The 57,671-nt window shown below is 41.9% G+C and carries 55 protein-coding genes, 2 pseudogenes and 1 riboswitch (2 of these 58 cut by a window edge); of the genes and pseudogenes, 17 read left to right on the forward strand and 40 right to left on the reverse strand.

Annotated features, from left to right (window positions below):
- Positions 1-261, reverse strand: partial view of a Uma2 family endonuclease gene (locus tag I8751_RS03385; RefSeq protein WP_214437752.1) — the start only. The gene continues 348 nt to the left of window position 1, outside the view; 261 of the gene's 609 nt are visible here — the first part of the coding sequence; the start codon lies at positions 259-261; its stop codon lies off the left edge, out of view.
- 115 nt (positions 262-376) lie between these two features.
- Positions 377-505 (reverse strand): PIN domain-containing protein, encoded by a 129-nt coding sequence (locus I8751_RS30015; protein WP_263973478.1) that lies wholly within the window; start codon positions 503-505, stop codon positions 377-379.
- Positions 506-982: 477 nt separating this feature from the next.
- Here I8751_RS30015 and I8751_RS03390 point away from each other — a divergent pair, with 477 nt between their 5' ends.
- The gene (locus I8751_RS03390) at positions 983-1,183 is read left to right on the forward strand and encodes a hypothetical protein (protein WP_225893927.1); all 201 of its coding nucleotides are present in this window, start codon (positions 983-985) and stop codon (positions 1,181-1,183) included.
- On the forward strand, positions 1,183-1,362 hold the full coding sequence (locus I8751_RS03395) for a type II toxin-antitoxin system RelE family toxin (RefSeq protein ID WP_225893928.1): 180 nt from the start codon (positions 1,183-1,185) through the stop codon (positions 1,360-1,362). The genes I8751_RS03390 and I8751_RS03395 overlap by 1 nt, the downstream gene beginning before the upstream one ends.
- Before the next feature lie 237 nt (positions 1,363-1,599).
- Here I8751_RS03395 and I8751_RS03400 read toward each other — a convergent pair whose 3' ends face one another.
- The 20 genes and pseudogenes from I8751_RS03400 to I8751_RS03490 form a co-directional block, all read right to left on the reverse strand.
- The gene (locus I8751_RS03400) at positions 1,600-2,130 is read right to left on the reverse strand and encodes a Uma2 family endonuclease (RefSeq protein WP_214437754.1); all 531 of its coding nucleotides are present in this window, start codon (positions 2,128-2,130) and stop codon (positions 1,600-1,602) included.
- A 10-nt stretch (positions 2,131-2,140) separates the two neighbouring features.
- Positions 2,141-4,138 (reverse strand): excinuclease ABC subunit UvrB, encoded by a 1,998-nt coding sequence (gene uvrB / locus I8751_RS03405; protein WP_214437755.1) that lies wholly within the window; start codon positions 4,136-4,138, stop codon positions 2,141-2,143.
- Positions 4,139-4,524: 386 nt separating this feature from the next.
- The gene (gene moeB / locus I8751_RS03410; protein ID WP_214437756.1) at positions 4,525-5,697 is read right to left on the reverse strand and encodes a molybdopterin-synthase adenylyltransferase MoeB; all 1,173 of its coding nucleotides are present in this window, start codon (positions 5,695-5,697) and stop codon (positions 4,525-4,527) included.
- A gap of 77 nt (positions 5,698-5,774) precedes the next feature.
- The gene (locus tag I8751_RS03415) at positions 5,775-6,227 is read right to left on the reverse strand and encodes a Mov34/MPN/PAD-1 family protein (protein WP_214437757.1); all 453 of its coding nucleotides are present in this window, start codon (positions 6,225-6,227) and stop codon (positions 5,775-5,777) included.
- Between the two features lie 53 nt (positions 6,228-6,280).
- Positions 6,281-6,349 (reverse strand): annotated as a pseudogene (locus I8751_RS30210) (GxxExxY protein); the annotation flags it as partial.
- The gene (locus tag I8751_RS03420) at positions 6,330-6,734 is read right to left on the reverse strand and encodes a GxxExxY protein (protein WP_318780289.1); all 405 of its coding nucleotides are present in this window, start codon (positions 6,732-6,734) and stop codon (positions 6,330-6,332) included. The pseudogene I8751_RS30210 and the gene I8751_RS03420, both read right to left, overlap by 20 nt.
- A complete protein-coding gene (locus I8751_RS03425) occupies positions 6,731-7,447 on the reverse strand; it encodes a carbonic anhydrase (RefSeq protein WP_214437758.1) in 717 nt (238 codons plus the stop codon). Before I8751_RS03425 ends, I8751_RS03420 begins: the two co-directional genes overlap by 4 nt.
- 128 nt (positions 7,448-7,575) lie before the next feature.
- Positions 7,576-8,319 carry an ABC transporter ATP-binding protein gene (locus I8751_RS03430; protein WP_214437759.1) on the reverse strand — a complete coding sequence of 248 codons (744 nt, stop codon included), beginning with the start codon at positions 8,317-8,319 and terminating at the stop codon, positions 7,576-7,578.
- A 178-nt stretch (positions 8,320-8,497) separates the two neighbouring features.
- On the reverse strand, positions 8,498-8,851 hold the full coding sequence (locus I8751_RS03435) for a DUF5615 family PIN-like protein (protein WP_214437760.1): 354 nt from the start codon (positions 8,849-8,851) through the stop codon (positions 8,498-8,500).
- Positions 8,852-8,857: 6 nt separating this feature from the next.
- Complete coding sequence (locus I8751_RS03440) at positions 8,858-9,190, reverse strand: DUF433 domain-containing protein (protein ID WP_214437761.1); 333 nt, start codon at positions 9,188-9,190, stop codon at positions 8,858-8,860.
- Between the two features lie 67 nt (positions 9,191-9,257).
- The gene (locus I8751_RS03445; RefSeq protein WP_214437762.1) at positions 9,258-9,608 is read right to left on the reverse strand and encodes a hypothetical protein; all 351 of its coding nucleotides are present in this window, start codon (positions 9,606-9,608) and stop codon (positions 9,258-9,260) included.
- A gap of 246 nt (positions 9,609-9,854) precedes the next feature.
- Entirely contained in the window at positions 9,855-10,376 is a 522-nt protein-coding gene (locus I8751_RS03450; RefSeq protein WP_214437763.1) for an MAPEG family protein, read from the reverse strand.
- A 110-nt stretch (positions 10,377-10,486) separates the two neighbouring features.
- Positions 10,487-14,512: a DUF4912 domain-containing protein gene (locus tag I8751_RS30575; RefSeq protein WP_214437764.1), complete on the reverse strand. Its 4,026-nt coding sequence runs from the start codon at positions 14,510-14,512 to the stop codon at positions 10,487-10,489.
- A gap of 445 nt (positions 14,513-14,957) precedes the next feature.
- Positions 14,958-16,643 (reverse strand): S-layer homology domain-containing protein, encoded by a 1,686-nt coding sequence (locus I8751_RS03460; protein WP_214437765.1) that lies wholly within the window; start codon positions 16,641-16,643, stop codon positions 14,958-14,960.
- Positions 16,644-17,750: 1,107 nt separating this feature from the next.
- Positions 17,751-19,295: an iron uptake porin gene (locus tag I8751_RS03465; protein WP_225893929.1), complete on the reverse strand. Its 1,545-nt coding sequence runs from the start codon at positions 19,293-19,295 to the stop codon at positions 17,751-17,753.
- 128 nt (positions 19,296-19,423) lie between these two features.
- Positions 19,424-20,398 carry a phosphotransferase gene (locus I8751_RS03470; RefSeq protein ID WP_214437766.1) on the reverse strand — a complete coding sequence of 325 codons (975 nt, stop codon included), beginning with the start codon at positions 20,396-20,398 and terminating at the stop codon, positions 19,424-19,426.
- Positions 20,399-20,488: 90 nt separating this feature from the next.
- Positions 20,489-22,333 (reverse strand): ABC transporter ATP-binding protein, encoded by a 1,845-nt coding sequence (locus I8751_RS03475; protein ID WP_214437767.1) that lies wholly within the window; start codon positions 22,331-22,333, stop codon positions 20,489-20,491.
- Positions 22,334-23,491, reverse strand: a complete 1,158-nt coding sequence (locus I8751_RS03480) for a glycosyltransferase family 4 protein (RefSeq protein ID WP_214437768.1) — start codon at positions 23,489-23,491, stop codon at positions 22,334-22,336. It abuts the gene before it with no gap.
- 44 nt (positions 23,492-23,535) lie between these two features.
- Complete coding sequence (locus I8751_RS03485) at positions 23,536-24,864, reverse strand: glycosyltransferase (RefSeq protein ID WP_214437769.1); 1,329 nt, start codon at positions 24,862-24,864, stop codon at positions 23,536-23,538.
- Positions 24,865-24,947: 83 nt separating this feature from the next.
- Positions 24,948-26,234, reverse strand: a complete 1,287-nt coding sequence (locus I8751_RS03490) for a glycosyltransferase family protein (protein ID WP_214437770.1) — start codon at positions 26,232-26,234, stop codon at positions 24,948-24,950.
- Between the two features lie 716 nt (positions 26,235-26,950).
- On the opposite strand from I8751_RS03490, the gene I8751_RS03495 reads away from it, so the two are divergent.
- The 3 genes from I8751_RS03495 (at position 26,951) to I8751_RS03505 (ending at position 30,587) form a co-directional block, all read left to right on the forward strand.
- On the forward strand, positions 26,951-28,522 hold the full coding sequence (locus I8751_RS03495) for a sensor histidine kinase (RefSeq protein WP_214437771.1): 1,572 nt from the start codon (positions 26,951-26,953) through the stop codon (positions 28,520-28,522).
- A 199-nt stretch (positions 28,523-28,721) separates the two neighbouring features.
- Entirely contained in the window at positions 28,722-29,390 is a 669-nt protein-coding gene (locus I8751_RS03500) for a response regulator transcription factor (RefSeq protein WP_214437772.1), read from the forward strand.
- Positions 29,391-29,645: 255 nt separating this feature from the next.
- Complete coding sequence (locus I8751_RS03505; RefSeq protein ID WP_225893930.1) at positions 29,646-30,587, forward strand: HAMP domain-containing protein; 942 nt, start codon at positions 29,646-29,648, stop codon at positions 30,585-30,587.
- A 198-nt stretch (positions 30,588-30,785) separates the two neighbouring features.
- On the opposite strand, the gene I8751_RS03510 is transcribed toward I8751_RS03505, so the two are convergent.
- Positions 30,786-31,025, reverse strand: coding sequence for a hypothetical protein (locus tag I8751_RS03510; protein ID WP_214437774.1), 240 nt, complete (start codon positions 31,023-31,025; stop codon positions 30,786-30,788).
- Positions 31,026-31,538: 513 nt separating this feature from the next.
- On the opposite strand from I8751_RS03510, the gene I8751_RS03515 reads away from it, so the two are divergent.
- The 4 genes from I8751_RS03515 (at position 31,539) to I8751_RS03530 (ending at position 35,986) form a co-directional block, all read left to right on the forward strand.
- Positions 31,539-32,852 carry an ABC transporter substrate-binding protein gene (locus I8751_RS03515; protein WP_214437775.1) on the forward strand — a complete coding sequence of 438 codons (1,314 nt, stop codon included), beginning with the start codon at positions 31,539-31,541 and terminating at the stop codon, positions 32,850-32,852.
- Positions 32,853-32,977: 125 nt separating this feature from the next.
- Complete coding sequence (locus I8751_RS03520; RefSeq protein WP_214437776.1) at positions 32,978-33,889, forward strand: carbohydrate ABC transporter permease; 912 nt, start codon at positions 32,978-32,980, stop codon at positions 33,887-33,889.
- A gap of 3 nt (positions 33,890-33,892) precedes the next feature.
- Complete coding sequence (locus I8751_RS03525; protein WP_214437777.1) at positions 33,893-34,777, forward strand: carbohydrate ABC transporter permease; 885 nt, start codon at positions 33,893-33,895, stop codon at positions 34,775-34,777.
- A gap of 108 nt (positions 34,778-34,885) precedes the next feature.
- Positions 34,886-35,986, forward strand: coding sequence for an ABC transporter ATP-binding protein (locus I8751_RS03530; RefSeq protein ID WP_214437778.1), 1,101 nt, complete (start codon positions 34,886-34,888; stop codon positions 35,984-35,986).
- On the opposite strand, the gene I8751_RS03535 is transcribed toward I8751_RS03530, so the two are convergent.
- On the reverse strand, positions 35,955-36,266 hold the full coding sequence (locus I8751_RS03535) for a hypothetical protein (RefSeq protein ID WP_214437779.1): 312 nt from the start codon (positions 36,264-36,266) through the stop codon (positions 35,955-35,957). The two genes, I8751_RS03530 and I8751_RS03535, sit on opposite strands and share 32 nt — an antisense overlap.
- Positions 36,267-36,334: 68 nt before the next feature.
- Between I8751_RS03535 and I8751_RS03540 the strand changes: the two genes are divergently transcribed.
- Positions 36,335-36,493: a hypothetical protein gene (locus tag I8751_RS03540; RefSeq protein ID WP_214437780.1), complete on the forward strand. Its 159-nt coding sequence runs from the start codon at positions 36,335-36,337 to the stop codon at positions 36,491-36,493.
- 155 nt (positions 36,494-36,648) lie between these two features.
- Here I8751_RS03540 and I8751_RS03545 read toward each other — a convergent pair whose 3' ends face one another.
- Both I8751_RS03545 and I8751_RS03550 read right to left on the reverse strand, forming a co-directional pair.
- Positions 36,649-36,867 (reverse strand): hypothetical protein, encoded by a 219-nt coding sequence (locus tag I8751_RS03545; RefSeq protein ID WP_214437781.1) that lies wholly within the window; start codon positions 36,865-36,867, stop codon positions 36,649-36,651.
- Positions 36,868-37,109: 242 nt separating this feature from the next.
- Positions 37,110-38,042, reverse strand: a complete 933-nt coding sequence (locus I8751_RS03550) for a 1-aminocyclopropane-1-carboxylate deaminase/D-cysteine desulfhydrase (protein ID WP_214437838.1) — start codon at positions 38,040-38,042, stop codon at positions 37,110-37,112.
- 276 nt (positions 38,043-38,318) lie between these two features.
- Between I8751_RS03550 and I8751_RS03555 the strand changes: the two genes are divergently transcribed.
- The 3 genes from I8751_RS03555 to I8751_RS03565 are packed head-to-tail and all read left to right on the forward strand — an operon-like array spanning position 38,319 to position 42,789.
- The gene (locus tag I8751_RS03555; RefSeq protein WP_214437782.1) at positions 38,319-40,355 is read left to right on the forward strand and encodes a sensor histidine kinase; all 2,037 of its coding nucleotides are present in this window, start codon (positions 38,319-38,321) and stop codon (positions 40,353-40,355) included.
- Positions 40,343-40,819 carry a response regulator gene (locus tag I8751_RS03560; protein WP_214437783.1) on the forward strand — a complete coding sequence of 159 codons (477 nt, stop codon included), beginning with the start codon at positions 40,343-40,345 and terminating at the stop codon, positions 40,817-40,819. The genes I8751_RS03555 and I8751_RS03560 overlap by 13 nt, the downstream gene beginning before the upstream one ends.
- On the forward strand, positions 40,819-42,789 hold the full coding sequence (locus tag I8751_RS03565; protein WP_214437784.1) for a hybrid sensor histidine kinase/response regulator: 1,971 nt from the start codon (positions 40,819-40,821) through the stop codon (positions 42,787-42,789). The genes I8751_RS03560 and I8751_RS03565 overlap by 1 nt, the downstream gene beginning before the upstream one ends.
- Before the next feature lie 150 nt (positions 42,790-42,939).
- On the opposite strand, the gene I8751_RS03570 is transcribed toward I8751_RS03565, so the two are convergent.
- The gene (locus I8751_RS03570; RefSeq protein WP_214437785.1) at positions 42,940-43,854 is read right to left on the reverse strand and encodes an all3515 family Zur-repressed PEP-CTERM protein; all 915 of its coding nucleotides are present in this window, start codon (positions 43,852-43,854) and stop codon (positions 42,940-42,942) included.
- A gap of 78 nt (positions 43,855-43,932) precedes the next feature.
- On the opposite strand from I8751_RS03570, the pseudogene I8751_RS03575 reads away from it, so the two are divergent.
- Positions 43,933-44,059 (forward strand): annotated as a pseudogene (locus tag I8751_RS03575) (transposase); the annotation flags it as partial.
- Positions 44,060-44,430: 371 nt separating this feature from the next.
- On the opposite strand, the gene I8751_RS03580 reads toward I8751_RS03575, so the two are convergent.
- Both I8751_RS03580 and I8751_RS03585 read right to left on the reverse strand, forming a co-directional pair.
- Positions 44,431-45,288 (reverse strand): SDR family NAD(P)-dependent oxidoreductase, encoded by an 858-nt coding sequence (locus I8751_RS03580; protein WP_214437786.1) that lies wholly within the window; start codon positions 45,286-45,288, stop codon positions 44,431-44,433.
- Entirely contained in the window at positions 45,285-45,581 is a 297-nt protein-coding gene (locus I8751_RS03585; RefSeq protein ID WP_225893931.1) for a hypothetical protein, read from the reverse strand. The genes I8751_RS03580 and I8751_RS03585 overlap by 4 nt, the downstream gene beginning before the upstream one ends.
- A 348-nt stretch (positions 45,582-45,929) precedes the next feature.
- On the opposite strand from I8751_RS03585, the gene I8751_RS03590 reads away from it, so the two are divergent.
- On the forward strand, positions 45,930-47,594 hold the full coding sequence (locus tag I8751_RS03590; RefSeq protein ID WP_214437787.1) for a choice-of-anchor I family protein: 1,665 nt from the start codon (positions 45,930-45,932) through the stop codon (positions 47,592-47,594).
- Positions 47,595-47,700: 106 nt separating this feature from the next.
- Here the strand turns inward: I8751_RS03590 and I8751_RS03595 are convergent, their stop codons facing one another.
- From I8751_RS03595 to I8751_RS29440, 5 genes are all read right to left on the reverse strand, one after another.
- Positions 47,701-49,143: a sensor histidine kinase gene (locus I8751_RS03595; RefSeq protein ID WP_214437788.1), complete on the reverse strand. Its 1,443-nt coding sequence runs from the start codon at positions 49,141-49,143 to the stop codon at positions 47,701-47,703.
- Positions 49,140-49,517: a response regulator transcription factor gene (locus I8751_RS03600; protein ID WP_214437789.1), complete on the reverse strand. Its 378-nt coding sequence runs from the start codon at positions 49,515-49,517 to the stop codon at positions 49,140-49,142. The genes I8751_RS03595 and I8751_RS03600 overlap by 4 nt, the downstream gene beginning before the upstream one ends.
- A gap of 207 nt (positions 49,518-49,724) precedes the next feature.
- Entirely contained in the window at positions 49,725-50,759 is a 1,035-nt protein-coding gene (gene glsA / locus I8751_RS03605; RefSeq protein ID WP_214437790.1) for a glutaminase A, read from the reverse strand.
- A 32-nt stretch (positions 50,760-50,791) separates the two neighbouring features.
- The gene (locus I8751_RS03610) at positions 50,792-51,508 is read right to left on the reverse strand and encodes a class I SAM-dependent methyltransferase (RefSeq protein ID WP_214437791.1); all 717 of its coding nucleotides are present in this window, start codon (positions 51,506-51,508) and stop codon (positions 50,792-50,794) included.
- Between the two features lie 91 nt (positions 51,509-51,599).
- Positions 51,600-51,974: a hypothetical protein gene (locus I8751_RS29440; protein WP_225893932.1), complete on the reverse strand. Its 375-nt coding sequence runs from the start codon at positions 51,972-51,974 to the stop codon at positions 51,600-51,602.
- A 188-nt stretch (positions 51,975-52,162) separates the two neighbouring features.
- Between I8751_RS29440 and I8751_RS03625 the strand changes: the two genes are divergently transcribed.
- The gene (locus I8751_RS03625; protein WP_214437792.1) at positions 52,163-52,882 is read left to right on the forward strand and encodes a Uma2 family endonuclease; all 720 of its coding nucleotides are present in this window, start codon (positions 52,163-52,165) and stop codon (positions 52,880-52,882) included.
- Positions 52,883-52,925: 43 nt separating this feature from the next.
- On the opposite strand, the gene I8751_RS03630 is transcribed toward I8751_RS03625, so the two are convergent.
- From I8751_RS03630 to I8751_RS03655, 6 genes are all read right to left on the reverse strand, one after another.
- On the reverse strand, positions 52,926-53,669 hold the full coding sequence (locus I8751_RS03630) for a cobalt-precorrin-6A reductase (protein WP_214437840.1): 744 nt from the start codon (positions 53,667-53,669) through the stop codon (positions 52,926-52,928).
- A gap of 40 nt (positions 53,670-53,709) precedes the next feature.
- Positions 53,710-54,153: a DUF1636 domain-containing protein gene (locus I8751_RS03635; protein WP_214437793.1), complete on the reverse strand. Its 444-nt coding sequence runs from the start codon at positions 54,151-54,153 to the stop codon at positions 53,710-53,712.
- A 26-nt stretch (positions 54,154-54,179) separates the two neighbouring features.
- A riboswitch (cobalamin riboswitch) is annotated at positions 54,180-54,350 on the reverse strand.
- Between the two features lie 155 nt (positions 54,351-54,505).
- On the reverse strand, positions 54,506-54,829 hold the full coding sequence (locus I8751_RS03640) for a hypothetical protein (RefSeq protein WP_214437794.1): 324 nt from the start codon (positions 54,827-54,829) through the stop codon (positions 54,506-54,508).
- Between the two features lie 284 nt (positions 54,830-55,113).
- Positions 55,114-55,257 carry a sigma factor-like helix-turn-helix DNA-binding protein gene (locus I8751_RS29445; protein WP_318780291.1) on the reverse strand — a complete coding sequence of 48 codons (144 nt, stop codon included), beginning with the start codon at positions 55,255-55,257 and terminating at the stop codon, positions 55,114-55,116.
- 90 nt (positions 55,258-55,347) lie between these two features.
- Positions 55,348-56,250, reverse strand: coding sequence for a DMT family transporter (locus I8751_RS03650; protein ID WP_214437795.1), 903 nt, complete (start codon positions 56,248-56,250; stop codon positions 55,348-55,350).
- Between the two features lie 6 nt (positions 56,251-56,256).
- A complete protein-coding gene (locus tag I8751_RS03655; RefSeq protein WP_214437796.1) occupies positions 56,257-56,484 on the reverse strand; it encodes a hypothetical protein in 228 nt (75 codons plus the stop codon).
- Between the two features lie 218 nt (positions 56,485-56,702).
- On the opposite strand from I8751_RS03655, the gene pdxR reads away from it, so the two are divergent.
- On the forward strand, positions 56,703-57,671 hold the 5' portion of the coding sequence (gene pdxR, locus I8751_RS03660) for a MocR-like pyridoxine biosynthesis transcription factor PdxR (protein ID WP_318780290.1). The gene runs 537 nt beyond the window's last position; 969 of the gene's 1,506 nt are visible here — the first part of the coding sequence; it begins with the start codon at positions 56,703-56,705; the stop codon falls past the right edge of the window.

The following is a 57,671-nucleotide window of genomic DNA, read 5'->3' on the forward strand; positions in this document are numbered from 1 at the left end:
ATACTTTTGCCCCGGTTCTACCTGAACCTTCACATCTACAATGTATACTTCACTGGAGCGTAGGCGTAGCCCGTCGTAGACATCGCCCAAGGCATCATCTAGAAGTTTAAAGAAATTTCCAGAAACCCGATTATGGTTGCGTGTAGCACCACTCATCATCACAACTTCGCCATCCCAATACTCGTAGCGTTCCTCTTGTGTAGGTTCCCAAACCAGATATTCTTCTGCACTCATCAAAATGTTGTCGGGTAAAGCAACCATCGTAGCGATCGGGGAATGAGTTACTTTTCTAGGATAGCGAAAAAAGAGCCTTCTCTTTTGGTATGACTATTCCCACATCCTCTGAACAAAATAAGCATCGAATTTTTTATCCATGCTAATAATAATTGATGCTGAGATAAACAATATCTGCGGTATTGATCATTATTTTCAGATTATCTGGAAGGCTGGAGTCATTTTCAGTTAGCCAGATAGAGGCATGAGTATCTAAAAGGAAAGCACTCATTCCATATATTCCTGAAAGACTTCGAGAGGTTCATCAAAGTCATTAGGTAAAGGTAACAGGACTTACGCAAAAATTACCAAAAAGCTTAATCTATCGAACCGCCAAGACACCAAGAACGCCAAGAATTCGTAGAGTATGCGTAAGTTCTCAGAATCGCTATTCAGCAGATTATTGATCGTCTTTGAGCGACAGAATAAGGCTCCATTCAACCAAATGATCATCAGTGACAGTGGCTTTCTCACATCGACTACAACCTAGCATTGATTTGACGCTGACGATCGCCTCCTAGATTTTTCGCAATAACTCCCGAATAGCGATGTCTACGACGGGCTACGCCTACGCACAATCACCAAAAGCTAAAGTTGAAATTGTCACATCTTCTGTTATGCCGCCGCGATCGCCGCAATATGCCACAATAGCAAGTAAAACAGTAAGAGTCGTTCTCACTAACCATCATCCCCTATGCAAGTCAAAGATATGACCATCGAAGAACTCAAACTTCTGATTCAAGAAACTGTTGCCGAAACGATTCAATCTCTAATGCTTGATCCTGATGAAGGCAAACAAATAAAGCCAGAAGTGAAACAGCAACTACTCGACTCTCTACAACGTACTCAATCTGGAGAACGTGGAATCCCTGCTGAGGAAGTAGCAAAAAACCTGGGATTGTCCTGGTAATGAGCTACGAGATCGAATTTAAATCAGAGGCGACTATCGGGTTTGAAACTCTCGCCTCAACTATTCAAGAGCGCATCCTGCGTAAAATTCGCTGGTTGTCTGAGAACTTTGAGGACTTAACCCCTCAACCTTTGAGTGCTGATTTAAGCGGTTTGTTCAAACTCAGAATTGGTGACTAACGGGTTATTTATTCCTTTGATACTGAAGCACAACTCATCACAATTTATAAAGTTGGGCATCGCCGTGATATTTACAATTAACAATCGGTCAACAGTGTCTCATAAATTACACTCCAATTGAAGACTAAGTAGATTCACGTCAACGTCCCGGCATTTTACTCGTAGATGCTTTGTGGCGATCGCCTCCTAGATTTTTCGCAATAATTCCTGAATTGCGATGTCTACGACGGGCTACGCCTACGCACAATCACCAAAAGCTAAAGGTGAAATTGTCACATCCTCTGCAAGTATGCTTTCACTGTGATATCCGTCTGGACTAGGGAGACAATACATATATAATTTGCGTCCATTGACATCTAAAATCCAGTACTCAATAATACCTGATTTAGCATAGATGTTCGCTTTTACTTCTCGATCATATTTGAGACTAGAATCAGCTATTTCAATCAGTAAAAATACTTCGGAAGCATTGGGATGATGGTCGTCATAATCTAATAAGTTGGGCTTTACTACTGAAATATCTGGTTCTGGTTCTGAGTAATCATCAAGTTGCACTGGTGATTGGATTCTTAATAAAACTTTGTCACCCAGGCGTTGACGTAATAGCCGTTCTGTGCGGGTAATGGCTGATTCGTGAGCAGTTCCTTTTGCTGACATTCTAACGATTTGTCCGGCTATTAATTCTAAGCGTTCTTCAGGATGAAAAATTCCCGTTTCCGCCATTTGGTGATATTCTTTGACATTAATTAGGCGAATATTGGTGAGCATAAGATTCACGTTAACGTCCTAATAATTTATCTCGTAGATGTTTAATACGATCGCGCAATTTTGCGGCTTCTTCAAATTTTAGTTTTTTGGCAGATTCTTTCATCTGTTCTTCGAGCTTGGCAATTAAATCTGGAATCTGTTCTAACGGCAATTCATCTATATGTTCATCTACAACTTTTAAATCAGTTGCATTTAACCGCCGCGAAACGTCTAAAAACGACAAAATCGCATTACTTGATTTTCTGATAATTGGTTGTGGTGTAATTCCATGCAATTGGTTATATGCTCTTTGGATACCACGCCGCCTGTCAGTTTCATCAATGGCTTTAATCATGCTGTCAGTGAGATTGTCAGCATACATAATTGCTTGTCCTCGGACGTGACGCGCGGCTCTACCAATAGTTTGAATTAAGGAACGCTCGGCACGCAAAAATCCTTCTTTATCTGCATCTAAAATTGCTACTAAAGAAACTTCCGGCAAATCTAAACCTTCCCGTAGCAAATTCACCCCAACCAACACATCAAATTTGCCCTCGCGTAAATCTTGCAAAATTTCAATGCGCTCAATTGAATTTATCTCCGAATGCAGATATCGCACCCGAATACTATGGTCTTGCAGATATTCAGTTAAATCTTCCGCCATGCGCTTAGTTAATGTGGTAATTAGCACTCGTTCATGGAGGTCAACTCTGTCTTTGATTTCTCCTAATAAATCATCAATTTGTCCTTCTGTAGGACGCACAGAAATTTCTGGATCAATGACTCCAGTGGGTCGAATGACTTGCTCAACTATATGATCTTCAGAAACTTCTAACTCCCAATTTCCTGGTGTAGCGGAAACAAAAATACACTGGTTCACCTTTTGCCAAAATTCTTCTGCTTGCAAAGGACGGTTATCAGCAGCACTGGGAAGCCGAAATCCATGCTCAATTAAAACTTTTTTCCTCGCTTGGTCGCCGTTGTACATGCCGCGAATTTGTGGCACAGTAACGTGAGATTCATCGATTACCAACAGCCAATCTTTAGGAAAATAATCAATTAAACACTCTGGTGGTTCCCCAGCTTTGCGTCCTGCTAGATGACGGGAATAATTTTCGACACCGTTGCAGTAACCAACCTCACGCAACATTTCTAAGTCATAGCGTGTTCGTTGATCTATGCGTTGCGCCTCTAATAATTTTCCAGCTTCCTCTAAATCGGCTTTTTGTTGTTTTAATTCTGCCGCAATGTCATCACAAGCTACCTCTAATCGTTCTTCTGGAGTGACGAAGTGACGCGCCGGATAGATATTTACTGCTTCTAAACTTTTGATAATTTCACCAGTCACCGGGTCAATATAACGAATCGCGTCAATTTCATCGCCAAAAAATTCCACACGAATAATTCTGTCTTCATAAGCTGGGCCAATTTCTAAGACATCACCCCGGACGCGAAACTTTCCTCGACCCATTTCTATATCGTTGCGGCTGTACTGCACTGATGCCAAATCGCGTAAAATCTGGCGTTGATTGACTTCCATACCTATTTGCAGGGGGATGGCAGCTTTAAGATATTCTGAAGGTATTCCCAAACCGTAAATGCAACTGATGGAAGCAACGACAATCACATCACGACGCTCAAAAAGCGATCGCGTCGCTGAATGTCGCAACATATCGATTTCATCATTAATCGAAGCTGTTTTTTCAATATAAGTATCGCTAACCGGAATATACGCTTCTGGTTGATAGTAATCGTAATAACTGACAAAATACTCAACTGCGTTGTTGGGAAAGAAATCCCGCAACTCATTACACAACTGGGCTGCCAGAGTTTTGTTATGAGCTAAGACTAAGGTTGGCTTACCAATTTTCTCGATGACTGCGGCTACAGAAAACGTCTTACCTGTTCCCGTCGCTCCTAGTAAAGTTTGGTAGCGGCTGCCAGATTGGATACTAGTAGTAAGTTGAGCGATCGCTTGTGGTTGATCGCCTGTGGGAGCGAAGGGAGCTTGAAGATAAAAATTTGTCATAAAGTTTTATTAGAAATAGAAATACCCTATCTCATGGTAACGATCCCATCCGTTCTTTGTAGACGGCGATTTATCGCGTCTGGTGCCTTAACCGTGGGAAGCAGAGGGCAACTTCTTGTGTGAATGCAGTACACCATAATACAGGGTAAGGGCACACCATTGCTGTGCCCTTACGAAGGTTTGTATTTAACGCAAGCGAGAACGCTATAAACTCCCTGGCAATATTTACCTCAGACTTAGAAACAGCTTTAGCAGGTTTATTTTTAATAGCTTGAAACCCCAAAGTTTTCTTTACAGCTGTCTTCAGGTAGCCAGTAGGGTGCGTTATGCGATCGCGTTAACACACCTTACTAAAGACTTCGGCAGGTCGTCCGCATTACGTTAAATTAATATTCGGGAACCGAAGGATCGACTTCTCGACTCCAAGCGGTAATTCCGCCTTTAACATTAGTGCCAACAATACCCGCTTCTTTGAGGATGCTGAGGGCTTTGGCAGAACGTCCGCCCAACTTACAATGAGCTATTAAGCGATGACCATTTAATATTTCCTTTACCTTGGCAACACCTTCTCCGTTTTCAATATCGGGTAAGGGGATCAAAACTGAACCAGGAATCTTGGCAATTTCGTACTCATGAGGGTTGCGGACATCTAGCAGGACAAAATCTTTGGCATCGCTATCTAGCAATTCCTTCAATTCTTTGACAGTCATTTCTGCTATTTCCATCTGCTGTTTTGCCTCCTCTGCTTTAGCTTGTGGGATACCGCAAAATTGTTCGTAGTCTATCAGTTTTTCAATAACTGGGCGGATGGGGTTGGGACGCAGTTTTAATTCCCGGAATTTCATTTGTAAGGCATCATATAACAGTAATCGCCCACTCAGGGTATTGCCCTGTTTCATAACGATTTTGACTGTTTCTGTAGCTTGGATGAGTCCAATAATTCCCGGTAAAATTCCTAGTACACCACCTTCTGCACAAGATGGCACCATTCCTGGTGGTGGTGGTTCTGGGTACAAGTCACGATAGTTCGGCCCGCCTTCGTAGTTAAATACTGTAGCTTGCCCTTCAAAACGGAAAATCGAACCGTAAACGTTGGGCTTGTCTAGTAACACGCAGGCATCGTTAACTAAATACCGGGTGGGGAAATTATCAGTACCATCTACGATGACATCGTAGGGCTTAATTATATCCAAGGCATTTTCGGAACTCAGACGAGTTTCGTACAGATCAACCTGACAATAGGGGTTAATCTCATGAATGCGGTGTTTTGCTGATTCAATCTTGGGTTTACCTACCCAGGATGTACCATGAATTACTTGGCGTTGCAGGTTGGAAGTATCGACTACATCAAAATCAACAATACCAATGCGTCCGATACCTGCTGCTGCCAGATATAACAGCAGTGGTGAACCTAGTCCACCTGTACCAATACATAGTACACTGGCAGCCTTGAGGCGTTTTTGCCCCTCCAGTCCAACTTCTGGCAAAATTAAGTGGCGGGAGTAGCGTTCGTAATCGTCTTTGGTCAACTGGATTTCATCCAGATTGGGGTTGAGCATAGCAGTTTTTATGGGTCAGCGCGGAGTATTAATCGTATCGAAAAACGATAACTGTATTGATAATTTTTGGGAAGTTGTTAAATAATATTTTCAATTAACTCTGGTTGGAACTGATGATGATCATCAAGACTCCAGCTTTGAATATCATTAGCTTTACCATTTTGAACGGAAACTATTATATATGAATATTCTTGCCAAGCATATATGCGATCGCATTCTGAGGGTATAGCAGGATGATCGGGATGGGAGTGATAGATGCCGATGATATTTAATGAGTTATCCCGTGCTTTTTTTTGTATTTGTAACATGACTTGGGGCGCGATCGCATATCGCTGTTCTTGATTATGTAATTCACCTGGAAAGTTTGCTGCCTCTTGAATCCAAGCATTTTCTGTTGGTATGACTTCTACAACTGTTTTGCTGGTGCTATCTAGGTAGCCTAGTATTATACCACAGCATTCCTCTGGGTATGTTTTTTCGGCATGGGTGTGGATGGTTTGTAAGTGTTCGCTTAGAAGTTGGAGAATCATGGAGGATTTTTAACCGCCGATAAACGCCGATAAACGCCGATAAATACTGATGGTTAGAAATTTCGTGCGATACGTTTAATTTCTACTTTAGGATTAGCAAAGTTAATGAGTAGGCAGATAGTGAAACCTGTGGCTTTTAGGTAGTTGAGACACTGGGCAAAATGGTGTTCGTCTAAAGGTTTTAACTGCTTTTATTTCTACCAACACGCGTCCTTCAACTAGTAAGTCGGCAAAGAATTGCCCAACTACAATTCCGTCATATTTTACTTCTATTCCATACTGTTGTTCCGCCAATAATCCAGTTTTTCGCAATTCATAAACCAAAGCATTCTCATAAACCTTCTCCACAAAACCACAACCCATAACATTTCCAACTGTAAACGCACAACCAATCACTTTTTCCGTGATCCTATCCATCTCCCATCGGCGTTTATCAGCACGGCAGTTGCTATAAGTCGGCGGAGCCGCCCAACGCACTGCCTTGTCCATCGGCGGTTCCTTTATCATGTAATCATAGAAACTTTCCCAGTGTCAGTATCATAACAAGCACCAACAATTTTAAGTTTGCCCTCGTACAGCAATTTCGCCAAAATAGTGGAATTTTCTAGCAATTTTCCCTTTTGATATTGAATGTTGGCAATTACCGCATCATCAGATGATTTTATCTTTGCCAAAGCAAGTTTAATACTCTCAACAACATAGCCAATTCTGCCAGGAAGAAGTTCATTTTTGAGCGCCCCTGCGACAGCACCACATTTTTTATGACCCAAAACTACAATTAATGGCGTACCTAATACGGCTGTAGTGTATTCCAAACTACCTATAACCATGTCGCTGGCGACATTACCAGCGACTCGAACAATAAATAAATCCCCTAGTCCTTGATCGAAAACAAGTTCTGGAGGTACTCTAGAATCTGCACAACCTAATACCGCTGCAAAAGGATATTGTGCTTTGGCAACTAATTGCAGATGTTTCAGTGATTGATGAGGATATTGAGGTTGTTGATGGATGAATCTTTGATTACCATCCAGCAAAAGTTTTAAAGCTTGATCAGCATTGACTGGATTAGGGTTGGCTGGATTAACATCAGCGATCGCAGTTTTTTGTGTACCCCCAATCAGACTACCAACTAAGGCATTCGCCGCAATGGCAAAACCTCCTGTACCCGCTAACTTAAAGAAATCACGACGGCCGATAAATCCATTAATTCGAGTCATTAATCTACCTGACAACAGTTGAGTTGTTGACCGGAAGATACCAGACTCAATTAAGATACAAGAGTAGGCTTTAACACGGTTTAAGAGTCATTTAAGCTTCTGGGAATTAATTAGTCTGTTTGTACCTTTTAATGAGCTTTACCTGCACCTAAATACAGTTCGCCTACTTTAGGATCATTCAACAATTGTTGACCAGGCCCTGAGATTGCATCACGTCCTGACTCCAGCACATAACCGCGATCAGCCATTTCCAAGGCTTTACGGGCGTTTTGTTCTACTAAAACGATCGCTGTCCCCCCTTGGTTAATTTGTTTAATTTGCTCAAATACTTGCGTTACTAGAATGGGAGATAAAGCCGCAGAAGGTTCATCTAATAGCAACAAACTCGGTTCTAACATCAAAGCTTTGCCCATCGCTAACATCTGACGTTCACCTCCGGATAAAGTACCAGCACGTTGACGGCGGCGATCGCTTAGTCTAGGAAACATGGTAAATATTTGATCTTTGAGGGGTTTGAGAGGAACGTTACGCACAAAAGCTCCCATTTCTAAGTTTTCTTCCACACTGAGTGAGGGAAAGACATTAGCAATTTGCGGTACGTAGCACATTCCCCGCTGAACGATTTGGTTAGACCTAAGTCCAGCAATATTTTCGCCCTTAAAAGTAATTGTGCCTGTATGGGGAGTCAAAAGTCCAAAAATGGTTTTAGCCAAGGTGGATTTACCAGCACCGTTGGGGCCAATCACTGTCACCAATTCCCCTAGCTCAACCCGAAAATTTACTCCTTGTAAAATATCTACGTCTTTAATATATCCGGCATGAACGTTGTGAACTTCTAATAGTGGAGCAGAATTATTTGCTGAAGCTGACATAATGTTTTTGTATGGCAGGAAACAGGGAACAGGCTTGACTCTTCTTTACGAGACGCTATGCGTTGCTTGCTTACCCCTAGAGGTACGGCTACACTCAGCGTTGAAAGTCTTTTGTTGCCTGGGTTTTATAATCAGTTTATGTCCTAAACGACTGGACTTTAGACTACAGTCCAGTCACTTATTGTAGTAGGAGAAACCTTACTTGTCCTTTCCACTCCTTGTCAAGACTGCACTTAGCAATCAAGATAACTTCTTCTATTGTTAACCCCACAGTGACACTACGACTTACTTCAAACAATCCAGGCATAGATAATTCTGCTTGGATGCGTTCGTATGCAAAGGTTATCATCGTGGTAACATCGTGAGGCAGAACAATTCTTTCTTCCTGTGCTGCCCATGCTAAAACGGTTGGGTCATCTGCTCCCGACAAGCCTACATCTTGAACACGCACAATATCAATATCTGGACTTTGGCGAAGAACACCTCGCACAATTTGGTTGTTAAAATTTTCATCAGCTAGGAACCGAACCATTTAGGATTACCTAGATTGATTTCGTCTGGCAAGTAGGCGATCGCGTATTCCAAGCGGGTCAAAACGTTGCTCAGCCTCTTGCCGAATTATGACTGATTGACGTTGACGTTCTGCTAGATAGGTATGAATCTCAGCCCGGTGTCTAAGGTAATAACCGATAACTAAGTAGATATCTGATAGCTGTAGTGATGGATACTGCTCCCCTATTTCTTCTGGCGTGCATCCCTCAAGAAAAGCAGTCACAACGGTATCTAGCGTGACGCGAGTTTTAGCAACTCTTACAATGCCGTGGGCATCAATTTCTATCGGTGCAGGTTCAAGAGCAATTGCTAAAGACATAGACTTCATTAGATTTCTAATTCATTCAATAGTAGCAAACACCTAATTGCTTGATCGATAGAAATGGTTATGGTCGTCCCCACTCAATATCTCGGATCAGGTGCTTTTCATTTTCTGTGCAAACAATAACAGTAACTGCCTCAGCCTCTCCATCACAGGCAATTGAGGTATACGCCCAACCAATATCTTGAGGTTGTTTGCCTGGCCAATCAGTCATGACTGCGTCGACATGAATATAATCAGGCGGCGTACTAAAATATTCAATCATTTTTCCATAAGTGTCTTGTAGTAATGATGGTGGCCAATCTTCACATATTGATGAAGAGAGAAGTTGATAAGCCTCTTCAAATTTTCCATTTGCCAGCGCAGTCGCAAATTCTAGAGCGACTTTTCCATATGGTGTTTTGTAGTCTTCCATACTCACTCCTAGCTTTTAGTGCTGCATAACAACTAATGTAAGCAAACGGAGATAATATATCGTCGTCAATTTATTGGGGCGAGGTCAAAAAAACCTAAAGTGGTAAAACTTGCTAGAGGTAGGTTGGAAACATAGTATATTCGTTTGATATTTTCTAAGACGCATACGTAATTAAGCCTTTAGTCTCACCTCTCCAGTTAGTTTTGCCGTTCTAGAAAAAACTACGGTTTTCAAGATAGACACGGTTTAACTTGAATTTGCAATCAAATTGACAACTCCATAATAAATACAAGCTATGCTACCAAATACGTAGACAAACCAGGTGAGAAAAAAACCGAATGCTCTTCCTGGAGAAGGCCCGTAGGTTTTTATTAAACCCCATGCATGAGCAATCCTAGCGGCACTAAGACTACTTCCCAAGAGCCATAATAGCCATGTTTGTGCTTGCATTAACTCTAGCGCCAGCACAAACAATAATGCATGAGGTACGTATTCAGCAAAATTGCCATGAGCGCGAACCTTTCTTTGTAGTAGCCCATCATCATGGGCTTGCATTTTTACAAATTTCTGAGTTGATTGCTCAACCATAGATGCCCAAGGACTAGGATTTGCTAAGGGATCAGGTTGTGCTGCTACATCTTCTTTTGATTCACCATGCCAAACTCTTGTTTTTACTCTTTCAAATGCGGCAATGTATGAGAGAAAAAAAGCGATAAGACCATTAATCCCAATAAAAATAGTTGAAATAGGAACACTATTTTCAATCATTTTGATTTTTCACCAAAACTTACAATACTGATTGGCGTTATTAATTTTTTTGTAGTTACTGCCATTTTCCAGCCTGCGGGGCTGTTGTCTTACAAAGCCCCGCATAAAAACTAACCCTCTGGAGTTTCCTGGAAGAACTTTTTATGAATGGTTTTAGTTTGCTCCCCATTAGCGTTAGCTGCTGTAATCAGATACTCAATTAAGTTGTCTGAGAAGGGGATACGCAGGTGAAAAGTACCATCCGATTTGAGTGTGAGGGGATTACCTGCAATAGTTACAGTTGCACCTGGCTCTGTTGCGCCGTGAATAATTAACTCAGCATCAGCCACAAACCAGAAATCTCCATGAGGACGACTGAAGACACGGACAGTAGTTGAAGTGGCTATTGTTACCCAGCCATCGTCATCGGTGACATAGCCAAGTTCCGTGATGTAGTCATGATCACTAATAGGAATAGCCACGTAGCGATCGTGTGTTGCTTCTTCACACTCATACTGCTGCACTAGGGTAGGGCTTTGATAACTCAAGTCAATGTCAGTCACATCATACAGTCGCAGCGCTAGTTGTGAAATGTTGGCATCCCGCAATGCTTGCTTTTGAGTTTCAGAAATTTGCCACGAGACATAAGCCCATTTAGGAGTGCGAGGTGTAAGGACAATAATGCTTTGCTCATCTGTATTAATTGAGTTAAAAGCTGTTGTGTCTCTTACTAAAGCATTCTCCACTGTAGGATCTTGAGTCTCTTCAGGGGGCAGACTAAATACACGCACAATATTTGAAGTTGCTAGTGTTACCCAGTTATTGCCATCAGTGACATAACCAAGTTCAGCAATGTAGTCGCGATCGCTTGTGGGAATAGCTACGTAACGGTCATCTGTGAATTGCTCACACTCATACTGCTGGACTAGGATAGGACTTTGATAACTCAAGTCAATGTCAGTCACATCATACAACCGCAGTGCTAATTGCAAACCAGCATCTTGCAATACTTGTTTGTGAGTTTCTGAGACATCCCAAGATACACCAGCCCAATCAGCAGCTTGGGGGCTGAGAATAATACTGCTTTCTGCGTCTGCTTGCAATTCTTCAAAAGCTGCTACACCTCCGATGAAAGTATTCTCCACAGTAGCATCAGTATCTTTAATCTCTTCAGGGGGGAGACTGAAGATGCGAACAATATCTGAAGTTGCTAATATTACCCAGTGATTGTCATCAGCAACATAACCCAATTCAATCATGTAATTGCGATCGCTTGTGGGAATAGGTACAGAGCGACCGTCTGTAAATTCCTCGCATTCATACTGCTGCACTAGGGTAGGACTTTGATAACTCAAGTCAATGTCAGTCACATCATACAGCCGCAGTGCTAATCGCAAGCCAGCATCCCGCAGTGCTTGTTTGTGAGTTTCCGATACACGCCACGACGCATCAGCCCACTCAAAAGTTCTGGGTGTCAGAATAATACTGCTTTCGGTATCTGCGTGCAGTCCGTTAAAAACTGTTGCACCTCCTATAAAAGCATTCTCCGCCGTAGTATCTTTAATCTCTTCAGGGGGGAGACTGAAGATGCGAACAATATCTGAAGTTGCTAATATTACCCAGTGATTGCCCTCCGAAACATAACCCAATTCAGTCATGTAATTGCGATCGCTTGTGGGAATAGGTACAGAACGACCGTCTATAAATTCCTCACATTCATACTGATGCACTAGGGTAGGACTTTGATAACTCAAGTCAATGTCAGTCACATCATAAAGCCGCAGTGCTAATCGCAAACCAGCATCCCGCAATGCTTGTTTGTGAGTTTCCGAAACACGCCACGACGCATCAGCCCATTCAAAAGTTCTGGGTGTCAAAATAATACTACTTTCTGTATCTGCGCGCAGTAAGTTAAAAGCGCTCTCGCTCCCTGTTGGTATATTTTCATTGGGATGAGTTGGTGTCTGCGCCTCAGATGCAGTGATATCCTGAATCCCATAAATAGTAGCCCACGCCCCAATTCCTACTCCTGTTAAAGCTGCACCGTTGACAAAATCTGCTAAGCCGCTTTGAGTAAAACCTTCTGTATTTTCTGGCAAGTTAGAGATTGTTTCGTTGTTGGTAAGTTCAGCTTCGTCTGCTACTCCGTTCAATGTCTCTTCAGGAATGTCTGGGAATTCAGGAAGTGAGGTTGTGACTTCTTCTTTTGGCCATTCCCCATCGGCTATTAATTCGCTTGTTTCATCTGAAGATTGCTCAATCGTAGGACTAATTTCTTCAGAAACTACTGGCAAAGTGTCTGGTTCATCAGAAGTTACATTTGAAAATACCTCTGTTGGCCATTCTAAATCGGATATTATTTCGTAAGGTGCGTTTAAGTCTTGTTCAGCAGGAGTACTAGCTTCTGGAGTGTCAATAGTCACTTTAATCGTAGACCAGACACTCCCCCCTGTGCCTGCTACAGTTGCACTTTCAGTTGCACTAATATCTTCTAGCCACTTTGATTCGGCTGGAGGTTGTTCTGTTGTTAAGTCTTCAGCGGCTGGAATTTCCTCATTTTCCTCATTAGATACCACTTGCGGAGTATCTGTAACTTCCGGTGTAGATAACTCTACATTCGGTGGAGGTGTAATAGAGGAAACATCTGAAATTGTGGGATATGAAGTATTTACAACAGCTGCTGGCGCTTCGATATCCCAAGGAGATTCATCAAGATCATAAGGAGTTATCCCCGCATAATTACTTAAATTAGCAGTTTCTTTAGTTCCTTGATTATCTAAACTTTCGTTAGCAACTGTAGACCCAATCGCTGCTCCAACGCCTGCTGCCAAAACAGTGCTTCCATTTGAGGTGATGTTTTCTTCTGTGTAGGATACAACTGGGGTTGCGCTTTCACTGAAGTTTGAGTTAGTTGGAATTTCCTCTGTTTCGACAGGAGCAGGAGCAACGCTTGTATTATCAGTAGGTGTAGGAGAATTGGGAGTTGGTTCTGGGATTTGATTTGTTTCTCCAGCGCCAGATGGACTACTTCTGAGCAGCCATGCTGCCAATCCACCCATTACAGCCAAAGGCAACAATAACCACCAAATTGGTATTTGTCCCTTGGCGATTGGATTATTGGCCGCAGGAGACACAACAGCTTGCTGGTCAGTGGGTGTAATTTCAGCGTTTGGTGTAGCAGTAGCCCCAGGCGTAGCCTCTGTAATAGGCGTACTCGTTGCCCCAGGTGTAGCCTCTGCACTAGGGGTAGAATTGGCAGTGGCGATCGCATTTGCTTCAGCGGCTCTTGCTTCTTCTATAGCCTGTTTCCCTGGTTGTGCTAGTGTAAAGCCAAGAAAACTAGCTATAGCTGGGCTAGGATCTTTCTTGTAAACATAAACTAATGGCTGTGAAAAGGGATATTTGGGATTGTCTGGCAAGGTTTGATGTAGCCGAAGCACCCGCACATCTGGCAGTTTCGACACCTGATTAGCTAGTGCATAGCTAATGCCATCTTTGCCCAATTGTTTAACAATTTCCGCGGTGTTATCTTCTGTTAATTGAGTCGCATTAGAACCAGTGGCGAATTTAGCAGCTCTAAAAACTGGGTAGTTACTCAGCGCTTCACGGATACCGCTTGTTGTTGGGCGATCAATTAGCCGAATTTCACCCTTAGATCCTCCCAATTGTGACCAGTTTGTAATTCTCCCCCGAAAAATCCTCGCAAATTGCCTATCGGTCAAGCTTCCCTTGAAAGGATTTTCTTGACCAACGATAATTGCAATCTTTTCTCGGTACAAGCGGACTTGCTCTAAACCTTGTGCTTTTTCTTCTGGAGTCAAGCCACGACCAATTGCTGCCACATCAATTGTTCCATCTAGCAAAGCTTTGAGTGCAGCATCAGTGCCATTAGCCGCAACTTCCACTTTCGTGCCACCAAACTGTTTTTCAAAACTTTGTTTTAGGCTTTGGTTGATTGTAGCCAAGCTATTTGAACCATCAATCCGCACCGTAGTTCCATTCTCCACTGTTTGTGGCAGTGCAAAAGAGGGAGTCTCAGTAGGAGATTGTGATAGTACTGGTGCCGACATGAAGAGATTTGCTGCCATAGGGGTAGTAGCTAAGGCAAGCAATAATACCAGACTGACTATCTTACTTTCTTTTTTTATTGTTGCCACATACACTCCTTATTAAAGGTACAGAAAGCCGGCCAACCCTAAACTTTATTTTTTTATGAAGAAGTAGACGCGCTAATTATACATCCGGTGTTAACTTTCTTTTAAGTTACTGGATATACTTATGTGAATATATACTGCGTCTTACTCTATCTTGTCCCTGGTCAATAGTCATCCCCTGTTTATTTTTTTTAAAGTATGATACTAGCTCTTTTAGACTTTTCAAGTTGATGAATAAAATTCCTTTTTTTTGTGTCTTTGTGGCCTAAGAGTAGTGTATTTGACTAAATAAATTTAGACATTCGTGTATGTCGCACACACAACAAAACAAGAAAATTCCATTTTCAACTAAAAACTTTCAACTAAAAACCCCCGATACAGCACTAGCTTGTCGGGGGAGAAAATACTACGTCTTTAAATTGTTGAGATCTCTGTCTAAATTGAAGTTCTAAAAGTTGTAGCCAATTCCTAGTAACAGACCGACATCAGTTTCATCCATGAAAGCTGCATTGACAGCACCGTTGATTGTAAAGCGGCTACCTAAAGGAACATCTACACCGCCAGTCAGCAGGAAGCCTAGATTAGCGTCGTCATTAGTTTCAATAGCTACGCCAGCCCCTATGTAAGGAGATACGGGAAATGTTTGTTCACCTAAGGAATCTACTGAGCGTGGGGCAAAATCAAAGGTGAGAGGAACTAGAATCAGTGTATTATCTCCAAAAACTGCTGATGGTCGTGCTGAGATAGTACGTGTCAACCCAATTTTGCTGATCACTGCAATATTAGTTTCACTGAGAGCTGTATCACCAGCCAAGCCAATATTACCAGCAGCGCCGATATAGCTAGAGCCACCACGAGTAGTTCTACCTGGTGTAACACCATCAGGAGTAGTTCCCTGTTGTGGTTGCTGAGCGTTCAGGTTAGGTGGTACAAGAACTTGGTTAATTGGATAGATGACACCATTGCTGGCTTGAACACCTGACTGAATAACTTTGGCATCGTTGACCGAAATTTGATTGGTAGCACTATCTACTTTAATATTTACAGGTGAGTCCTCAAAGGTTTTTACTTCTCCACCTGAAAGTTGGCTAGCAGTTAGTTCACCAGGAATGACGTGATATCTCAAGATCTTAATTAATAGCTCTCTGTTCTCAGGTTGTTGTAACTGCTCTAGAGTACTAGGTGGTAAAGCAGCAAATGCTTCATTGGTGGGAGCAAATACTGTGTAGGGGCCTGGTTGTTGCAGAATCTCTGTTATACCTGCTGTCTTTAATAAAGAACTCAGGGTTGAAAAAGAGGTACTAGATGCAGCAAGGGCAACAATATCGTTAGTAGCTTGAGTGCCGCCGCCAGCAACTATATAATTACTAGCCGCAAGATTGCTTGCAATGGGTTGTACCTGTCCTTGTCTGACCAAAGCTTGATACAAAATTGCTGCTGCTTCGGCACGAGTTAGTGGTACTTGCGGATTAAGTTGATTTACGTTGGGGTAGTTGACGACAATATTAGCTCGTGTTGCTGCTGCCACATTATTAACAGCATAGTTGGGGATTGCTGAGGAGTCTGTGTAGTAGGTAGTGAGAATATTTGATGCATCCTCGTTAGTAGTCAAACCCAAGCCACTTGTTAAAGCAACGATCGCCTGAACTTTAGGAATTTGCTGGTTTGGCTGAAACACGTCGCCCGGATAGCCTGACAAAAATCCAGTTTCGTAAGCTTCTTGAATTGCAGAGGCAGCCCAGTAATTACTTGGCACATCGCTAAATCCGCCTGCACTTAATTGCCGTACTGGGTTTTGATTAAAGGCTTTTTGGATCAAAGCGGCAAATTCAGCACGAGTTAAAGATTGGTTCGGCTTAAATGTGCCATCAGGAAAACCAGTAATAATGTTTCTGGAAGCTAGGGCTTGGATAAAAGGAAGTGCCCAGTAATCAGAACTAACATCAGTAAAGTTCGAAGTTGTAGCTGGAGTTTGAGTTGGGGTTGTAGTTGGAGTTTGAACTGGAGTTGTAGTTGGTTCTGGAGTTTGAGCTGAAGCGAGATTAGCGATCGCTATGGGAGACACTGTAGCTGCTGTCAGTCCCAAAGCTAGCAAAGTTGTTTTTGCTAACGACCATTGAAATAAACTACCCATGTAAATATCCTCTCAGAAAAATTTGATTAGTTGCTCAACTAAAGTGATTGACTATTAAAGGAAATTGCGCTCAGTCAGGTTAAATAGTGTAAACATAAATGTCTACATATTTTTTGGTTCACCTGGAAATCAAAAGTATAAGTTTCGTTTGGTTAGTTCTTGCTTGAAAATAATAGTTATTACTCACATAATTGTTCACTCCTGCGTTAATATACATGGTTTTATTGGTTGCCCTGTCTTAAATTAATAAGCAAGAAATTAGCCATTTCTTCATAGTTTTCATAGTTTCTGAATCAAGCAAATATGATTGGATTTGATCATAATGACATTTATTTAAAATTCAAGAGAAGAAACGATTTAAGTGGATATCAATGATATTTTCAAATTTTTATGATAGTTACACAACTAGCTAAAGATCAAAATCACAAAAAAAACTTTCAATCTTTAGATAGATGAACAGATAGTAAATGAAAAAATCAAGCTTAAGTTTTTCCACCTCTTTAATTAAAACTTTACAACTTTTTAGCGAAATTCATATCTCATACAATTATTGGTTATGAATTGGCTCATATTTTAGTTTTAATCCTCCTAGTAGTAATTTTGATTAATAGCTCATCATCTATTTAATCTTCAACTTAATAATTCAAGTCTCAGATTGCGCTTATTTCATCGCATTTGTTAAATAGTAGAACAATTTATAAAATCACTTTTCATTTTACATTGAAATTGTAGTAATTTTGCAATCCTACCTAAGATAGAGTTTTGTTAAAATATATGTTATTTATTTTTTATATGTAGAGAAAATAAACTTCTATCAAATTTTCAGATTACTTAAGTAAACAAGTCAAAGGCATAAATTAAAAATTTACGAATAAATGAATATTCCTATATAGGTGTCTAGTATTAATGAAATATTGTTCCGACAACGCCCATGAGAGGACGAAATTTACCGTCGCTTCCTACGAGACAGTTCGTCATCATGCACATATAGCAGTTACCACTTAGCTCAGGACATAAATAATCTTGGGAAAAGGTTAAAGGGTAAAGGATCAAAAAACAAACCCTTTCCTCCTTACCCCTTCTTTCCTGTCCCCTGCTATAACTGAATTAGAAAGTAAAAGTTGTACGAACCGTACCCACATAAATAGTGTTATTACTACCATTATGTTCAGGATTGGTAATGAAAAATAAACCTGGAGTGATCGCCAGATGATCCGTAATTTGAAAGTGGTAAAAGGCTTCTAGATGTAAAGATGTATCTTGATCTTCAAATTTATCACCGAAACTATTGTGAATTATTTTAGGTGGTTGACCCACTATAAATCCTGCAAAGCTATCTTCCTCTCCAAGATCTCGCAAAGCTAACAGCACAGCCCATGTGGAAATCACAGCATTTGGAGTTGTTGGTAAATCTTCGGCATTCGCATGAATAAAACCAACTCGACCGCCAAGGGTGATAGTTGAGTTAAGTTGCCAAGCAGCTTCTGCACCAAATGAATTAGCAGCGATCGCATCTGCTTCATCATCAAATGGATTGCTGGTCAATTCGCTGCCGGTTCCCGTCTTGAGATTATTATAAGAATGGATATATGTAAAGCTGATTGCTGTAGTTTTGGTAGGTTCGAGGGTGAATTGGGCGATCGCTCCATAAGGACTAGCAAAAATACCCCTCTCTGGATTAGCTGCATCGCTGGTGATATATCCCAACGACAAATTGAGAGAGTCATTTAAATTATGAGAAATACCGATACCTGTGCCGCCACCTTGTCGGCGAATTGGGTTTTCTCGTCCAAATGTAGAAATTGAGCCATCTCCACTACCACTAAAAAGAGGATTGACACTAGGAACAAAGTCGCCTAAACCTCCTCCCAAAGCGTAAAAAGTCATGAGGGTTTGCTCACCTAGCGGGAATCTATAATCTAGCTCATCTACTTCCATCTCATTGTCAGTATCACCATCAAATCCCAGGTTTGCCATTTGGGTTCCAGTAAAATCTGTCAACTCTGGTATATTGCGTGCTTGCAAGCGCACCTGTAATCGATCTTTACCCGTGAAACTGCTATTGAGGCTAAGACGGACGCGATCGCTTAATACCAAATTCTCATTGATTGACTCATTACTATTATCAGCTTTCTTTCCACCAGCAAATCCAGCCACAGCAAAGATGATCTCTCCCTCTAATTCAACATGAGGTGAAAACTGTTGTGCTTGCAATGCATCAACGTTAGTTTCTACTAAATCAAGGCGTTGATTAAGAATTGCTAATTCTGCTGAAAACTCTGTTTGTAATTTCTGGATTACAGTTAACGTTTCTCGATTAATAATGTCAAATTTATTGTTGATAACTAATTTATTTATACTTGCAAGGCAAGCATTTAGTTTAGCAGCTAACTGGTATCGAGTCACTGTTTGATTACCAAATTCAGTATCACGGCTAACACAGTTATATTGTTCAGTTAATGCTTGTACTGCTTGAAATTCCCAGCTATTAACACGAATATTCGACAATCGAGAAACAGATGGGAGTTTATTTAATGTATTATTCTTTGAGGTTGGGATAGGTGTTGCAATAGCTGGAGTTATGCTGTTTAGAGTTAGTGAACTAATTAAAGTAATCAAGCGAAATTTTCGCCAAAAAATAGAACCTATCAATGCTATCTCCTGAAAATTAAGGGTTATTGGTGTAGACAATTGGTCTTATCAGACGCGATAAATCGCGTCTCTACATTAAGTTTTTTGGTTTAAATGAACGGTATTGATTTATAATCACGAATTACGAATTACGAATTACGAATTATCTTGAGTCGTTGTTCGCATAGATTTAACAATTCTTCTGTAAAAGGGCGGCGTTCTGGAAATCGGGTGCTGATATGAATGTGTCGTACTAAGGTAAGAATGGTGTAAGATTCAATGGCGGTTTGTAAATCATCATTTGTCATCTGAATAAATCTTTCAATCAAAGCATTTTCACATTCGCGCAACGCTTCTGAATTACCAAATGTGCGAAGACTATATTCTTGAATATGAGCGATGTAGTTACCGATATCAAGTGCCGGATTACCTTCGCAATATAAATCTAGATCGATGAGATACAAACGAGAATTATTAATAATTATTTGATCGGGATAAAAATCTCGATGAATACCACAACGTTTTGGTTCTGGTGTATTTTTTCCTAACCAATTACATGCTTCTAATATTTGTTCTAAACGTTCTTGCCATTGGGGATATTGTTGTATTACTAATGATATGCGCTCATGCAAGATTCGCAATTCGTCTGTCATGGTGTGAGAACGGCGAGGAGGAATATTAGTTTGGTGAAGTTTATAAGCAGCTTCAGCAATTCGTTTTGCTAGTAAAATGTTGTGATTTGGCGTTAAAAATTGAGTAGCGATCGCACCTTCAACTTTGTACTGCAACCACATCTGCCATTCAGGAATTACACCAACAGGTTGCGGTACAGAAATACCATCAGCACTATCATCAGCAAATCCCGCTGACCACAAAGCTTTCTGTAACTCATAACTTTTGAAATCTGTTCCCTTAGCTCTGACCTTACCAATCAGCGTAATTGTTTGTCCAGAATCATTAACTAACTCATATTCAATCAAACAACGCCGCCCTGGTTTGTGGCGAATAACTTGGATTTTTTGCAGACAAGTATTTTGTACGATCGCCAAACGCCTATCAAAACATTCTTGCACCTGCACCGGATCAATCGCTGCCGACAAAAAAGGCATTTTAGGATCAATCATATTAATTTACCGGGCTACGCCCCGCTACGCTAACACGCAGAGGCGCTGAGAAAATGAGATTTTGAGATATCAAAAGGTGCATTAAAACTCTTACTCTCTGCGCCTCTGCGCCTCTGCGTGATAAAAATCATTTCCATTTTCCATAGCATTCTGCACTTGATACAAAGCCGCATAACGCCCATTTTTTTGCATCAATTCCAAATGAGAACCTTGTTCCACCACTTGCCCATTTTCCATATATAGAATCATATCTGCGCGAGTTGCAAGATAAAGGTCATGAGTAATTAAAAAAGTCGTACGATTTTCCGACAATCTATGCAGTGCATCAATCACAGCCTTTTCATTCCCCTTATCCAACCCAGTCGTAGGTTCATCTAAAATCAAAATAGGAGCTTGACGAATAGCAGCACGAGCGATCGCAATGCGTTGGCGTTGTCCACCTGAAAGGGTTGCGCCTCTTTCCCCTACAAGGGTGTCGTATCCTTGCGGTAAACCTTGGATGAAATCATCAGCATTAGCTAAACGAGCTGCGTCTGCGATTTCAGCATCGGATACCCCTGCAATCCCATAAGCAATGTTTTCGCGAATGGTAGCGGCAAATAATAGACTATCTTGCAAAACTACACTAATTTGTGGGCGTAATGATTCTAATGTGTACTCTCGGATATCCCGTCCATCAATCATCACGCGACCCGATGTCGGATCATAAAGTCGCAATAATAGACTGACTAATGTAGATTTACCACCACCAGAAGTCCCAACGATCGCTACTTGCTGTCCCGGTTGAATATTTAAATTGATATCTTGCAGCAAAACCTGTCCTGATTCATAGCCAAAGTGAACACGATCAAAACGCACTGCACCTCGAAAGATTGGGGCTGGAATTGCATCCGGCAAATCTCGGACATCAGGTTGCTGATTTAATACATCTAAAATTCGCTCACCAGAGGCCGCTGCTTTAGCGAGTCGTCCGGTGTACTTAGCAAAGTTCTGCACCGGTTTAAAGGCATTCTTGAGATAGGTGAGAAATACCAGCACATCCCCAGGCGTTAAAGCATTTTGTAACGCCAGCCAAGAGCCGTACAATAACACGATCGCTGTTCCTAAAGCAATCACAGCATCAACGGTGCGTTCTAAATGAGCAGCCAGACGTTGAGTTTTGACGCTTTCTTTGAGGCTACGTTGATTTTGCTGAGCAAACACTCGTGCAAAAGCATCTTGCAGCGAGAGGGCTTTAACCAGTTTAATAGCAGCAATTGACTCAGCCGCCGTCGCCGCTACAGCTCCTTCTTGTTTGCGTTGTTTTAATGAAGACTGTCTAATTCGTTGGCTGAGTCGATTAGTAACTAACCAAAATAACGGTAGTGTAAACAGTGAAAGTAGGGTGAGGTTGCGATTCATCAAAAACATCACCCCAATCATGCCAAAGAGGGTGAGAATGCTAACTACTAGCGGTAATGCTGCCGTAATCATAATTTCTTGCAGACGGCTAGCATCACTACTGACACGCACAATTAAATCACCGCTACGAGCTTTGGTGTGATAACCCAAAGATAAATCTTGCAGATGACGATATAAATGATTACGTACTTCGGCCATAACTCGGCTACCGACTGTTGCCAATCCAACGGTACTCCAATAAGCAGCAAGGGCACGTAATCCGGTAATGATTATGACTGCAACTGCCGAGAATGTCAGTAATGTTAATGGTTCTAAGCGATCAATGATTGGAATATTAGTTGCTGGATTACTCCGAATCAGAACATAATCGAAGACAAACTTCAAAGGCCAAGGTTCCAGCACTCGGAGTCCGACATCTGCAACTAGAGCGATCGCAGAAATCAAAATTAGTCCATACTGTGGGCGGATGTAAGGCCAAAAATAGCTTAGTACTCCCCATAAACCAGGAATCGCTTGTTTTAAGGGTTTTGACATTTATCGCCTCACCTCAACATAAAGTCCAGCCATACGTAGGATTTTTTGAGCGATCGCATCCCAAGTATGATTTTTCAGAACCTTTTGGCGAGCAGCTTGTCCTAAACTATGACGCAGAGTAGGCGATCGCCACAATTTTTCTAATGCATCTGCCAAGGCGATCGCATCACCTGGAGGACAAAGAATACCATTCACCCCTGTATCAATTAAATCTGTCAATTGTCCAATTCGACTCACAACGACTGGTAAACCAGCTGCCATATATTCATACACCTTCAACGGTGAGAAGTAAAAATCCGATTGCGCTGGATAGGGTGCAACAGCAACATCCATTTTTGTTAATAATTGAGGCACTTCATCAGGATTTACCGCGTCGGTAAATTGAGTATGAGAATCTAAGCCGCGTTTAGCTAATTCGCCTTCAAGATTTTCTCTTTCTGGGCCATCACCCACAATTAAAAGTTTGGCATTGGGAACACGTTGATGCAGTCTAGTAAAAGCCTCGGTGAGAATTGGCAATCCATGCCACGGTTTCAATGTGCCGACAAATCCCACTGTAAAGTTTTCTGGCTGAGTTGCAGTATGAAGGACAGAAAAACGCTCAGGATTTACACCATTTGGAATGATCTGAACTTTGCTACTATCTACATAATTGATTAAATAAGTTTTCACTTCATCTGAAACAGCAATCAGTGCTGTAGCAGCTTGAAAAACTTGATTGGCTACTTGTTCAGCACTTTCGCGATCAATTAAACCGCGATGCTTTGCCTGTTCTTGAATCAAAGGTGAATTTATCTCTAAAAATCCAGGAATTGCCATAGTTTGGGCAAATTCCATTGCGCTATAACTCCAAAGAGAATAACGCTCATAAATGAGATCAAAAGGGCCAAACTTCTCCAAATCTAAACGCAAATCTAGATTAATTGATAAAGCAACTTGCTCTCGCAGCGCCTTTTCCAGTTTAGGGATAACTGGAAGTTGATGAACCACAACATTAGCTAAATCTGCGGGTAATTCTGCCCCAATGCGAGTAGCAAATAATTCCACTTGACAACCTTGCCCTTGCAAAGCTCGTATCACCTCCTGGACATGAATCGAGCATCCCTTTTGCCCAAAAACAGGTACTCCCGGATCAGCACAGATGTATGCAATCCTCACCCTTTACACCTCCTGGATTAGTTTAAACATTTGATGCTTTGCACTTAGTCCGCGCAGACGGACTTGGTTTGTATAGCCGCGATTTCTAATCGCCGGGGTTTTATTGCCGTATGGAATAATTCCCGTAACATTGCAGCATTACGATGAATATCAAACTCCGACTCAATTAATTGCCTAGCTTGAGCCGACAACTTAACTCGCAAAACAGGATCTGTAAGAACTTGCTCAAGTGCATTGGCAAAGCCCGCCGTTCGCTGTAGCGTCTCTGAAAGAGAAGGCATCGCTAATTGTTTAGCATCATGTTGTGGCACAATCAATCCAGTCTCGCCATTTCTTATCAATTCCGGAATCCCAGTCACATCGATACTTACACAGGGCGTTCCCAATGCCATAGCTTCGAGTAAAACTGTAGGTAATCCATCCCGATTGCCATCTTTGCCAATAATATATGGCGCTGCAAATACAGCAGCTTGCTGCATCAATTGAAACACCTCATTTTGAGGACGGGGGCCAACAATTTCCACAGTAGATTGCAGTTCTAAATCTTGGATTTGTTGTCTTAATGCAGATTCCAACGATCCTGTACCGACAATTTGACACTGGAACTCATAATTTTTTTGCTTCAGGATGGCGCAAGCATCTATTAAAATAGATAGCCCTTTCTTCTCGATTAACCGACCAACTGAAATAATCAAGGGAGGCCGTTCTGCTGGAGAAGAATATTGTAATTGTCGCAAATCTAAACCATTGTAAATCCGCTGAACTTTCTTTGCGGCTACACTATAAGTTTTTTGCAAATGCTTGAGGTTATAGTCACTGACAGTCACGACAGTAGCCGCATCCTGTAACTTACGTTGCATATCCTCAAATTCAACACTTTCATGAAAGATATCTTTAGCATGAGCAGTAAAGGTGTAAGGAATGCCTGTAAAGTGAGATGCTAGTCTAGCTACACTGGTGGCGATCGTGCCAAAGTGAGCGTGTAAATGAGTGATGTTTTTGAGTTGCGCTTCCCGTGCTAGCCATGCGGCTTGATAAACAGTGCTAGCTTTTTCACCTTGAGCAATTGCTAACTTTGACCAAAAGTCTGGAATGACTTTACTGGCTTCTTGTAATTCTGCCCAAAAATAACTAGCGGCTGTAGGTGCGAGACTATTAAGCGATTCGCTCATGCGACCTTGAATAGGCTTGCGAATGTAGGTTACAGACGCGCGCACCTGGGAAATAATATTTTGAAAGTGAGTGTCAGATGACGGTCTCAAGGCAAAAATTTCAATTTTTAAGCCAGCCGCTTCATGAGCCAAAATTTCATTGACTACGAAGGTTTCAGAATAGCGAGGATATCGTTTGAGAATGTAAGCAACACATGCCATGGTCAGTGGTCAGTTGTTAGTTGTCAGTTGTTAGTAATGTTTTTTCTTCTTGCTCCCTTGCTCCCCTGCTCCCCCTGCTTTCTTCACGAGGCTTGTTGTGATGAGTGATGAGCAGAGGTGAGGATTTCATTTACGAATTGGGGAATGCGGTTAAGTCCTTTGAGATCGACACAATTACGGGCTTGTGGTGGCTGAACTTCCTGTGTTAACCATTCTGTCAATGCTTGAGGTGTTAGTTGCTGTGGGTGCAATACATCAACTAAACCAAGCGCTTGTAATCGTTCGGCACGGACTAACTGCTCTTGCCGGGGTTTGATTCGGGGTACAATGAGCGATCGCTTTTGAAATGACAGCAATTCACAAGTTGTGTTGTAACCACCCATTGCAATGACGCGTTCGGCTCGATTCAGTAATAGTGTTGGTTCCGCTAAATATTCCAACACGCACAAATTGTCACGTTGAGCAGCATAATTCTGAAGCTTTTGCCTTACCTCTCGCGGCATAAATGGCCCCGTCAAGATAATGCCGTTCATCTCTGGTGGTAGTTCAGCATGAGCAAATGTTTCTGCCAAAAGCGCTCCGTCTTGTCCACCTCCCACTAAGCACAATGCTATTCTTTCAGATGGCAGATTCAGTGATCTAAATGCCTGAACGCTTTCTATATCGATGAACTTGAGGCGGCTACGCTGGTCGAGATAGCCAGTATAGCGGAATTTGGCAATAGTCTTTGGGTGGAGATGGTATTCCTTTCCTAGGTCATAGATGGCTTGATCTCCGTACACCCAAACCGCATCATAATAGGTTTGAATCGCCTTTTCATTAGCCCCTCGTTTCCAATCTCGACGCACAGCGGCGGGTTCATCTAAGACATCCCGTAAACCGAGAATGCAGTGTGTTTTTTCTTGAGTACGCAAGTATTCTAGGGTGGGATCTAGTTCTCTGACTGCTCCTCGCGGCACATTATCCACAATGAAAATATCTGGTTTAAAGGTTTTGATGGTGGTTAAAATAACTTGCGATCGCAGTGTAATAATTTCCTGCAATGACATATCCAAACGCCGCGCCTGATATTTTCCATCAATGTTTTTGTGCAAAGCAGGTAGAGTCAAACAATCAACACCTGGGGGTGTAGGTACATTGCTGGCATCTTGGATGCCGCTAATCATCAAAACATCAATTTCTAGGGATGAACATCCTAATGTTTGAGCAATCAACAAATTACGGCGTTTGTGCCCCAATCCCATTGTGTCGTGGGAATATAAAGCAATGCGCCATTTACGAGCGTTGCTCGATAAACCACTAACCTTTGAAGACATTACCCCAGTCGATGTTCGCGCTATTTCCTTAGAAGGAGGCAACAACTTTTCCATATACACATTTGCCAATTTAAGGGATAGTTTTTTCAAACAATTAACGTCCTTATTGCTGAATTAACTTAACAAATTTCTAACATTTAATTCATTCAATCAATTGAATCAAATGGCATTAACTTTTTTTCTGTTAAGTTATAAAATTTTGACCAATGTAGTGTAGATTCTTCCTAAGAAATAATTATTATTTTTCATAAGCGTTTTTTATAAAAAAGTATTAACATCTGGTTAAGCAATAATTAACAAAAGGTAAATACTATTTTAGAAACTATCAATTTTTCATGAATCAAGCATGAAAAATTGATGAAAATTTTCTCATGTTGAAAAAACAGATTAGGTCGGTAAAATTAATTCGAGGTCAAAAGTATGATGTTATGAAGATTTATTGAGGGCACAAGCTCTGTATAATCAGAACTGCCCATAGTACCTTGCCCCAGATTTAAGCAAGGAAGTTCATCTGTGTAACAACCTTCCCTTAATCTACTTTTGGAATATAACTTTATTCTCATCATATTGAGCATTTATAAAAAAGTAACTTCCTTTTAAGTCATATTAACTTCCATCAGATATAGCGAATAAATTTTTAATAAAAAAAGTTCAATTTTTAGATTTCTGTCAAAATTTTCTAATTTAAATGTGTTTTATTACGGATTAAATATCATTTTCAACAACTTTATTTGATAATTTGAAACCGCTTCAAGTGAGGAGGAGTAGAAATGAACAAAGCAATAACTCATCGCCGCGATCGCAAGTCTGATACCACAATGTCTCGTGTGCTGATAGTTTGGCAGCAAATATTTGGAGAAGCACGCACCCGGATTTTGCTTTGGTACTTGCTGATTTTAGGCATAACTTTTCTGATTGCCATTCCTGCATTTCGCTACCAGCTCTACCAACGCATTGATGAGCGTGTTCGTCGAGACATGGTGGCAGATATGATGGATTTCAAGGCATTGATGAATGGGGAAAGCCTTATTCGAGAAAATACACTCAATAATGATGCCTCACAAGAGATGGTAATTGAGCCAGAACCATTAAAGTGGTTTTCCTCTGGAAATGAACAAATCACTACTCCAGCCTCAGCAGAAGATGTAATGAAGCTTTTTGGAGCTTATCTGTTGTATCGGCGACCAGAAGATGACTCTTACTTTATTACTTTTATAGATGGTGAATTCTACAAATCTAGTCCGCTGGCGCGCCCCAAGCCCCTAGCTCAAGATTCACAGCTCATGAAGCGGTGGGCAAAGCAAACCCAACCAGAACAGGGAGAAAAAGAATTTTCTGTAACTGATGCCTGTAAGATTCTTTACATGGTGGAACCCATTAAAATTAATGGACAAACACGGGGAGTTTTTATTATTGCTCATACCACCGCTGGTGAACGAGCAGAAGCTCTAGAAGCGGTTGGTGTGATTATTGAAGTTTCTAGCTTAGTATTTATAGTGTCATTAACCTTGGCTTGGTTAGCAGCAGGGCGAGTATTGGCTCCTCTGCGGACGATTACTACCACGGCTCATGCCATCAGTGAGTCAGATTTAACTCAGCGCTTGCCTGTACGCGGTAAAGGAGAACTAGGAAAACTGGCAACGACATTTAACGAAATGATGGACAGACTAGAAGCAGCCTTTGCTACCCAACGTGAATTTGTCAACGATGCTGGACACGAACTCCGCACCCCCATCACTATCGTTCGTGGACATTTAGAGCTGATGGGAGATGACCCCCAGGAACAACAAGAAACCCTGGCATTGGTCATAGGAGAACTAGACCGGATGAGCCGTTTGGTTGATGATATGATTTTGCTGGCAAAAGCAGAACGTATAGACTTTTTGCAGGTGGCAACAGTGAACGTTGCAGAGTTCACCCAAGAGTTGTTTGTTAAAGCCCAAGCATTGGCAGAAAGGGACTGGCAACTAGACTCTGTAGCTAAAGGCCGGATTGTTGTTGATCGCCAACGAATTACCGAAGCTGTGATGAATCTGGCGCAAAATGCTACTCAGCATACTGGTAACAGTGACACTATCTCTATAGGCTCTGCGATCGCCAAAGGAAAGGTGCGTTTCTGGGTACGTGATACAGGTGAAGGCATTCCATTGGTTGATCAAAAACGAATTTTTGAACGTTTTGCTAGAACTTCTAACAGTCGCCGTCGTTCAGAGGGGGCTGGATTGGGCTTGTCTATTGTACGAGCGATCGCAGAGTCCCACGGTGGGCAAGTATTGCTTCGCAGTCAACTAGGAACAGGCTCGATGTTTACTATTGTCTTACCACTTGATCCACCTAAATGAGCAGGGGAGCAGCACTTCGGCTACGCTCAGTGACCGGAGCAGGGAGCAGGGAGCAGGGAGCAGGGGGCAGGGGGAGAAAGAGTTTGAGCCTTATTTACTTTTATTCACATGGTTTGGTTTTATTTCACCGACTTACTTAGTCCTACTTGGATGTAAAAATTGGATAGTTTAATTTTTGGAGTTCCCTAAATGAGTGCCTATGCCCAACATTCTCATCGCTGAAGATGAACCTCGAATTGCTTCATTTGTTCAAAAAGGGTTGCGATCGCAAGGGTTCACAACAACAGTGGTTACAGATGGGTTATATGTGCTTGATGTATTGCAAAGTGGAACTTTTGATTTGTTAATTCTAGATCTGGGGTTGCCTGGAAAAGATGGATTTCAAGTCCTAGAAGAACTACGTGGACAGGGTGAAGACTTACCTGTGATTATCCTCTCTGCTCGCAGTGACATTCACGACAAAGTTGCTGGACTAGAAGGAGGTGCAGATGATTATGTCACCAAACCCTTCCGATTTGAAGAACTGCTAGCGCGGGTAAAGTTGCGGTTGCGAAGTACTAGACCTGTAAGAGATGATCAAGAGTTTACTCTAAAAGCTGGTAATGTAGTGCTTGATTTGCGGACTCGACAAGTTAAAATAGGCGATCGCCTCGTCGAACTACCTGCTCGTGAATTTGCAATGGCAGAAATGTTTTGCCGTCATCCAGGACAAGTGATCAGTCGAGAACAACTACTAGATTACGTTTGGGGTTACGACTATAACCCAGGTTCTAATATTGTCGATGTGTATGTTGGTTATCTCCGTAAGAAACTAGGCAGCAAAGTCATTGAAACAGTTAGAGGGATGGGTTATCGCTTGCGAACATAATGAGGTTAATAACTCTATTACCAAAGCATTTTGCTTCAGTGGCTTGCTGGAACGGATTCAAGTTGATCGGAGTCGTGGTTGAGTATGAAACAGCACAACAACTTCGATGAGCTGGTTTTTATCCAGTCAAATAACTCCAGTCCACACACAAACAATTTTAGGTCTTGGTTCAGCCATCTGAAGGTTGGCCAAAAAATTGGCTTGGGATATGGATTGCTTGTAAGCATCACAGTGCTGGGAACTACTATTGGGTTTATGACTGCGGATTATTACCAGCAACAAGCGCAAAAACGAGAAGAAGCGGCAATTGAAGAATTATATGAGGTATCCCAACTCAAAACCAGTGTGTTTCGTGTCCGCACTAACCAACATAAACTGATTTTGTACATGAATGAGCCAAAAAGATGGCAAGAACAATACACAGATTTAGTTAATTATGTTTATCAAGCAAGACTCGTGTGGTATGAGTTTAGAGCCAATTACAGTAATGATAACTCTACTATCTATGATTCTGTAATTGAACAAGAAGCAATTCGCCGCTTGTTGCAAACTCACAAAGGTTTTGATGCTTATTTAGAACGCACAGAGACTCTGTTTCAAAATAACAATCCCAGACAATTATCATCCAACGAAATTAGAGCAGCACAAGACCAACTTCTCAATTTCATGCATGGCTCATCAGTTTTTATGATTGATAACTTCCTCGATGACATCACTAACCTCGTTGAAGTCATAGCTGAGGAGTATCATCTGGCAAACGAAGAACTGCAAAGAGCAGAGAAATTACGCTTATATATTATTATTGGCAGCTTATCATTATCAATTGCGATCGCCACATTACTAGCAATTTACACTAGTCGCACCATTGCTCATCCCATTCAAGCAGTTACCCATGTTGCCCAACAGGTTACAGAGGAATCTAATTTTGATTTGCAAGCACCCGTAACCACTAATGATGAAGTTGGTATCTTGGCTGCTTCCCTCAATCGTCTAATTTTAGAAGTGCAGCAACTCATCAAAGCTCAAAACGACGCTAACGAACAGCTAGAAGTATACAGCCAAGTACTGGAAAAGAAAGTCTGTGAACGGACACGGGAATTAAATGAGAAAAATCTCAGCTTAGAGTTGGCATTAGAACAATTGCGCCGCACCCAAGCCCAACTTGTAGAAACTGAGCAAAATAGTGAGAAAAACTAAAAAATTATTCAATCAAGAAAAATATATTCCACCTTCCGCGCTTTAACTGTCACACATAAGAAAAAGTCACCAAAGGAGTACAAAAGAACTAAAGCTAATTCAAGGGCTAAGAGATATATCAAGTGCGACCGCTTTGCTGCTTTAAAAAATCAACGCACTTTTGCCCAATCCTAGGCACAAACAATTGGTATAAGTCCTCTAATTGTTACTTAGTGTGTGGGGTAATTCGTTCTCTTCGTCCTCTTCGTATTCTTCATCTTCTTCTTCGTTAGACCATGTAATTTTCAATACCGAAAGCGCTACTTTTAAACGCTCTTTATAAGCTGAGTCAAAATCACCATCTTTTGAGGTTAATGCCGCCTCAACAAAATTGGCAGATGCCTTCGCGGCTTTATATAGCGCTTCTAGAGCTTCGTCAAAAAACTTTTCTTGTGACATGGCACTTTTTCCTGACTTTGAATGTTAATTGAACTTAATCAACATCTTTACTATGATTCGAGTGCGACAAAATAGCAAATGATTAAGACTTTGCACTTTTGTTGAACTCTAAAATAATTATTAAATATAAATGACTCATATTATTGCTGGGTTAAGAAATACATGCATTTTTAATTGGCATTGATTGTATTTGCTTCCCCAGCCCCTCAGCCAAGCCACTTCACTTTGGAGCGTTGCTCCAAGTAAAATTATTCGCTCGAAAGTAACCGCAAAGCAATCCCAAGCCTTTGTTTCAAAGCCATTTCATTCGTCACTGTACAACCTTTGAGCAAACGCCACATTATCAGGGGTTGCTTAAAAGCTAGCTATATGTGCATCTAAAGCCTCTTGTCTGGATATTTTTGTGTAAGTCCCACTAGTAAGGATGGTTAAGTTACGCAAACAGGCAGTAAACACAATTACTTCGGCGCGATAACTATATAATTATTACCAATAGCGATCGCTACATTAATAATGTTGTACCGAAAGCCAATAAACAAACTGCAAAAATTGATCCAAAAACCAAGTTTTTTGCATCTAGGGATTTTTTTGACAATTCTGTTAGGTATCATATTGTTCAGTTGGGTAGCATTCCCACAGCAACCTGTTACCCTGAATATGTTAATTACTGCCCCCGATGCCCAACCTTGGAAACAGGGTTTAATCAGAGACTTTGAAGCTGAAAATCCAGGCATTCGCATTAACCTAGTTGAAGGGCCAAATGCCACAAATTTGCTCGAAGACCTGTATACATCATCTTTTATCTTAGGTGAATCTCCTTACGACCTGGTGAATATGGATGTCATCTGGACACCCAAATTTGCCGCTGCTGGATGGTTGCTACCCCTAGACGATCGCATTTCCAAAGAGGAGTTGGCAGCATTTTCACCCAAGGATGTAGAAGGGGGACGTTACCAGGACAAACTGTATCGCATTCCAGTACGTTCTGATGTGGGAATGCTTTACTACCGGGAAGATTTACTTAAAAAAGCAGGATTGAAACCACCAGAAACCTTTGAGGATCTGATGCGAATTTCCCAAACCTTGCAGAAGCAAGACAAGGTAAATTGGGGCTATGTTTGGCAGGGTCGCCAGTATGAAGGACTTGTGGCTATGTTTGTGGAAGTCCTCGATGGCTTTGGTGGTTTTTGGGTTAATCCCGACACCCTGGAAGTGGGACTAGATCGACCAGAAACATTACGAGCTATTGAATTTTTACGTAATACTATCAGGGAGGGCATTTCTCCTCCGGGAGTTACAACTTATCAAGAAGAAGACACTCGACGCTTATTCCAAAGTGGTCAAGTGGCGTTTTTACGCAGTTGGCCTTATGCATGGCCTTTAGCCCAAGCAAAGGATTCGCCAATCCAAGGCAAAATAGCAATTAAACCAATGGTTCATGCTCCTGGTCAGACTGGAGCAGCTTGTCTAGGAGGCTGGGGTATAGGAATTGCTAAATCTTCTCAACATCCCGAAGAAGCTTGGAAAGCAATTCAGTACTTTACCAGTGAACAGGTACAGCGCCGATTCATTTTGAGTGCCGGCTATGTGCCAAGTCGCCGGGATTTGTTTACAAATCCCGAAATTGTTGCCAAATATCCCCACTATCCGCAGTTATTGGAAGTCGTGGACAATGCAGTTTTGCGATCGCCGATTGCGCAATATGCCCAGACATCAGATATCTTGCAGCGTTATCTCAGCGCCGCCCTATCCGGTAGGACAAGTCCCGAACAAGCAATGCAAGCTGCTGCTAATGAAACGCGCCGACTGCTTGTAACTAGGAACTAGGGACTAGGGATTGGGTAGAGAACAGCAGGAGCAGGGGAGCATACTTCGACTGCGCTCAGTAACCGGGGGAGCAGGGGAGCAAGGAGAAAAAACATTACTGACAACTAACAACTGACAACTGACAAATGACTAATCTGCATACACTCCGAAGTCGAGAACAAAGAACTGCTTGGCTCTTACTAACACCAGCATTGCTGCTGTTGTTGTTTGTATTTGCGTACCCGATTCTACGAGCATTCTGGTTAAGTGCATTTACTAGGAATTTGGGAACGGAGCTACAACCAGTATTCTCTGGTTTAGACAATTATGTGCGGATGGCGGGAGATGGTCGTTTCTGGCAGAGTTTATGGGCGACGACTGTGTTCACAACAGCATCTGTACTTTCAGAACTCCTGCTAGGACTCTTGATTGCTCTGGTTCTCAATCAGGCGTTTTTTGGACGGGGCATAGTGCGGACAACCGCTATTCTACCTTGGGCTTTGCCTACTGCTCTGATTGGTCTGGCATGGGCTTGGATTTTTAACGATCAGTTTGGGATTGTAAACGACATTCTACTGCGATTGGGGTTGATTAAAACGGGGATTAACTGGTTAGGAGATCCAACTCTGGCAATGCTCGCAGTTATCTTTGCTGATGTTTGGAAAACTACACCCTTTATTAGTATTCTGCTGTTGGCTGGCTTGCAGTCGATATCAAAAGACCTCTATGAAGCTTATTCTGTCGATGGAGCAAATGCTTGGCAAAGCTTCCGCAATATTACCCTGCCATTGCTGCTACCGCAAATCTTAATTGCAGTCCTATTTCGGTTTGCTCAAGCTTTCGGGATTTTCGACTTGATTGCTGTGATGACGGGGGGTGGCCCTGGTGGTGCTACTGAAGTGGTGTCACTGTACATCTACTCTACGGTGATGCGCTACTTAGATTTTGGTTATGGAGCAGCCCTCGTAGTTGTGACATTTCTTATATTAATTGCTGCGGTGGCGATCGCTAGTTTCTTGCTGAATAAATACCGTGCCAAAGCATCAGGAGCCATTTAACCCATGAGTTCAACTCCACAAGCAGTTTCAACAACTCCAAAACGAACAGAGAAAACCAGATTTTCTCTGAAAAAAATCTTGCTGCTTATAGCAGTTGCATTAGTAATGTTATTCAGCCTAGCGCCAGTCTTATGGCAATTGCTGACCTCGTTTAAAGTTAACGAAGATATTGCCGCCGTTCCTACGGTTTATTTTCCGACGCGATTCACTTTCAGTCATTACATTGAATTATTCACCCGTCGTCCATTTTGGCGCTACATCTTTAACAGCGCTTTTGTATCGATTACTTCTACAGCTTTAGCTTTAGCGATCGGAGCGCCCGCTGCATACGCGCTGGCACGGTTACGCCCTTGGGGTGAACAATTTATCCTCGCCAGCATTCTAATCGTTACCTTATTTCCTGGAATTCTGTTGTTCTTGGGACTGTTAGAAATTATCCAAGCCCTTAGATTGGGCAACAATTATTTGGCGCTGATTATACCCTACACTGCCATTAATTTGCCGCTGACAATTTTAGTACTCAAAAGCTTCTTTCAACAATTGCCCAAAGACTTAGAAGATTCTGCAAAAGTCGATGGTTACAACACCTTGCAACTACTGTGGCAAATCGTTTTGCCTATGACCCTTCCTGCCTTAGTGACGACTGGAATTCTCACCTTTATTTTTGCCTGGAACGAGTTTATCTTCGCTTTAACGTTTATCACCCGTGAAGAATTGAAGACGATTCCCGTTGCTGCTGCTCAGTTGGGTGGTGCAACAGTATTTGAAATTCCTTACGGTGCGATCGCTGCTGCTACTGTTGTGGGGACATTACCCCTGGTTTTACTAGTTTTGTTTTTCCAGCGCCGGATTGTCCAAGGTCTGACCGCTGGTGCTGTCAAAGGATGAGGGAGACAAATCAATTCAAAATTCAAAATGAAGAATCCATACTTCTGCCTCCTGACCACTAACAACTGACAACTGACAACTGACAACTGACCACTGACAATTAGAAAAATGGCTAAACTCGAACTCACAAACCTGAATAAAACCTACAATCCTAAAGTCATCCCTGTCAAAGACGTTAGTTTGACTGTAGATAACCATGAGTTTCTCACTTTACTTGGCCCTTCCGGCTGTGGCAAATCCACCGTTCTACGGATGATTGCGGGTCTTGAAGAACCTACTCGCGGTCAGATTAAGATTGGGGAAATGGATGTCACCCATAAGCCAGCAGGCGATCGCAACATTGCGATGGTATTTCAAAGCTATGCACTCTATCCCCACATGACGGTATACGAAAATCTCGCTTCTGGACTCAAGCTCAAAAAAGTACCATTAGCAGAAATTAAACGGCGAGTGGCAGAAGTGGCAGAAGTTTTAGGATTAGCAGAGTTAATGAACCGTAAGCCAGGTCAGATGTCTGGAGGTCAAAGGCAGCGGGTTGCGGTCGGTCGTGCTTTGGTGCGTAATGCCGATGTGTACCTGTTAGATGAACCATTAAGTAACCTGGATGCACTGCTGCGAGAGCGAGTCAGAGCCGACCTCAAGCAAATTTTTGCCGTACAAAAAGTCCCAGTGGTCTACGTCACTCACGACCAAACAGAAGCGATGACGCTATCCACGAAAGTAGCTTTGCTCAACGATGGCTATGTCCAGCAACTTGATCCGCCTGAACTCATCTATAACCATCCAGCTAATCTATTTGTGGCTGGATTTGTTGGTAGTCCTCAAATGAATTTGCTGACTCTACCTTGTAAGGAAAGATACGCTACACTGGGTAACTTCCAAGTAGTTCTTCCAGATATACCAACTATACCACCCCAGATTGTTTTGGGAATCCGTCCAGAAGATGTCCGTATTGCTCAACTAGGTGATACCCAGACTATCCAAGGGCGAGTGTATCTAGTAGAAAATTTGGGTATGCATTATTTGCTCAGTGTCAGAGTTGAAGGTTCACAAAACGAAGCGATTACGGTACGTGCTTTGTTATCAACAGACCAAAATTGGAGTGACGAGGATATTACATTAGCATTGCCTCCGGAGCATATTCACTGGTTTGATGTTCAATCAGGACATGCTCTTGTCAGGAGGCAAATGTTAGGTATGAAGGGTTAGGGCGTTTTTCAAAGTTGTCGTATCCTAAAAAGATGTAGTTTCGTAGTACACTAGCGATCGCTTCGTAGCAAAACTGTTTTGAAAAACCAAACCGATCATTGAATTCAGTTTTGTAGACGCGGTAAATTCTGAGGCAAGCTCCATTGACATAGACGAGTTTGTAGCCAGTGATTTCGATGATCTCTGCATTGGAATCTGTTGCAGGCAGAAGTAGCTTTTCGCAGCATTCGCCCCAGTCATCTGCTTGAAGCGGAGGTACAGTCGTTGTAACGTGTGCCATTATTAAGTGATTTGTTGTGGTGAAGTGACGATCGCATATACAGCAGATCGCCTTTCTCTTTCAGGGCTATGCCGCTACTGCTTGCCTTACTCCCAGTGATGCGATCGCACTCTCCTCTCAAATCCTCAAAGTATATTCCCAAGCGGCTGCTGAATCGAGTTCAGGAGATGAAGCGGGAGAAGGCGGCTGTCAATGAAAGGGATTTTGCAAGTGTTGGGGGTGTTTAAATCATCAAAGCAGAATAAGGGCAAACGCACAAACCATTGCTTTGCTATTAAAGGATTCTTATAGTTTAGATGTATTCACCCTGGTTCAATACCTAGTTAGTAAGCCAGGGAGTTGCCCCTCTGACTTTCCTCAATCCTACATAAAGAGTTAATTATCAATCAGGAAAGATACCTTGAGCTTTAAACCATCCAGACCAGCCGCCTCGATGAAAACCAGGAGGCGGTGTAGCTTCTGATGGACTAGGTAGTCCAGGGATATGTCCACCTTGGATTTGATGGCACTCATCAACAGTAAGCTCTCGTAAGTAGATTTCTGGAACAGAAGATAAGTCAAGGACAGATAGTTTTAGTCCTTCAAAGTTTACTTCAGACATTTTTTTCCTACATAAAATTGAATTATTTGACTGAGCAATAGAATTTATTTGCTCTATTAGCAGATACATCTGTCAACCCACAAATTCCAGATTTTTCCCTACAATCCTCAAAGTTTTATGTACCAGACAAACCAAAAGACTAAGAGCTGATTCGTAAAGTAAATATTAAGCACCTAAGCATGAGACGAAGCAAATAACCATAAATCATGGCTTCACTGACTTCTGAATTAACCTCATAATTTTTACTCAATCGGCTCCTTCATTCCGATATTGCCTTGTAAGCCTCCAGTATGTACCAACAACAAGCGATCGCCTGGAGGGAAAAATCCCTGCTGTAATAAATCCATCACCCCGTAAAACATTTTGGCGGTATATACATAATCAAGAGGTACGCCGTGTTTTTGCTGAAACTGCTGGCTGAACATTAGTAGTTCATTGTTGACTTTTGCATAGCCGCCAAAGTGGTAATTACATATTAGTTGCCAATGTGTCGAAGAGTGATTAGGTATAGGTAGACCAGAAGCCAAGTAATTATTTAATAAACTGTCGATTTCTTGTGTGAGAAACTCTCCATTTTTCAGTACAGGAAAAGCGATCGCTCTTTGCCCTGGATGCAGCGAAAGTGTAATCCCAGCTAAGCTTGTACCCGTACCGCAAGCTACACATATAGTGTCATAAGCCGCTGTATCACTAATGATTTCGGTACAGCCGCGTACACCGTTTAAGTTACTACCACCTTCGGGGATTACAAATACTTCACCAAAGCGTTGCTGTAAATCTTGCTGTAACTTTGGCGTATTTCGCTGTCGGTAAGTCTCACGATTCATGTACACAAGCTGCATACCCTGCTGTACAGCAAAACTCAAGGTAGGGTTTAGCGGTAGCTTCTGTTCTCCACGGATGACACCAATGGTGCGGAAACCCAAAAGATTTCCAGCCGCCGCAGTCGCAAAAATATGGTTGGAATAAGCGCCGCCAAAGGTAAGCAGCGTTGTGAAGTTTTTTTGTTTGGCCTCCAAAAGATTGTACTTGAGCTTAAACCACTTGTTACCGTTAACTAAAAGGTGCATGAGGTCGAGACGCAATACATATAATTCAACACCAGCACGAAGAGCGATCACACTGTTAATTTGCTGTGTAGGAGGAGGTAAAATAGTTAAGACTTTATCCTTCATTTGACGATTTACCTCTAAAGATAGACAAATGCTTCTATCTACTGGCTGATAATTAAGCATAGCGGATGCTATATTTCAGTTGACCCTTCTCTACCAAATGTTAAGCGTAGCTTGCTTAAACGTAGGGGTAATACTTCGCTTGGCGTTGACCTTTTTTAATTTTTAATTCCCCGTAGGGGCTTGACTCTATATCTTCTGCCGTAACCGAAGTGCAAGAATGTGGACAGAAGCTTCTCAACAAATAAAATATTTTTCTGAAGCGGAGTCGAGATTTAGATGACTGAAGCCAAGGCAGCAATTTTTAACGACTTCTTAAATAGGGGTGGTGAAATAAAGATGCTGATGCAGAGCATCAATTGGGCTGCTACACCGATTGGATCTGCAAAAAGTTGGTTACAGAGCTTACGAACCTCCATCAGCATTTGTCTGGGGTCTCCCTTGCCAATGATGCTTTTCTGGGGTGCAGATTTAGTGCAGTTTTATGATGATGCTTATCGTCCCCTTTTGGGAACCAAACATCCCAGCGCATTGGGACAACGAGCGCAAGAGTGTTGGTACCAAACATGGGATGTGATGGAACCTATACTGGCAGGGGTTTTAATTACAGGTCAAGCAACGTGTTTAGAGAACCAGCTACGTTTGGTTAATCGCTATGGCTACGTTGAGGAATGCTACTTCACCTTTTGTTATAGCCCCATTGAAGATGAAACGGGAGCGATCGCGGGGATATTGCTGGTAGCCACAGAAACCACAGCGTTTGTCAATGCCACAAAGCAGACGGAGCATGAGACCCTAAAAGCCGAAGCAGCCCAACTTCGCTTGATCACAGACACATTGCCAGTTCTGATCTCTTTTGTAGATGCAGAACAACGTTACCGCTTCAACAACCGAGAGTATGAAATATGGTTTGGGCATTCAGCAACGGAAGTTTATGGCAAGTATCTTTGGGAAGTCTTGGGTGAATCTGCCTATGAAGCCATTCGTCCTTATGTAGAACAGGTATTGACAGGACAGCAAGTTACCTATGAGACCCAAGTGCCTTATAGATATGGTGGCACGCGCTACATTAAATGTACTTATGTACCTCGGTTCAACAGTCAGGGAACCGTTGAAGGGTTTGTGGCATTAGTCAGCGATATTAGCGAACGCAAGCAAGCTGAAGCGGCGTTGAGTGAAAGTGAAGCCCGCTTTCGTCAGATGACCGATGCTGCTCCTATACTGGTTTGGATGTCTGGTACTGACAAGCTTTGTAACTACTTTAATCAAACTTGGCTAGACTTTACCGGAAGGACTTTGGAGCAAGAGATGGGCAACGGGTGGACACAAGGAGTTCACCCCGATGATTTTCAGTATTACTTAGACACATATACTAATGCTTTTGATGCCAGACAAAATTTTAAAATGGAATATCGCCTCAGAAGTTTTGATGGCGAATACTGTTGGATTTTGGATGCTGGTGTCCCTCGATTTGCAACTAATGGAGAATTTCTTGGCTATATCGGTTCGTGTGTAGACATCCAAGAGCGCAAGCAAGCTGAAATGGAAATTTGGCAATTCAAAGAAAGCCTGGAGCAAGGAATTCAAGAGCGCACTGCTCAATTAAAAGCTGCTAATCAGGAATTGGAATCTTTTTCTTATTCAGTTTCGCACGACTTACGCGCACCATTACGCCACATTGCCGGATTTGTAGAACTGCTGCAAAAGCGGCTAAAATCAGCGAATTTAGATGAAACCAGTCAGCGCTATTTACGAACGATCGCCGCCACTGCTAAACAAGCAGGTATCCTAATCGATGAGTTGCTGACATTTTCACGCATGGGACGCACTGAGATGCGCTACATCAACTTAAATATGAAGCAATTAGTAAGAGATGTTAAGCGCGACCTAGTGACAGAAACCAAAGGACGCACAATTCATTGGCAGATCGAATCACTACCAGAAGTGCAGGGCGACCCCTCAATGCTGCGCCTTGTTCTTTACAATCTAATAGGCAATGCCGTTAAATATACCCAGACTCAAAACCCAGCAAAAATTACTGTTGGAAGTACTGATGATGAAAACGAAGTTGTCTTTTTTGTGCAAGATAACGGCGTTGGCTTTAACATGCAATATGTACACAAGCTGTTTGGAGTATTTCAACGCCTGCATACTGACCCACAATTTGAAGGTACAGGTGTGGGATTGGCCAACGTGCAGCGCATTATTCATCGGCATAATGGTCGAGTCTGGGCAGAGGGCGTAGTTGGTAACGGAGCTACCTTCTATTTCTCACTGCCTAAGTTGTTGAGACAGGAGAAGGAATGCAAGAACTGAAGCGAATTTTGCTGATTGAAGACAGTGCCAATGATGTAGAGTTGGTACTAACTGCTCTATCAGAAAACCATCTTGCCAATGAAGTAGTGGTGCTACGTGATGGAGAGGAAGCATTAGATTATCTTTATCGACGAAGAATGTTCCGATTACGCATGGAGGGCCATCCTGTTGTCGTGCTGCTCGATTTGAAATTACCTAAAATCGATGGGCTTGAAGTACTGGCACAACTCAAATCTGACCCCAAAATGCGATCAATTCCTATAGTAGTATTAACTTCTTCACGAGAAGAACCAGACTTAGTTAGATGCTACGAGTTAGGTGTTAATGCTTATGTTGTTAAACCTGTAGATTACCATGATTTTGTTGATGCCATTAAGGGTGTGGGGCTGTTTTGGGCAGTGATTAATCAGCCTCCTCTAGGCGCTTTATCTTCTGCACCTAAGCGTTTACAGGAGAGTAACTGATGAGTTGCCTGCATTTCCTACTGTTAGAAGACAGTCTGTTAGATGCAGAACTGATCCAAGTGATTTTAACCGAAGGGGGAATTAATTGTGAACTGTTAAGAGTCGAAACTAGTGCTGAGTTTCTCGCAGCTTTGGAAACAAAGACTTTCAGCTTAATTCTTGCCGATTATGACCTACCATCTTTTGATGGTATCTCTGCCCTAGACATTGTGCGCCATCGCTGTCCAGATATTCCTTTTATCTTTGTCTCTGGGGTGTTGGGTGAAGAATTGGCAATTGAAGCTTTAAAAAACGGTGCTACCGATTATGTATTAAAACAACGATTAGGGCGTTTAATCCCCTCTGTACAACGGGCATTACGGGAAGCCCAAGAGCGCCGCGATCGCCAACGTGCAGAAGAGTCTTTACAACAGAGTGAAGCTAAGTATCGCCAAATTGTTGATACCTCTTATGAAGGCATCTGGATGATTGACGCTCAAGGGCGCACAGAATTTGTCAATCAGCGAATGTCACAAATGTTAGGTTATCCAACCGAAGAAATACTCGGCCGTTCCTTGTTTGATTTTATCGAACAGACTGATGGGATGGCTGCTCAAGAACAACTAAAGTGGCTGACAACCCAAGGCAGTGATCTTAAAGAAGGTCGATGGCGTTGCAAAGATGGTTCCTATATCTGGACACTAATTTCTGCTAGAGCCATTTTTAATGAACAAAGTCAGTTTTTGGGTGCGATCGCCATGCTAACTGACATTACTGATCGCAAGGAAGTTGAAAAAGAACGTGAATATCTGCTAGAGCGTGAACAAGCAGCACGAACAGAAGCAGAGACAGCTAACCGCATCAAAGATGAGTTTTTGGCGGTACTTTCCCATGAGTTGCGATCGCCATTGAATCCGATTTTAGGTTGGGCAAGACTCTTGCAAAGCCGTAAATTTGATGAAACAGCCCTCAACAAAGCACTAGCAACCATTGAACGCAATGCCAAATTACAAGCTCAACTAATTGAAGACTTGCTGGATGTTTCTCGCATTCTCCAAGGTAAACTTAATCTCAACATGGCATCAATTGATCTGGCATTAACTATTGAAGCGGCAATGGAAACGGTGCGTTTGGCAGCAGAGGCTAAGTCCATTCAGATTCAAACGATGCTTGACCCTAATGTTAGACAAGTTTTGGGTGATGCAGCGCGTTTGCAGCAAATCCTCTGGAATCTGTTATCGAATGCTGTCAAATTCACACCCGACGAAGGACAAGTAAATGTGCGATTGGATTGCATCAACACTTATGCCGAAATTACTGTGAGCGACACGGGTAAAGGCATCAATTCTGAGTTTCTGCCTTATGTGTTTGATTATTTCCGCCAAGCTGACAGTAAGACTACTAGAAAATTTGGTGGTCTGGGGCTAGGTTTAGCGATTACCCGTCGCTTAGTCGAGATGCATGGCGGCACAATTGAGGTGACAAGTCCAGGAGAGGGACAAGGATCTGTTTTTACAGTTAGGCTACCGCTAATTAAGGACAGTGCCATCATCAAGGATACAACGAAGGTCAATTCGACAAATTTGCCTGCTGCTGATTCCCCTCTCATGGGTATACAAATTTTAGTTGTGGATGACAATACTGACACCCGTGATTTTTTCAGCTTTGTATTGGAGCAGTTTGGTGCATTTGTAACCGCAGTAACTTCAGCCACTGAGGCATTACAAGCGCTAGCACAAGCAAAACCAGATATCTTGATCAGCGATATTGGGATGCCAGAGATGAACGGTTATATGCTAATACAACAAGTGCGCGCTATAGAAGCAGAACAAGGGGAACAAAAGATACCAGCGATCGCCCTAACTGCTTATGCCAGCGAAATTGATCAACAGCAGGCACTAGCAGCAGGATTTCAGCAGCACCTTGCCAAACCTGTAGCCCCAGAAGAATTGCTCGCTGCAATTTCTAGTTTATTACAGCCAAAAACCTAGTGATTAAGCTGTTATGCAGCTTAATTGTGTAATATGAATTAAGTAACGAAGTAACAATAAAGTCATAAAATTTTAACATTAACATTATCTTCGGTGTAAACGTAATATGGAGATGTAGCTAGCTACATCTCTAAAGTATTGGTAGATTTTTTAGCCTTTGACGTAACGTTTCTTGAGTCGAGATAAAGAAACGCCTAATAAACTAACCAAGCTCAAAGCTACTGTATTTGATGGTTCTGGTACTTTTGCAACTTCAAAATCAAAACTGAATGTCCCAGATTCTCCAAAAGGAGTACGGTTGTTATCAGTAGCTAAGTCTACAAGTTTGAACGTGGCTGAGTAATTTCCCAAAGGTGCAGTGGCATTAGTCCAAAAAGTCGGTATAAATGAAAAATCATCGCCACTGCCAATTGTATAGATCTCGCCAACGCTGTTGAGAATATTAACTCCATCTGAGTCAGCAATATTCAATCCATTGCTGATAGATAGCAATTGTAAACCAATATTTGCACCTTCAAGAGACTGCTGCCAGCGATTGTTAGAACTATTGAACAGATACTGGTCTTCTAGTTCTGAAGAATTTTTGAGTGATGTTACAGCTTGGATGTTCAAGTTGCTGTATTCCTCATTTGTGGGGCTGCTAATCAAGCGGCCAGTATAAATCCCTGTACCGGGCGACAATTTCAAAGATGGTAGTCCTGTGTAAGGTTCGGGAATGCGGTTATTTGTATTAGTTGCAGCAATGCTTGGGTTATCTACAGATCCTGAATAACTATAAGTCCCAATCCCGTGAAAATGGTTAGTTGTGGGGTCTTCTTCTTGATGTGCAAATAGGAGTGTCAGCCGATTGTAGTTGGGGTTTTCCAAGCCAGTATATATGCCTCGGTTGAGAATATCTAAACCATCTAATCCAATGAAATATTCAGTGTGGCCATGGTTATGATCATCACTGTGGGCTTGTGCTGGTGCAACAGCACTAGATAAAGCTAGAGGTACAGCAACTATAAAACTGATAGCAAGGGAGGTTGTTTGCTTTCTTGAGCAGGTAGTATTTTTGGAAACCACTACGCTTGTCCATTAGTAAATGATATTGATAATGATTATCACAAAAACTTTCTGTCTGTCAATTTAAAGTCTAAACCCCGTCGCAACATGAAAAACAAGCTGATGCAACTTCATGACAAACTTTTATCCCGTAAACGCGAGGGTTATTGAGACTATTAACAATCAACTCAAAAACATTTCTCAGATTGAACACTCTCGGCATCGCATCGCAGCCCAGTCAATTTTTGCCAGGACTTACGCAAAATTATGAAAAAACGTAGACGCGCCTTCTTCGGCTTCCCGCAGGGTAGGACACGTAAAGCCTGCGGCATAGCTACGCTTAGCGCGCAGCGTCTAGCAGAGAAGTAAAGAGGTTTTAGAGAGTTATTCGTAAGTTCTATTTGCGTTAATGTTCTGTGGTCTCTGCAAAATCGATACTGTTCAATTCTGGCTTTGTGGTGTTTTTGCAATTGCTCTCATTCACAGCTATGCGTTGGAGAGAGAAGCGATCGCCCCTTACCCACATCCTTTCAACTACGCTCTCACCAATATCTCGATTATTTCCCCACAGATCACCTTGAAATACAAGCCCAGTCCTTAAAACGCAACATCCGCAGCAATCTCCTGCCAACGAGTAGCCAAATCCTCCGCAGTAGAACTTTCAACAGCGGCAAGGTTTAATGGATAGTCCACGTTGTCTCGCTCGATCCAGCGCATGGCTGTGAATTGACCATTGCTTGCCCTTAATATAAATCCAGACTCTCGGCATTCTGGAGAAGCGAGATATAAAACTCCTGGAGCTACTTGTTCTGGTCGTAAATCTTCTGGTTTATCCTGGACATTCCACATCCGCGTTTTGGCAACTGGTGAAATCGCATTCACCAGAATACCATGCTCTTTGCCTTCAACCGCCAGCACGTTCATCAGACCAATCTGTGCCATTTTTCCCATAGCGTAAGCTGCAAGACCGCCCAGAGCATATTGCTGATAAATCGCTCTATCCGAAGTTGTCAACAAAATCCGTCCATAGTGTTGTTGCTTCATCCTTGGAAAGGCAGCTTGAGACAACCACGTTGGTGCTTGTATGTTGATGTTGATGGCGCGTTCTAGAAAATCAGGTGTCAGGTCTTGTACGGTCTGATAAGCAACCCATCCAGCATTGTGGATCAAGATATCAAGGCGATCGAACTTTTCTAGTGTCATTTCTACCAGGCTGCGGCAGTTGTCTCGACTGTCCAGGAGTACATCGCTGGCGATCGCAACTCCACCAGCTTCGCAAATTTTATTGGCGACATCAGCCGCCACATTGGGATCGAAACCAGTCCCCTCTTTGTTAACACCAGCATCGTGGATTACAACTCGCGCTCCTCTTTCTGCCAACAAACGAGCATAGGCTGCTCCTAAACCGCGTCCACTACCTGTAATAATAGCTACTTGATCGTCAAGTCGAATCATTTGCCTCTCTCCTGACTGAAATCCTGAACTTGAGTGGGCATAAGCACCATCTCATGACTCGCTCGCTCGTTGGCAACAAGTGCGATCGCCTCTGCGTGGCTATCTGTATAGTCTGTAGTGACAGTTACTTGCTGCCAACCATCTAAACTCGTTTTGACCGATTCCAGTTTGTCCTGAATCAGGCTCATAGTACCTGTGCCTAATGCTATATAGTCAATTAAAGCGCGAAGTTGCGCTGGTTCACAAGCCGTAGCCAGCAGGTAGTCGCCCTTTTTTAACACTGCTTCTGCCACGGCACGTCCGAACCCGGTTGAACAGCCTGTAATTAACCAAACTTTAGGAGCGACACGATAATAATATCTAAGGGATTAACGTAACGCGAATCTGTAAAGAATACGTGAAAATACGGCTTTTTACCTTTACTTAACCTAAAAATCCTATTTACTTAACCTTTTACCAATAGTTTGCAAATGTACCCCTAGTTGTTAGCCGTTTCTATCCTGCGTAACAGCTGCCGATAATGAAGCATTCCGCATAGCTACTTTACAGCTAAGTGGGTGTTCTTCGTGCGCTCAATTTGCGGTTAGGAGTATACCGCATCTGACATCTAAAAACTAAGCGTTCAATTATTTGTTGAGATTATGACCATCCAAAAGCTTATCGCCTTCATTGCTCCATCTGCCATTTTATTAGGAGTAATGACAGTTCCGGCTGAGGCAGTTTCGCTCAAACCTCTCGGCACTTATAATACAGGACTATTTGATGAGGGTGGTGCTGAAATTCCGACTTATGACCCGCTGACCCAACGCCTATTTGTGGTCAATGGAGGAGCGAAAACCATTGATGTTATCAGCATTAGTGATCCGACTAAGCCATCACTACTATCTAATATTGATATCACGCCATTCGGTGGAGGAGCTAACAGCGTTGTATTTAAGAATGGCTTGCTAGCAGCAGCAGTTGAAGCAGTGGTTCCTCAAGATCCTGGTAAAGTTGTGTTTTTTAACACTAATGGCGATTTCCTCAATTCTGTCACCGTAGGATCGCTACCTGACATGCTTACTTTTACACCGGATGGTACTCGCGTGCTGGTGGCAAATGAAGGTGAACCGAATAGTGACTACACAATTGACCCTGAAGGCTCAGTCAGCATTATTAATCTGGATGATTATAGTGTGATCAATGCTGGTTTTAGTCAGTTCAATAGCCAGATTGATCAGTTACGAAGTGCCGGAATACGAGTTTTCGGGCCTAATGCAACCGTAGCACAGGATGTAGAGCCAGAGTATATTACCGTCTCTGAAGATTCTACTAAAGCCTGGGTGTCGTTGCAGGAAAGCAACGCGATCGCAGTATTGGATCTGATTAAAAATGAGATAACCAATATTAACCCCTTGGGCTTTAAAGATTATAACCAGCCAGGAAATGGAATAGATGCTAGCGATCGCGATGACACTATTAACATTGCTAACTGGCCTGTATTAGGTATGTACCAACCCGATGCGATCGCTTCCTATACTGTCAATGGCAAGACTTACATTGTTACAGCCAATGAGGGCGATACCCGCGATTATGACGCTTTTAGCGAGGAGGTGCGATTGGGAAATAATGCTTATCAATTAGACCCGAACGCTTTCCCTAACGCTGAGGAGCTAAAGCTACCTGAAAATCTGGGTCGCCTAACAGTAACTAATACTTTGGGTGATATCGATGGCGATGGTCTATTTGAGCAGATATATGCTTTTGGAGGTCGCTCCTTCTCTATTTTAGAGTGGGATGAGGCTACTAAGACACTCAAACAAGTCTACGATAGTGGCGACGACTTTGAGCAAATTATTGCCCAACGCTTACCTAATTTCTTCAACTCTAATAACGATGAGAATAGCTTTGATACTCGCAGCGATGACAAGGGGCCAGAACCAGAGGACGTGAAAATTGCTGAAATTAACAATCGTTTTTACGCTTTTGTGGGACTGGAACGTGTCGGGGGTGTGATGACTTACGATGTTACTGATCCGTTTAACCCTGTTTTTATAGACTACGTAAACAACCGTGACTTCACCTCTGAAACAACCGTGAGTGGAGAAACTAACCCAGCTATCAAAGACTTAGGCCCAGAAGGTCTACTTTTCATCTCCGCTGCCAATAGCCCTAATGGCAAGCCGTTGTTGGTTGCGGCTAATGAAGTTAGTGGTACAACAACAATCTTCTCGATTGAGGCGAAATCTGTTCCCGAACCTGGAGCTATTTTTGGCTTACTAACAATTGGTGCAATGGGTATTATGAAATTCAAGCGAAAGCACTAAAATTGCACAAACTTTCGTGTAGCATCCCACGGCTTAGACTGCTTTAGCAAGCTAAGCCAAGACTCTTGAAGCCTGTTGGAAACAAATGTTTTGTTTCCAACAGATCTCAAAACATACTGCTTTTATTGTTGGCTTTCAATGGTAAATAAATCGTAAAAGTTGCCCCTTGATTTGCAGTGCTAATGGCTGTAATACTTCCTTGATGAGCTTCTATAATTCGTTTAGTAATAGCTAATCCTAAACCATTACTCTTACCTGTGCGTGAGGGGTCTGTCGTATAAAACTGTTCAAAAATTCGGGGCAAATCTTGCTCACTAATACCTTTTCCCTGATCTTGAATTTTGAGTATTGCTTGTTTATCGTCGCTGTACCCAGAAATAAAAACTTGAGAATCCGGTTGTGAGTGTTTAATGGCGTTATCCAACAAATTTAAAATTGCCTGTAATAAGCGCTCTGGATCACCTTGAATGAGTAAATCAGCTACTTTGAGCTGCACTGATACACCAGCAGCTAGCATTCTGGGTTCTATGGCATTAACAGCACGCTTAATCAGATTTGATAATGATACAGTTTGCTGTTCTAGTTGGCTAACTCCTGCTTCTAAGCGTCCTAAATCTAATAAGTCATGAATCAGTCGTGATAGACGTTTAGTTTCATTTTCAATTGTTTGGAAGAAGCGATCGCGCAATTGAGGTTCTTCATAAGCTCCGCCTTTAAGTGCATCTACTGTTACTTGAACATTACTAATAGGTGTGCGGAGTTCGTGAGAGACATTTGCGAGAAAAGTTCTCCGTTCATGTTCTAAGGAAGCCAATCTTTGACTCATCCGGTTGAGTTCTGCCGCCAACTGATCTAATTCATTATTTTCATGAATAGTTAAGGTATCGCCAAATTGACCACTACCCAGCCGAATTGCAAAGTTACGCATAATTTCAATCGGTCGAGAAAGACTGCGAGCAAAGCGAGTGCTAATCAATGCACACAACAAAATAGTTAATACTAAACTGCTCAGTACACTGGCAATTACTCTAGCAAACTGACGCTGAAACTGCTCTAATGTAATTGACATTCGCAACACACCCAAGAATTGACCATTACGCACAATGGGTCTGGCGATATATAAACGATCTCTAGATGATAAAACTCCTTTGGCAATCCCCTGTGCTGGACGTTTTTGCAGCGCTTGAGCCATTCCAGGAACTTTGTACCAGTCTTGAACTTGTTGATCTAATTTGGGATCAGAAGTAGCTAATAACCTACCTTGTTGATTGAAAATACGGAGTGTGATGTTTTGTGGTGCGCCATATCTCTGCACTAGCACTTTTACTCGTTGAACATTCTTTTCTTCTAGAGCATCCGCTACACTCTCGCTCAAAGCATTTGTCCAGTTTTCCATATCTACTTGTCGCGATCGCATAAAGTAGACATGGAAAGACCAAAGGATATAACTTGCCATGAGAGAAGTTCCCAAAACTATTAGCAGCAGGTAGGTAGCTAACAGTTTGGAGTGAATAGTATTCAATTTAATTGAACCCCACCAGCCTTTCATGTAGGCTGCTCTCCCGGACGACGACGTAACACTGCTTTAATGCGTGCTAATAGCTCACGGGTGTTGAATGGCTTGGTGACATAATCATCTGCTCCCGCTTCCAAGCCCCAAATTTTATCTATGTCTTGATCTTTAGCTGTCAGCATAACAATCGGGACATCTGAAAATGCCCGAATTCGCCAACAGACTTCCATCCCGCTTACTTCTGGCAACATCAAGTCCAGCAAAATTACATCCGGTACTTGCTTATGGAATTGTTTAATCGCACTCTGTCCATCTGCTACGGCCGTCACTGTATAGCCTTCTTTTTGTAAGCTATAAGTCAAACTTTCACATAGGGCTGCTTCATCATCTACCAGTAAGAGGTGGGGCATTTGTCTATTTAATTTAACATTAACTCCTAAGTTTAGCTTGACTAATGCGTGAGATTTTTGTCATCTCCCTGGAGGACGAGTATGGCTTTGTCTATGCAATTATTGCTGAAGTTGAAGCCAGGGCTGCACATCATGGTTATGTGCTTCTTCCCCCTTCTTTATAAAATATTGATTTCTTAATTACGAATTACGAATTACGAATTAGTATTATCTTGTCTCCTTTGCTTCCCTTGTATCTCCAATCCAATCTTTCAAAATATATTTTGGCTTGGCAAAATTAAATAGGTGCAAACCAAAATCTTGGGAAAGATTTTCACAAACTTTCATGCCTCGGACACTATTTCCCTTGGCATCTAATGGCGGTGAAAAAGTCCCAATCCCCAACTTACCCGGAACCACAGCGGTAATTCCTCCACCCACACCACTTTTAGCAGGTATTCCCACTCGGTAAGTCCATTCGCCAGAATAATCATACATACCACAAGTAAGCATGACACTGATGACATCTTGAACATAGCGCTCGTCAATTGCCCGTTCTTTGGTAATAGGGTTGATACCGCCATTGGCAAGAGTAGCAGCCATCATCGCTAAATCGCGGGTATTCACCAAAATCGAGCATTGCTGAAAATAGAGGTCAAGAGTTTCTTCGATGCGATCGCTGACTATGCCAAAATTGAGCATTAAGTAAGCCATTGCTCGGTTGCGATTTCCTGTTGCTTTTTCTGAAAGAAATACTGGAACGTTAATATTGTGTTCTCTGCCAGTGTAACGACGGAACATTTCCAACAGGCGTTTGAGACGTTCAGTAGCTCCTTTACCTTTGATTAAATCAGTAGTAGCGATCGCACCTGCATTAATCATGGGATTATAGGGACGATTCGTTTTTTTATCGAGAACAATCTCGTTAAATGCGTCTCCTGTTGGCTCAACACTCACTTTTTTATTTACTTCTTTTGGCAGGCGATCTTCTAGTGCTAAACCATAGACAAATGGTTTAGAAATCGATTGAATCGTAAATAATTGGTCGCAATCTCCAACCTCAAAAACTTGGCCATCTGTTGTCACTATGCAAATACCAAACCATTCTGGTTTAGCTAATGCCAGTTCTGGAATATAATTAGCAACAACACCTTTTTTGAGGGATTTATGCTTTTCGTATAAATCATTTAGATAGGAAAGAAATGGCGAAGCCACCGCCGGAATTGTACTAGCGAATAAGCGTAAATCGCCTGTGTTAACCATAAATGTTTCTCAATTCTTAATTCAAAATCAAATCAAAACTGCACTTTGTATAAATCGAATAATTCCCCTGATTGTCGCTTAACTATCTTAGCGCCAGCAGCTTTAATCGTTTTTTCCCACTCAGTCATAGGCTCTAAAAACACTTCAGCACCTAAATAAGTTTCTAGAACTGCCCAATCTTCCGCTAAAGGCTGTTCTGGATTGAGAATGTCAAAGACAAACTGCCCACCTGGTTTTAATACTCGTTTAACTTCTAACAACACAGCACTCCAATATTCCAATGGAAAGTAGCAGCTAAATCCCGTGGCGATCGCCAGATCAAACTGATCTATGGAATAGTTTAAGTGATGAGCTGGGCCTAATTCCACACCTTTGAACAGCTTTGAGTTTAACTGTGAACCACGGGAATTGAGAGTATCTCGTGCTATGTTACTAACTTCTTGTCCATAAAAAAATGCTTGCCAATCTCGCCAAGGATATATTAAAAAGCTGACACCGCAGCCAATATCTAAACAGTGTTGATTCTTTTGAGGTTGAGCAATTTCCCAGAAAGGAGAAACAATTCTGCCTGCTAATATGCCAGCAATCCATTCCTGATAAATTGGCATTTCCTGGACTTCTGCTGGTAATTCAAAGGTTTGACCTTCATACTGACGGTTAAAGCGATATGCTACTTGTGCTACTCTTTCTTGCCATTTGTCTGAGTGATGAGCATTGGTTACAGAATTTGAGAAGGGCTTTTTAGACATGAAGTCAATACTACTTTTAGTACTTTAGTATCAATATATCGTTTTGTACCCTGCCTTCTACTTTTTATAATAAGTGATTATGCTTATCTAGTTAAGAATCTTCTTGTTTTTCTGTTTGTGTTTTTAAATCAGCAAATATATCGTGCTGTTCTCTAAAAACCCTTGCAGTATAAGATAAACCTAAATCTAAGGAAAGCAAATCAACACCATCAATAATCTTGGATATCTGGGATTTATCAACTTGCAACCAGGATTTATAAAGTCTGGCGAGTTCTTTCAAAAAATTGAGTTCTTCACCCTCAAGATTATTGAATATGTCCCGATATCGCCAACCACGCTCATAGCGACTCAGCATTTGTTCTGGCGTGAACCGATACACATCGCCTGTCTGCCAACAGATTGATTCCAAAAAGGGCAGTTTTTTTGGGGCAATCACAGAATTAGTTGTTGATGTTGCGGTTGTCATAACTCTTTTAACCAACCACTTTGGCTAACTCTAATTTTAGAGTAGCTTTATTTTAAATGTCATCCAAACGTTAAACATACATCGATTAATTTGGTGATCTTGTAAAAGCTTTGGCGATCACTAATCTTAATTAGCAGTCAAAATAGTGATATCTAGGCAAAGGTCGCGTTCATGTATCTGGTTATGTTATGTCAACCAACATCACTCAAAACCAAAGTTTTTCAGTATCTCCTGTCCCAGACTGGGAAAACCCACTACCTCCAGAAGATTTAATATTTGATGACGGAGAACCCTTGGAAAGCAACCGCCACCGTATTGCCATGAATGTTTTAATCCAATCTTTGCAGCAAGCTTGGTCAGACCGCAAAGATTACTTTGTCGGTGGTAATATGTTTGTCTATTACAGTCGAACTCAGGTGCGAAATCGAGATTTTAGGGGGCCAGATTTTTTTGTAGTTCTCAACGTCGAAGGAAATCGTTCTCGCCAAGGTTGGGTAGTATGGGATGAAGAGGGACGTTACCCTGATATGATTGTCGAATTGATGTCTCCCTCAACAGCAAATATAGATATAGGCGAAAAAAAGACTCTTTATGAAGGAGTTTTTAAAACTAGAGACTATTTCGTTTTTGACCCCTTTGATGCCAATTCTTTGCAAGGATGGCGATTAGATGCAAATTTTCGCTATCAGCCCTTAGTTGCTAATGAGCAAGGTTGGTTGTGGTGCGAAACTTTAGGATTTTGGTTAGGAACTTGGGAAGGAACGATACAAAGGGAAACTGCATTTTGGTTAAGATTTTATGACCATAACAAAAATTTAGTTTTGTTACCAGAAGAAGCAGAACGCCAACGAGCAGAACGCTTGGCCTCTCGCTTGAGGGAGTTAGGAGAAGATCCACAAAATATTTGAGTTTTTTTGATCAGTGCGATCGCTGTTCTCAATCCTGCTTGCACTAATCATGCAACTTTTCTAGCAACCATGCTAAAGCACCTTCAACATCTGTGACTTGCTCTGTTGGCGGTGTAGCTGGACGATTCACCATGACAACTTGTAATCCTAGTTCTCTGGCTGCAATAATTTTGGCGTAGGTGGCATCACCACCACTATTTTTGCTGACTATGGTATCGATATTATGGTGAGTGAGAATTTTTCTCTCGTTATCCAGAGCAAAAGGCCCTTTGTCACACAATATCATCCCTGGCGGAATCACAGCATCAGAATTTGGAGGATCAATCATTCGCATCAAAAACCAAATTTTTTTTAAGTAAGCAAAAGCAGCAAGTTCTTGCCTACCGACTGTTAAAAACACGCGCTGTGCTTGGTTTTCTAGAGTAGCAGCAGCAGTTGCAGTATTTTCAACTTCAATCCAGCGATCGCCACTAACTTTTTGCCAAGGCGGACGGACTAACATCAAATGAGGCATTCCCACTTCCTTAGCCGCTGCTGCTGCATTCCAAGAAATCTGATTAGCGAAGGGATGGGTAGCGTCGATTAATAAATCAATACGCATCTGACGCAGATAGTTAACTAATCCAGCCACACCACCGAAACCCCCAATGCGGACATTACCCACTGGGAATGATGGTTCACGGGTGCGCCCTGCGAGGGAGGCGATCGCCTCAATTTTGGGGATAGTTGCAACTTTGGCAGCTAAGTCTGCGGCATCTTTAACACCACCGAGAATCAAAACGCGTATAACCATGTTTTCTCTGCGTTATCTGCCATCAAGTCACTTTTTACATGTCTGTAGTCATGACTTTTTCGAGATTTAAAGGTGGAATCTTCGCCAGAATGCCTTTTTTCAATGGTTCAGGTCGCTCTGACCAAGGTAGTAAACCATCTGATTTAGCGTAGTATTGACTGGCACATTCGAGTACAGCAGACGCACTTTCATCAACAGTTAAATCACCAAAAAGATAAGTTAATTTGCCTTTAGCAGCAAAAGCAACGACGCAAGAACGGTTACAAGCACTCATGCATTCTACTTCTTGGATAGAAAATTGATCTCGCAATTCCCAATCTTGTGCAAGGTGCTGAAGATGTTGTAATAGTTTTTGACCTCCACTTTCACCTAGACGTTTTCCGTCTTGCCAAACACTGGCACAGGTTTTGCACACAAATAAAGTGTGAGAAGCGACACCTAAAGAGTTACTAGGAGAAATGTTTGCAGTAACAGTCATCTATCTGTACCTCGCAGATGTGTAGGACTGAGCAGTATATTTCGGCGGGCATTCTGACTCAACTCAATTTGGGATTTTGAGTTAGCTAAAAATCTCAAATTGGTTCACAGTTGCGGGACAGCGCCGGATTTCCACCGAACTTTCCCCCTTACCTCTGGTAGACCAATACCACCAGAACCGAAATGCCCATCCATCATACCATCAATATCCGGACAAAATTTCTTGAAAATATAAATAAAGTCCGTCTATAATTCTATTATGGTAATTTAAACTATGCTTTTTCTATAGTTTTCGGTTCTATAAAATTAGATAAAATTTATTGCTAGTCAGATATATCAGTTTTGCATGACGACTAGATTTGTTCACTAAAGATTTCAGGTACTAAATTTGAAATCTTTTTTGTTAAACTTAAGCTATTTTCCAAATCGGTATTAGATTGTAGTAAAAATAAACTTTCGAGTTCATTCTTGTTGTTTAGATGATTTAGATAGTGATCGGCATAGCGAAAAGCAGCAGTACCGTCATAAGCAGCAATACTCATAGCTTGCAACAAAACATTCAGGGGAACCTCAAACTCTGTAAGTTTTTCAGCTAAAATTACCAAATCTCTATCGCTTGCAGGTAAAGCTTTCTGTTTAAAATTAATCTCTGCTCCTTTTGGTTTTTTTCGATTCATTCGCATAATTTGCATAGTAGAGCGTTTCATAAATGCACCTTAATAACTTGAATGAGTGCAGTTTTGCTCATAAGTACAAAGCAATGTAACCGTGTTTTTACGGGATTTATTAATGTAGGAGGTAAAAACCTCAGCACAATTGCAGTCATGTATCTCAAGCCGAAACTATCCAAATATATTTTATTTCTATTGACATTTACATATTATTTGTATTGCATCTTTCAGGAAAATAAGTACTCCTTAATTTCAAGTTTTTGACGGCGTAGAAAAGTGATTGCTTTGGTCTAGATTTGGCGGACTCGTTCTCGACTGACATTCAACTTATCTCCAATCTGGGCCAAAGTTAGTTCTTGATCGTTCTCTAACCCAAAGCGCAAAATCAATACTTCACGCTGCGTTAATTTTAGTGATGATAATAAACTATTTATGTCTTAGCGCAGAAGTTATTGAATGATAAGTAAGTCGGTGGGAAGAAAGATAATTGTGTTTTTTCCCACCGACTTAGAACTGATAATTTGTTAAATACTGCGTTCAATTAATGCCTGTTTTCCCAGCACTATGCTAGCAATCACGATACCAGAAACTACCAACATTAATGGCGTAATTTCTTCACCTAGAAATAGCCCAGAGAACACAATCGTCAAAAACGGTTGGAGTAACTGTATCTGGCTGACCCTTGCAACACCACCAATGCTCATCCCGTGATACCAAGCAAAGAAAGCCAGGAACTGACTGAAAATACTGACATAACTAAAACCCAACCAAGCAGTTGGTGAAGCAACTAATCCGTGCTGAAACACTGTGTATGTTACGGGGATAAGCAAAATCGGAAATGCTATTACCAAAGCCCAACAGATAACTTGCCATCCTCCTAAAATATGAGCTAAACGTCCTCCCTCTGCATAGCCAATCGCAGCTGCAATTACTGCACCTAACAAAACCAAATCTGCTCCCTGGATTTGTCCAGTACTAGAGGTAAAAGCAAACAAAACAACTGTCGTACTACCAAAAATACTGGCGAACCAGAACTTTAAAGAAGGGCGCTCTCTACCTTTGACTGTGACAGCAATAGCAGTTGCCAAAGGGATAAGCCCTATAATTACTGCACCATGTGTCGCTGGTAGTTGCTGCATTGCCCAAGCTGATAGTAACGGAAAGCCCAAAACCACTCCTACTGTAATAATCAGTAAGCTTCCCCAGTGTTTGCTATGTGGTAAAGGCTGATGAGTTGCCCACAAAACAATCATTGCCAAAACAGCAGCAACAACCGCACGTCCCAAACCTACAAAAGTAGGATCGAAGTCTGCAACGGCAGCGCGAGTTGCTGGCAAGGTAAGACTAAATCCCAGTACACCCAAAAAACCATAAGCCAATCCCAGAGTTTCTGGATTAATAGGATAAATATTTGAATTTCGCGTCATGCTGATTTATCTTGTGTAATACTGCGTTTCAATCCACACTCGCATTTCAGTTTCAGAGCCAAAACAAGCAGAACGTCCTGTCATTGGGTCATAGGCGTGCCAAGAACAATCCCCATTAGCAAGGTGGGTTTGCCAAACTTGCAATTGAGAACTGGTTGTTATTGCTGTAACTAAGCTATGCCAAGCTTTTTGAAGTTTTAATTTTAGTAGCGGCCATCTATCAACTATCTTCATAGAAAAGTCTCTCCTGGCTCAATCGAATATCAGATACTTTCTAAATTCGCTTAGCAACATCTAAATGAGAAGGTACAGATTTGTTCAATTTAGACTGGTACAGTCGCAGTATTTCTAACTGTTCTAGTCAAACTGCATCCAACTGTACCAGCTCAGATACGGAAAAATCCCTTATATTGCCTATAGTCCCTGCTATCATCCGGAAGGAAGGGTTGACTGTGAATATCCCCTTAAATCGGCACTCACCAACCCCGATATATCTACAAATTCGCAATTATCTCAGTCGTTTGATTCAATCGGGCAAAATGCTATCTGGACAAAAGCTTCCCTCTATTCGGGTGCTGTCCACAAGTATTCAAGTTAACAAGTTGACTGTAATTGAGGCTTATAGTCTCTTAGAAGCCGATGGACTCATACATGCTCGTCAGGGTTCTGGATATTTTGTCAACCCGAAAACAACAGTCACCTCTGGTCTCACCTTGCGGTCGAACTTTTCTCCATCTCAAGAAGTGATAATTTCACAAGGTGGAGGATCGTTTTTTGAGCAATATACAACTTCAATTCAGGCTCGACGACAACAAAATATTATTGAGTTCAGTTCAGGTTTTCCCTCTACTTCCATTTCAGATAATCTACAACGGGTGGCTAAACGAGCATTGGCTAAAGCAGGGGATACCCTTTTTAGAGAAGACTTTCCTCAAGGACAGCTTTTACTACGGCAACTGATTGCTCAGATGTTAATCCAGCAAGGATTAGAGGTTTCCTCTGAAGAAATAATTATTACCAGTGGCTCACAACAAGCCCTATCTTTAGCAATGCAATACTATCTGCGAAAAGATGACTGGGTGATTGTGGAAACGCCAACTTATCATGGCGCATTAGGAATTCTCAAAAACTTACAGGCCAAGGTCATAGGAATTCCCATGACTGCGGAGGGAATAAATCTGGAATTGCTGGAGCAGTATCTCAAAAGTCATCGACCAAAATTAATTTACACCATCAGTACTTTACACAACCCAACAGGTATTACAACTTCCCTTGCCCATAGACAAGCGTTAATAACGTTGGCGCGACAGTACGAGTGTTTCATTCTGGAAGATAATGCCTATGAGGGTTTAAAATTTCAACCTGTTCCTCCCCCCATTAAGGCACTCGATCGCTATGATTTGGTAACTTACATTAGTACA

Origin of the sequence: Atlanticothrix silvestris CENA357 (genome assembly GCF_016056295.1) — a bacterium.
In the GTDB taxonomy this organism is placed as follows: Bacteria; Cyanobacteriota; Cyanobacteriia; order Cyanobacteriales; family Nostocaceae; genus Atlanticothrix; species Atlanticothrix silvestris.

What these genes read in the sequence shown, in the direction of transcription:
- I8751_RS30015 (WP_263973478.1), bottom strand. Translation starts at nt 505, where the DNA reads ATGAGTGCTTTCCTTTTAGATACTCATGCCTCTATCTGGCTAACTGAA.
- I8751_RS03390 (WP_225893927.1), top strand. Translation starts at nt 983, where the DNA reads ATGACCATCGAAGAACTCAAACTTCTGATTCAAGAAACTGTTGCCGAA.
- I8751_RS03395 (WP_225893928.1), top strand. Translation starts at nt 1,183, where the DNA reads ATGAGCTACGAGATCGAATTTAAATCAGAGGCGACTATCGGGTTTGAA.
- I8751_RS03400 (WP_214437754.1), bottom strand. Translation starts at nt 2,130, where the DNA reads ATGCTCACCAATATTCGCCTAATTAATGTCAAAGAATATCACCAAATG.
- uvrB (WP_214437755.1), bottom strand. Translation starts at nt 4,138, where the DNA reads ATGACAAATTTTTATCTTCAAGCTCCCTTCGCTCCCACAGGCGATCAA.
- moeB (WP_214437756.1), bottom strand. Translation starts at nt 5,697, where the DNA reads ATGCTCAACCCCAATCTGGATGAAATCCAGTTGACCAAAGACGATTAC.
- I8751_RS03415 (WP_214437757.1), bottom strand. Translation starts at nt 6,227, where the DNA reads ATGATTCTCCAACTTCTAAGCGAACACTTACAAACCATCCACACCCAT.
- I8751_RS03420 (WP_318780289.1), bottom strand. Translation starts at nt 6,734, where the DNA reads ATGATAAAGGAACCGCCGATGGACAAGGCAGTGCGTTGGGCGGCTCCG.
- I8751_RS03425 (WP_214437758.1), bottom strand. Translation starts at nt 7,447, where the DNA reads ATGACTCGAATTAATGGATTTATCGGCCGTCGTGATTTCTTTAAGTTA.
- I8751_RS03430 (WP_214437759.1), bottom strand. Translation starts at nt 8,319, where the DNA reads ATGTCAGCTTCAGCAAATAATTCTGCTCCACTATTAGAAGTTCACAAC.
- I8751_RS03435 (WP_214437760.1), bottom strand. Translation starts at nt 8,851, where the DNA reads ATGGTTCGGTTCCTAGCTGATGAAAATTTTAACAACCAAATTGTGCGA.
- I8751_RS03440 (WP_214437761.1), bottom strand. Translation starts at nt 9,190, where the DNA reads ATGTCTTTAGCAATTGCTCTTGAACCTGCACCGATAGAAATTGATGCC.
- I8751_RS03445 (WP_214437762.1), bottom strand. Translation starts at nt 9,608, where the DNA reads ATGGAAGACTACAAAACACCATATGGAAAAGTCGCTCTAGAATTTGCG.
- I8751_RS03450 (WP_214437763.1), bottom strand. Translation starts at nt 10,376, where the DNA reads ATGATTGAAAATAGTGTTCCTATTTCAACTATTTTTATTGGGATTAAT.
- I8751_RS03460 (WP_214437765.1), bottom strand. Translation starts at nt 16,643, where the DNA reads ATGGGTAGTTTATTTCAATGGTCGTTAGCAAAAACAACTTTGCTAGCT.
- I8751_RS03470 (WP_214437766.1), bottom strand. Translation starts at nt 20,398, where the DNA reads ATGATTGATCCTAAAATGCCTTTTTTGTCGGCAGCGATTGATCCGGTG.
- I8751_RS03475 (WP_214437767.1), bottom strand. Translation starts at nt 22,333, where the DNA reads ATGTCAAAACCCTTAAAACAAGCGATTCCTGGTTTATGGGGAGTACTA.
- I8751_RS03485 (WP_214437769.1), bottom strand. Translation starts at nt 24,864, where the DNA reads ATGGCATGTGTTGCTTACATTCTCAAACGATATCCTCGCTATTCTGAA.
- I8751_RS03490 (WP_214437770.1), bottom strand. Translation starts at nt 26,234, where the DNA reads ATGGAAAAGTTGTTGCCTCCTTCTAAGGAAATAGCGCGAACATCGACT.
- I8751_RS03495 (WP_214437771.1), top strand. Translation starts at nt 26,951, where the DNA reads ATGAACAAAGCAATAACTCATCGCCGCGATCGCAAGTCTGATACCACA.
- I8751_RS03500 (WP_214437772.1), top strand. Translation starts at nt 28,722, where the DNA reads ATGCCCAACATTCTCATCGCTGAAGATGAACCTCGAATTGCTTCATTT.
- I8751_RS03505 (WP_225893930.1), top strand. Translation starts at nt 29,646, where the DNA reads ATGACTGCGGATTATTACCAGCAACAAGCGCAAAAACGAGAAGAAGCG.
- I8751_RS03510 (WP_214437774.1), bottom strand. Translation starts at nt 31,025, where the DNA reads ATGTCACAAGAAAAGTTTTTTGACGAAGCTCTAGAAGCGCTATATAAA.
- I8751_RS03515 (WP_214437775.1), top strand. Translation starts at nt 31,539, where the DNA reads ATGTTGTACCGAAAGCCAATAAACAAACTGCAAAAATTGATCCAAAAA.
- I8751_RS03520 (WP_214437776.1), top strand. Translation starts at nt 32,978, where the DNA reads ATGACTAATCTGCATACACTCCGAAGTCGAGAACAAAGAACTGCTTGG.
- I8751_RS03525 (WP_214437777.1), top strand. Translation starts at nt 33,893, where the DNA reads ATGAGTTCAACTCCACAAGCAGTTTCAACAACTCCAAAACGAACAGAG.
- I8751_RS03530 (WP_214437778.1), top strand. Translation starts at nt 34,886, where the DNA reads ATGGCTAAACTCGAACTCACAAACCTGAATAAAACCTACAATCCTAAA.
- I8751_RS03535 (WP_214437779.1), bottom strand. Translation starts at nt 36,266, where the DNA reads ATGGCACACGTTACAACGACTGTACCTCCGCTTCAAGCAGATGACTGG.
- I8751_RS03540 (WP_214437780.1), top strand. Translation starts at nt 36,335, where the DNA reads ATGCCGCTACTGCTTGCCTTACTCCCAGTGATGCGATCGCACTCTCCT.
- I8751_RS03545 (WP_214437781.1), bottom strand. Translation starts at nt 36,867, where the DNA reads ATGTCTGAAGTAAACTTTGAAGGACTAAAACTATCTGTCCTTGACTTA.
- I8751_RS03550 (WP_214437838.1), bottom strand. Translation starts at nt 38,042, where the DNA reads ATGAAGGATAAAGTCTTAACTATTTTACCTCCTCCTACACAGCAAATT.
- I8751_RS03555 (WP_214437782.1), top strand. Translation starts at nt 38,319, where the DNA reads ATGACTGAAGCCAAGGCAGCAATTTTTAACGACTTCTTAAATAGGGGT.
- I8751_RS03560 (WP_214437783.1), top strand. Translation starts at nt 40,343, where the DNA reads ATGCAAGAACTGAAGCGAATTTTGCTGATTGAAGACAGTGCCAATGAT.
- I8751_RS03565 (WP_214437784.1), top strand. Translation starts at nt 40,819, where the DNA reads ATGAGTTGCCTGCATTTCCTACTGTTAGAAGACAGTCTGTTAGATGCA.
- I8751_RS03580 (WP_214437786.1), bottom strand. Translation starts at nt 45,288, where the DNA reads ATGATTCGACTTGACGATCAAGTAGCTATTATTACAGGTAGTGGACGC.
- I8751_RS03590 (WP_214437787.1), top strand. Translation starts at nt 45,930, where the DNA reads ATGACCATCCAAAAGCTTATCGCCTTCATTGCTCCATCTGCCATTTTA.
- I8751_RS03595 (WP_214437788.1), bottom strand. Translation starts at nt 49,143, where the DNA reads ATGAAAGGCTGGTGGGGTTCAATTAAATTGAATACTATTCACTCCAAA.
- I8751_RS03600 (WP_214437789.1), bottom strand. Translation starts at nt 49,517, where the DNA reads ATGCCCCACCTCTTACTGGTAGATGATGAAGCAGCCCTATGTGAAAGT.
- glsA (WP_214437790.1), bottom strand. Translation starts at nt 50,759, where the DNA reads ATGGTTAACACAGGCGATTTACGCTTATTCGCTAGTACAATTCCGGCG.
- I8751_RS03610 (WP_214437791.1), bottom strand. Translation starts at nt 51,508, where the DNA reads ATGTCTAAAAAGCCCTTCTCAAATTCTGTAACCAATGCTCATCACTCA.
- I8751_RS29440 (WP_225893932.1), bottom strand. Translation starts at nt 51,974, where the DNA reads ATGACAACCGCAACATCAACAACTAATTCTGTGATTGCCCCAAAAAAA.
- I8751_RS03625 (WP_214437792.1), top strand. Translation starts at nt 52,163, where the DNA reads ATGTCAACCAACATCACTCAAAACCAAAGTTTTTCAGTATCTCCTGTC.
- I8751_RS03635 (WP_214437793.1), bottom strand. Translation starts at nt 54,153, where the DNA reads ATGACTGTTACTGCAAACATTTCTCCTAGTAACTCTTTAGGTGTCGCT.
- I8751_RS03640 (WP_214437794.1), bottom strand. Translation starts at nt 54,829, where the DNA reads ATGAATCGAAAAAAACCAAAAGGAGCAGAGATTAATTTTAAACAGAAA.
- I8751_RS03650 (WP_214437795.1), bottom strand. Translation starts at nt 56,250, where the DNA reads ATGACGCGAAATTCAAATATTTATCCTATTAATCCAGAAACTCTGGGA.
- I8751_RS03655 (WP_214437796.1), bottom strand. Translation starts at nt 56,484, where the DNA reads ATGAAGATAGTTGATAGATGGCCGCTACTAAAATTAAAACTTCAAAAA.